Source organism: Mycobacterium sp. NGS22, assembly GCF_059813095.1.
Window position 1 is genome coordinate 1 of record NZ_JCALDY010000029.1, and the last position, 51,321, is coordinate 51,321.

Consider the following 51,321-nt stretch of genomic DNA (forward strand, 5'->3'; position numbering starts at 1 on the left):
CGCTTGGACGTCGGCCACGACACCGCGCATCGGCTAGGAGTCGGACTTCGGCGGCAGTTGCGCGGGACAGTAGACGCCCGCCGCGATAGCGGTGAACCGGGCGGCGTTCTCTTGCGACAGACCGGGATTCGCTCCCTGGAGCATCTGGACGACCTCGACTCCCGACTCACCCGATGCGGCCATGTCGCACACGGCTTTTCCGGTGGTGATCACGCTCGCGGGGTCCTTGTACTTGATTCCGGCCGCGTTCAGGGATACCAGCAGGGCTTGGTCCTGGCTGGGATCTGCGTGCACCGGCGCCGCTGCGGCAGTCAGCGCGACGAGACCGGTCAATGCCAGCAGCACCCTCATAGCTTGGTGATGGTCCCAGAGGTGGACCGCACCCGCATCTCGAACGGAAGGCCAGCGCAGCCAGCCGTCAACCCACGGTTGACTCAGGCCACCGCGTCAACCTATCGTTGACGGCATGGTCGAACCGACTCAAATTGCCTACCCGGTCCGCCTGGACGATCTGATCGACGTGATCAAGACCGTGCACACCGGCGCACTGGACCAACTGACCGACGCCGTCCTGGCGGCCGAAAGCCTCGGCGAGATCGCCGACCACCTGATCGGGCACTTCGTCGACCAGGCCCGCCGTTCGGGTGCCTCCTGGACCGAGATCGGCAAAGCGATGGGCGTCACCAAACAGGCCGCCCAGAAGCGATTCGTACCCAAGGCCGACGCCGCTCCACTGGACCCCGATCAGGGCTTCTCACGGTTCACCCCCCGGGCCCGCAACGCGGTGGTCGCTGCCCAGAACGCCGCGCACCAGGCCGGCAACAACCAGATCGCACCCGACCATCTGCTGCTTGGCGTTCTTGCCGATCCGGCCGCACTGGCCACCGCGCTGCTTCGACAACAGCAGGTCGACACCGAAGCATTGGGTCAGTCCGTCGAACTTCCTGCGCGCGCCGAGGAAGTACCCGCGCTGATCCCATTCAGCGGACCCGCACGCAAAGTGCTCGAACTGACCTTCCGCGAGGCACTCCGGTTGGGCCACAACTACATTGGCACCGAACACATGTTGCTGGCGCTACTCGAACTCGAGGACGGCGCCGGGCCGCTGCACCGAGCGGGCGTCGACAAGCAACGGGTCGAGACCGATCTGCGGGTCGCCCTACAGTCACTGACCACCGGCGGGCCCAACCCAACCTGAACAATCCCCTCCCCTCGGCGTCACCGCATGTGTAATCATGCGATGATGCGCCGCTGGTTGATCGTCCTTTCCGCCTTCCTCGTCATGGGGTCCGGCGTGCTGTCGGTGGATGCCGCGCTGCCGCGCGCCCACGCCGGCGACGCACCGATCGGTCACCTGGGCGACACCTTGCGGGTGGACACCGGCACCTATGTCGCCGACGTCACCGTCACCAGCGTGGTGCCGGTCGAACCGCCGCCGGGATTCGGCTACACGCGCAGCGGCGTCCCGGTCAAGAGCTTCCCCGACAGCACGGTGGCCCGCGCCGACGTGGTGGTTCGTGCGGTACGGGTGCCCAATTCCTTCATCATGGCGAACAACTTCAGCTTCGACGGGGTCACGCCGTTCGCCGACGCCTACAAGCCGCGGCCGTGCGACGCCCCCGACTGGCTGGACGCCGCCCTGGCCAGCGCGCCGCAGGGTTCGGTGGTGCGGGGCGGGGTCTACTGGGACGCGTATCGGGACCCGGTGAGCGTGGTTGTCCTGCTGGACCGCAAGACCGGCGTGCACCTGGCGCAATGGAATCTCTGATCTGAAGATCGAACGCGCCGATCCCGGTGACGCCCAAGAATTGGCCGACGTTGCCGCGCGCACCTTTCCGTTGGCTTGCCCTCCGTGGTCGCGTCCGCAGGACATCGCCGCGTTCGTCGACACCAATCTGTCGACGGCCTGTTTCGCCGCGTACCTGAACGATCCCCGGCGCGCGATATTCGTCGCCCGCGAACAGAGCCGAATCGTCGGTTACGCCATGCTGATTCGCGGTGTTCCCGACGACGAGAACATTCAGCGCGCCGTGCCGCTGCGGCCGGCGGTCGAATTGTCGAAGCTGTACCTGTTGCCCGACTTTCATGGCAACGGTGTGGCCACGGAGCTGATGAACGCCGCAGTGGCCACCGCCGCAGCATGGGGCGCCCGCTGCATGTGGCTCGGCACCAACGAGAAAAACACCCGCGCACTGCGTTTCTACGTCAAGAGCGGCTTTGCGATCAACGGCGCCAAGACGTTTCAGATGGGCGAGTTCGTCGAAGACGACCACGTCATGATCCGGGAAATCCCCCCGCCGTGAGCGCCAGCAACCGCGACGTGGCCCGCAGGTACTTCTTGCGGTAACCACCGTCCAGCATCTCGTCGCTGAAGACGGTGTCCAGCTTCGCCCCGGAGGCAACCACCGGAATGCCTGCGTCGTACAGCCGGTCGGTCAGCGCCACCAACCGCAACGCCACGTTCTGGTCGTCGAGACGGTGCACGCCGGTCAGAAACACCGCCGTCACGCCCTCGATCAACGTCAGGTACCGGGACGGGTGCATCGTGGCCAGGTGCGCGCACAGCGCGTCGAAGTCGTCCAGCGTGGCCCCCGGCCGATCGGCGGCGCCGGCGGCTACCTCCTCGTCGGACAACGGCGGCGGTGCCGGCGGCAGGTCGCGGTGCCGGTAGTCGGGTCCCTCGATCCGCACGGTGCTGAAAATGCTTGCCAGCGTGTTGATCTCACGCAGAAAGTCCTGCGCGGCGAACCGGCCCTCGCCGAGTTGTTCGGGCAGCGTGTTGGATGTGGCGGCCACCGACACACCGCGCTCGACCAAAGACGACAGCATTCGCGAGATCAGCGTGGTGTTGCCCGGATCGTCGAGTTCGAACTCGTCGATACAGACCGCGGTGTAGTCGGCCAGCAGCTCGATGCATTCGGCGAAACCGAAAACCCCGGCCAGCTGGGTCAATTCACCGAACGTCGCGAACGCCTTGGGTTTGTCGTCGGGCAGTTGGTAGTACGCCGACGCCAGCAGATGCGTCTTGCCGACGCCGAAACCGCCGTCCAGATACATCCCGACGCCGGGCAGCACCTCGCGGCGACCGAACAGCTTTTTGCGGCCTGCCCGTCGCTGCTCGGCCTGCTCGCAGAACTCCCGGCAGGACGCGACGGCGGCGGCCTGGGTGGGTTCAGCCGGATCCGGTCGGTACGTCGCGAAGCTGACGTCGGCGAACGTCGGCGGCGGCCGCAACTGGCCGATCAGCCGTTCCGAGGACACCGACGGGTGCCGATCCACCAGGTGCCCAACCTCCCCCGAATCGGCCCCGTGCATGAAGGAACTGTATCGGCGTGTTGCAATCAACCTCGTGTCCGAGTTCGACGCCACGCTGCGACTGCTCGGCCCGGCGCGCGAAGTCGGCGACGCCGAACTGCCTCAGCTCTACTTCTATCCCCCGGACCGCAGCTGGGTCCGCGCGAACTTCATCACCAGCCTGGACGGCGGTGCCACCGTCGAAGGCCTCAGCGGCGCCCTGGGCAGCGCCGGTGACCGGGCCGTCTTCGTGGTGCTGCGCGAACTTGCCGACGTCATCGTCGTCGGCGCGGGAACGGTGCGCTCGGAGGGTTACGCCGGTGCGCACCTGAGCGTGGCCGCGCGCCAACAGCGGCAGGCCCGTGGCCAGGGCGAGGTGCCGCCGATCGCGATCGTCACCAAGACCGGCCACCTGGACCACGAATTGGCCGTCTTCACCCGCACCGAGGTGGCCCCGCTGGTGCTGACCTGTGCCGCTGCCGCCGACGACGTCCGCCGGCGACTGGCCGGACTGGTCGACGACGTCGTCGCCTGCTCGTCCGACGATCCCGGCGAGGTCGATGTGGCCACCGTCGTGACCGCCCTGCAGTCCCGCGGCCTGTCGCGCATCCTGACCGAGGGAGGGCCCACCCTGCTGGGTGCGTTCATCGAACGCGACCTGCTCGACGAGCTGTGCCTGACCATCGCGCCCTTCGTCGTCGGCGGCGTGGCCCACCGCATCGCCGCGGGGCTGGGCCAGGTGCAGACCCGGATGCGCTGTGCCCACGTTCTCGCCGACGACGCCGGCTATCTGTACGCGCGCTACGTCAGGGAGTAGTCGGGGGGTCCCGCTACTGTGGTCCGCATGAGTCGGCGCATCATGCCCGCCACGATCCTGATCGTGGTGGCCGCCATGCTGTCCGGCTGCGTCCCGCTTTTCGGCGCCGACCCCCGGTTCGCCACCAATTCCGGAGCCCGCCCGCAGGGCGTGTCCACCACCAAACCGCCGCCCAGCGGCCCGGCGCCGATCGCGGTACCCAAGAACGACCTGTCCTGGCGCGACTGCACGTCCAAGGTCAACGCCGACGCCGGTGTACCCGGCGCACCCGGGGTCAAGCTGGAATGCGCCACCTTCGACGCCGACCTCGACCCGGTCAACGGCAGTTCGGGATCGGTGAGCATCGGCGTCGTCCGTGCCCGCTCCGGCCAAACCCCCAAGGACGCCGGGCCGCTGATCTTCACCACCGGATCCGACATCGCGTCCTCGACGCAGCTGCCGGTCTGGCTGTCCCGCGCCGGGGCGGACGTGCTGCGCAGTCATCCCATCGTCGCCATCGACCGCCGCGGCATCGGCACGTCGAGCCCGATCGACTGCCGCGACCGCCTCGACCGCGAAGAGATGCGCGACCAGGCGCAGTTCCAGACCGGCGACGACCCGGTGGCCAACCTGTCTGAGGTCTCCAACACGGCCACCACCAACTGCACCGACGCGATCGCGCCCGGCGACTCCGCCTACGACAACACCCACGCGGCGTCCGACATCGAGCGGCTGCGCAACATCTGGGACGTCCCCGCGGTCGCGCTGATCGGCATCGGCGACGGCGCGCAGGTGGCACTGACGTATGCCGGGTCCCGCCCGGACAAAGTGGCCCGGCTGATCCTGGACTCGCCGGTCGCGCTGGGCGCCAGCGCCGAGGCCGTCGCCGAACAACAGGTCAAAGGTCAGCAGGCCGCGCTCGACGCGTTCGCCGGACAGTGCGTGGCGGTCAACTGCGCTTTGGGACCCGACCCGAAAGGCGCCATCAGCGCGCTGCTGTCGTCGGCGCGCAGCGGTCAGGGCCTGGGCGGCGCCTCGGTGGCCTCGATCGCCATGGCCATCACCACCGCGCTGGGGTTCCCGGTCGGCGACCGCGTCGGCAACACCACCAACCTGGCCAACGCGCTGGCCGCCGCCCGCTCCGGCGACATGAACCAGCTGAACAACCTGATCAACCGCGCTGAGACCGTCCAACACAGCGACGGGCAGTTCGTCAACGACTGCAGCGACGCGGTGAACCGGCCGACTCCGGACCGGGTGCGCGAGCTGGTGGTCGCCTGGGGCAAGCTCTACCCGCAGTTCGGCACCGTCGCGGCGCTCAACCTGGTCAAGTGCGTGCACTGGCCGACCGGTTCTACGCCGCAGCCTCCCAAACAGCTCAAGGTCGACGTGCTGTTGCTGGGCGTGCAGAACGACCCGATCGCCGGCAACGAAGGGGTCGCGGCGACGGCGGCCGCCGTCATCAACGCCAACGCCGCCAGCAAGCGGGTGATGTGGCAGGGCATCGGCCACGGCGCCAGCATCTACTCCTCCTGCGCGGTTCCGCCGCTGACCGGCTATCTCGACAACGGCAAGCTGCCCGGCACCGACACCTACTGCCCCGCCTGAACGCCCCGTAGTACGGTGCGCTGGTGACGGCAGCTGACTCGACCAGAACCGGCTTGCGGGAATCCGCGCAGGCCGCTTTCCGTCCCGGTCCCACGAGCACCGCATCAGTCCTTCGGGCAGTGCTGTGGCCGGTCGCCATCCTCTCGGTGCTGCACCGCAGCATCGTGCTGACCACCAACGGAAACATCACCGACGACTTCAAACCGGTCCACCGGGCGGTGTCCAATTTCCGGCACGGCCTGGAGATCTACAACGAGCATTTCGACTACGTCGACCCGCACTACCTGTACCCGCCGGGCGGCACGCTGCTGATGGCGCCGTTCGGGTATCTGCCGTTCGCGCCGTCGCGCTACCTGTTCATCTCGATCAACACCGTGGCCATCCTCGTCGCCGCCTACCTGCTGCTGCGGATGTTCAACTTCACGCTGTCCTCGGTGGCGGCTCCCGCGCTGACCCTGGCGATGTTCTGCACCGAGACGGTGACCAACACGCTGGTATTCACCAACATCAACGGCTGCATCCTGCTGCTCGAGGTGCTGTTCCTGAAGTGGCTGCTCGACGGTAGGGCCAGCCGGCAGTGGGCGGCCGGACTGGCGATCGGGCTGACGCTGGTGCTCAAACCGCTGCTCGGACCGCTGCTGCTGTTGCCGCTGCTGAACCGGCAGTGGCGGGCGTGGGTCACCGCGCTGGTCGTGCCATTGGTCGTCAACCTCGCTGCGTTCCCGGTGGTGCCGCACGCGACGGACTTCTTCACCCGCACCCTGCCCTACATCCTGGGCACCCGGGACTACTTCAACAGCTCGATCCAGGGCAACGGCATGTACTTCGGTCTGCCGACCTGGCTGATCGTCGGGCTGCGGCTGCTGTTCACCGCGATCGCGATCGGCGCGTTGTGGCTGCTGTACCGCTACTACCGCACCCGTGACCCGCTGTTCTGGTTCACCACGTCCTCGGGCGTGCTGTTGCTGTGGTCGTGGCTGGTGTTGTCGCTGGCCCAGGGTTACTACTCGATGATGTTGTTCCCGTTCCTGATGACGGTGGTGCTGCCGAACTCGGTGATCCGCAACTGGCCGGCCTGGCTGGGGATCTACGGCTTCATGACCCTGGACCGCTGGTTGCTGTTCAACTGGATGCGGTGGGGCCGCGCGATGGAGTACCTGAAGATCACCTACGGCTGGTCGTTGCTGCTGATCGTGACGTTCACGGTGCTCTATTTCCGCTACCTGGACGCCAAGGCGGAGAACCGGCTGGACGACGGCATCGATCCGGTGTGGCTCACCCCGCCCGCCGACCGCGCTAGCGTGGAAGCAGCACCCGTACCAGATCTGGGAAGGAGCGGCGCGACGTGACCGACATCGCCCGTCCGAAACTGCAGCTGTCCGACGACGAGTGGCGCAAGAGGCTCAATCCGCAGGAGTTCGACGTGCTGCGCCGCGCCGGCACCGAGCGTCCGTTCACCGGCGAGTACACCGCCACCAAGACCCAGGGCATCTACCAGTGCCGGGCCTGCGGCGCCGAATTGTTCCGCAGCACAGAGAAATTCGAGTCGCACTGCGGCTGGCCGTCGTTCTTCGACCCGTCGAGTTCCGACGCGGTGATCCTGCGCCCCGATCACTCCTTGGGCGCGATCCGCACCGAGGTGCTGTGCGCGAACTGCCACAGCCACCTGGGCCATGTGTTCTCCGGCGAGGGTTACCCGACGCCGACCGATCAGCGGTACTGCATCAACTCGATCTCGCTGCGGTTGGTCCCGGACCAGGCTTGAGGCCCCCTAGCCGGCTGCTGCGCCGAGTGGGAATCTGGCGACACGCAATCGGCGTGTCTCGTCGTGGAATTCACCCTCGGCCGGCGCGTCAGGGCAGCGCGTTGACCAATTGCTCGACCCCCACCCGCGGCCCGGTGAAGAAAGGCGTCTCCTCCCGGGTGTGCCGCCGGGCGTCGGTGGCGCGCAGTTCGCGCATCAGGTCGACGATGCGGTCCAGTTCGGGCGCCTCGAAGGCCAGGATCCACTCGTAGTCGCCCAACGCGAACGCGGGCACCGTGTTGGCGCGAACGTCCTTGTACTCCCGCGCGGCCATCCCGTGCTCGGCCAGCATGCGGCGCCGCTCCTCGTCGGGCAGCAGGTACCACTCGTAGGACCGCACGAACGGATACACGCAGATGTAGTTGCCGGGGTCCTCACCGGCCAGGAACGCGGGAATGTGGCTCTTGTTGAACTCAGCCGGGCGGTGCAACGCCACGCTGCTCCACACCGGCGTGCACGCGCGACCCAGCGTGGTGGTGCGCCGGAAGTCGGCGTAGGTCGCCTGCAGCGCTTCGACCCGCTCGGCGTGGGTCCAGATCATGAAGTCGGCGTCGGCGCGCAGACCCGCGACGTCGTAGAGACCGCGGACCACGACGCCGCGTTCCTCCTGCTGCTTGATGAAGGTGGCGGTTTCGTCGACGACGGCTTCGCGGTCCTCGCCCAACTCGCCTGCCTTCACCGAGAACACCGAGAACATCAGGTAGCGGATGGTGGCGTTGAGGGCGTCGAAGTCGAGGCGTGACATGCCTTCTATGGTGCCATCACGCTGGCGACCGCCCGGCCGGCCGCCCCGATGCAGGCCGGCACACCGATCCCGTCCAGATAGCTGCCCGCCACGGCCAGTGTCGGCGGCAGGCCGGCGCGCAACTCGGCGATCAGTCCGGCATGCCCGGGCCCGTACTGCGGCATGGCGTCGATCCAGCGCTGCACCCGGGCGTCGAGCAATTCGACGGACAGATCGAACACGTCGACCAGGTCGCTCAGCGCCCAACCCAGCAGCTCGTCATCAGACGCTCGCACAGCGAGGTCGTCGCCGAATCGTCCGAACGACAGCCGCAACAGCTGCACCTCCCCTGCCATCCCCCATTTGCGCGACGACAACGTGATCGCCTTGGCGCGCAAGCGTTCTCCGGTGGCGACCAGCACACCGGACGACTGTGGGAACGGGGTCTCGGCCGGTACCGCGAGCGCTACGACCACCGACGAGGCCGTCAGGATCCGGGAGGCGGCCGACGACGCGGAAGGGGCCACCGTCTGAACCAGACGCGCGACCTCCGCCGCCGGAACCGCCAGAATTACGCCGTCGGCCTGCCAACAGCCACCGGTCGAATCGCGCAACGTCCAGCCCGGTTCCAGCGCGTCGATCCCGGCCCGAACCCACCGGACGCCGCTGCGCTTCACCAGCTCGTCGAGCAGCACCTGGTAGCCGCCTCGCAGCGAGCCGAACACCGGTCCGCCGCCGGCCGGCGGCAAGACGCCCCGTAACGCGTCGGTCAGGCTGGCCGCACCGCGGTCCAGCGCCGCCGCCACGCCGGGAACCGCCGCGCGCAACCCGATGGTCGCCGCCGAGCCCGCGTACACCCCGCCCAGCAGCGGGTCCACCGACCGGGCTACCACCTGCTCGCCGAACCGGTCGGCCACCAACTCGGCCACCGCCGGGTCGCTGCCCGGGGTCCAGCGCAATGCCCGTTCGGGTTCGGCTTCGATGCGCGCGACCGTCGCCTCGTCGACCAGACCCACCACTGAGGCGGCCGACGAGGGGATCCCGGCCACCGTGTCCGACGGCAAAGGATTCAACCGTCGCCCGCTGTAAATCAGCGGCCGCACCCCGGTGCTGGCCCGCTGCTGATCCGACAGGCCCAGTTCGGCCAGCAGCGCCGGCATCTCGGGACGACGCAGCACGAACGCCTCGGCGCCCAGGTCCATCGGCTGCCCGCCCACCAGCTCGGTCCGCAGCACCCCGCCGAGCCGGTCTGCCGGGTCGAACAGCGTGATGTCCGCATCGGCATCGGCCAACCGCAGTCGGTACGCTGCCGTCAGCCCCGAAATGCCGCCGCCCACAACGCAATACGAGCGGGCTGTCATAGCGAGTGGACCAGCGACACCAACTCGGTCAGCACACCGGGATCGGTCTCCGGCAGCACACCGTGACCGAGGTTGAAGACATGTCCCGCAGCCCCGGCATCGACGGCGCGGCGCCCGTCGTCGACGACGGCCCGCGCCACCCGCTCGGTCACCGCCCAGCCGGCCAGCACCACCACCGGATCGAGGTTTCCCTGCAGCGCCGTGCCGGGAACGACCCGGGCGGCGGCGTCACTCAACGAGGTCCGCCAATCCACCCCGACCGCGCGAGCACGTCCCGGCTGCACCGCCTCCGACATCGCGCCCAGCAATTCCGCGGTGCCGACCCCGAAGTGCGTCATCGGCACGTCATGTTCGGCCAGCGTGGCGAACACGCGCGCGCTGTGCGGCAGCACGTACTCGCGGTAGTCGGCCAGCGACAGCGTCCCGGCCCACGAGTCGAACAGCTGGATCGCGTCCACGCCGGCACCGATCTGGCCGCGCAGAAACTCGATGGTCAGGTCGGTCAGCCTGGTCATCAACGCATGCCAGTTGGCCGGTTCGGCCAGCATCATCGCTTTAGTGCGGGCATGGTTGCGGCTCGGCCCGCCCTCGACCAGATAGGACGCCAACGTGAACGGTGCCCCGGCGAACCCGATCAGCGGAACGTCACCCAATGCCGCCACCAGCAGGCCGACAGCATCCAGCACCGGCTGAATCGCTTGCGCATCAAGGGGTTTCATGGCTTCGATGTCTGCGGTCGTGCGGATCGGGTCGGCGATCACCGGCCCCACGTCGGGAACGATGTCCAGGTCGATGCCGGCCGCGCGCAACGGCACCACGATGTCGGAGAACAGGATCGCCGCGTCGGTGCCGTAGCGGCGAATCGGCTGCAACGTGATCTCGCATGCCACCTCGGGCTCGAAGCAGGCCGCCAGCATGCTGTGCCGTTCCCGCAACGCCCGGTACTCGGGCAGCGAACGCCCGGCCTGCCGCATGAACCACACCGGTGTGCGGGTGGGCTTACGACCGGCGACCGCGGCCAGGTAGGGCGACTGCGGAAGGTCACGACGGGTACTCATCGGCATCAATGCTGCCACGCGGCCGCGGCGGCCCGGCCCGTAACATCACGCCAATGCCCGCCACCTACGACGACTTCCCCAGCCTGCGCTGCGAACTCACCGGTAACGGCCTGCTCAACCTGGTGCTCGACGCACCCGGACTGAACTCGGTTGGCCCGCAGATGCACCGCGACCTCGCCGACATCTGGCCGGTGATCGACCGCGACCCCGCGGTGCGGGTGGTGCTGGTCCGCGGCGAAGGCAGGGCGTTCTCCTCGGGCGGCAGCTTCGAGTTGATCGACGAGACCATCAACGACTACGAGGGCCGGCTGCGCATCATGCGCGAGGCCCGCGACCTGGTGCTCAACCTGGTCAACTTCGGCAAGCCGGTGGTGTCGGCGATCACCGGCCCGGCCGTCGGCGCCGGACTGGTGGTGGCGCTGCTCGCCGACATCTCGGTGGCGGGCCGGTCGGCGAAGATCATCGACGGACACACCAAGCTGGGCGTGGCGGCAGGCGACCACGCCGCGATCTGCTGGCCGCTGCTGGCCGGCATGGCCAAAGCCAAGTACTACCTGCTCACCTGCGAACCGCTCGACGGCGAAGAGGCCGAGCGCATCGGCCTGGTCTCGACCTGCGTCGACGACGGCGACGTGCTGGCCACCGCAACGCGGCTCGCGGAGAACCTCGCGGACGGCGCCCAGAACGCGATCCGCTGGACCAAACACAGCCTCAATCACTGGTACCGCATGTTCGCACCCGCGTTCGAGACCTCCCTCGGCCTGGAATTCATCGGGTTCGCCGGCCCTGACGTGCGCGAAGGCCTGGCCGCGCACCGGGAAAAGCGGCCCGCCCGCTTCAATGAACGCCGCGACAGCTGAGTGCGGATCGGCGCGCCTGATTTCGCTGGTTGGACGATGGGTCTACCGTCGGAAGCTGTGAGGCGGGCCCACAACGATGCGAAGCGCGGCTTAGAGCTGGAGCTGCGTTCATGACCTCGGCCGAACCCCAACCGTTCCGCGAGGCGGTCGCGGCGATGAACGCCGTCACCGTGCGTTCAGAGATCGAGCTGGGCCCCATCCGTCCCCCGCAGCGCCTGGCGCCCTACAGCTACGCGCTGGGGGCCGAAGTCAAACACCCCGAACTCGACATCGTCCCCGAGCGGTCCGAGGGCGACGCCTTCGGTCGGCTGATCCTGCTGTATGACCCGGAAGGCTCCGACGCCTGGGACGGCACCTTGCGGCTGGTCGCCTACATCCAGGCCGACCTGGACTCGCACGAGGCCATCGACCCGCTGCTGCCGGAAGTCGCATGGAGCTGGCTGTCCGAGGCGCTGGATTCGCACACCGAACACATGACCGCGCTCGGCGGCACCGTCACCGCGACCACGTCGGTCCGCTACGGCGACATCTCCGGTCCGCCTCGCGCGCACCAGCTGGAACTGCGCGCATCCTGGACGGCCACCACCCCGGACGTGAGCAGCCACGTCCAGGCGTTCTGCGATGTGCTGGAGCACGCGGCGGGTCTGCCGCCGGCGGGAGTCACCGACCTGAGCTCACGGTCACGCGCCTGACATGCCTGCGGAGACTGATCCGCCGGGTGGCACCGAACCCGAGCCCACCCCGCTGTTGCACCCGGCCGACGGCATGCCCGACCTCTCCGTCACCGCCCGCCAGATCGCCTCGGCCGCAGCGCAATTGGACCGCGGACGCGGCCCGTTCGCGGTGGACGCCGAACGGGCTTCGGGTTTCCGGTACTCCAACCGGGCCTATCTGATCCAGATCCGGCGCTCCGGCGCCGGCACCGTGCTCATCGACCCGGTCAGTCATGGCGGTGACCCCCTGACGGTGCTGCAGCCGGTCGCCGAGGTGCTCGGGCAGGACGAATGGATTCTGCACTCCGCGGATCAGGATCTGCCCTGCCTGGCCGAGGTCGGTCTACGGCCGCCGGCGCTCTACGACACCGAACTGGCCGGACGGCTGGCCGGCTTCGACCGGGTGAACCTGGCCACCATGGTCGAACGGCTGCTCAGCCAGGGACTGGCCAAGGGGCACGGTGCGGCCGACTGGTCCAAACGGCCGCTGCCCCCGGCGTGGCTCAACTACGCCGCCCTGGACGTCGAACTGCTCATCGAGCTGCGCGCGGCGATCTCCGACATCTTGGCGCAGCAGGGCAAAACCGATTGGGCCGCACAGGAATTCGAGTATCTGAGAACGTTCGAGGACCGGGTGGCCCCGATCACCCGCCGGGACCGCTGGCGGCGCACGTCGGGCATCCACAAGGTGCATGATCGACGGGCGCTGGCCGCGGTGCGGGAATTGTGGACCACCCGCGACCGGATCGCCGAGCGCCGCGACATCGCGCCGCGGCGGATCCTGCCGGATTCGGCCATCATCGACGCCGCCATCGCCGACCCGGCAACGGTCGACGACCTGACCGCACTGCCGATATTCGGCGGGCGCAACCAGCGTCGCAACGCCTCGATGTGGCTGTCGGCGTTGCAGAAAGCGCGGGCGAACCCGGATCCGCCGCAGGTGGCGGATGCGCCGTACGGTCCGCCGCCGCCGGCGCGGTGGAGCCGGCGCAAACCCGATGCGGCCGCCCGGTTGGAGGCGGCCCGTGCGGGGCTGGCCGAATTGTCGGAGCGGGTACAGATCCCGGCGGAGAACCTGATCGCCCCCGACCTGGTGCGACGGCTGTGCTGGGAATGGGACACATTGGCGCCGGCGTCCGGCACCACCGATGCGGTCGCGGTCACCGAGGGATATCTGCGCGCCGGGCAGGCCCGGCCGTGGCAGCGCGAACTTGTAGTGCCGGTGCTGAGCGCGGCGGTGCTGCGGGCAGCGCAACCGGAAAGTTAGTCGAGCTGCTCGCTGATCTTCGTCTGCTCCACCGGCGAACTCGCCAGTGCGGCAACCCAACCCGTGATCCGGCGAGCCACATCCTGGTCGGTGAGTCCCAGATCGGCCAGCACCTCGCCCCGCGACGCATGGTCGTAGAAGTCCTGCGGCAACCCGACATCGCGGCACGGGACGTCGACGTCGGCACGCCGCAACGCCGCCGACACCGCGGAACCGATACCGCCGGCCACCCCGTTGTCCTCCAACGTCACCAGCAGCTTGTGCTCAACTGCCAACTCGCGCAACACCTCCGGCACCGGCAACACCCAGCGCGGGTCGATCACCGTCACGCCGATGCCCTGCTTGTGCAGTCGCTTGGCGACCGCGAGGGCCATCGACGCGAACGGGCCGACCGCGACCAGCAGCACATCCTTGTTCAGGCCCGCGGCCGGGAGCGCCAGCACGTCCACCCCCGCAAGACCCGCGCCCCGCCGTTCCAGGGCCGGAATGTCCTCGCCCACATCGCCTTTCGGGAAGCGCAACGCCGTCGGTCCGTCGTCGACATCCAGGGCTTCGCCGAGTTCCTCCCGAAGCCGGGCGGCGTCGCGCGGGGCGGCCACCCGCATGCCGGGCACGACGCCCAGGATGGACAAGTCCCACATGCCGTTGTGGCTCGGGCCGTCGTTGCCGGTGACACCGGCGCGGTCGAGCACCATCGTGACCGGCAGCTTGTGCAGCGCCACGTCCATCATGATCTGGTCGAACGCCCGGTTCAGGAACGTCGAATAGATCGCCACCACCGGGTGGATGCCGCCCATCGCCAGCCCGGCCGCCGATGTCATCGCGTGCTGCTCGGCGATGCCGACGTCGAACAAGCGGTCCGGGAAGGCTTCCCCGAACGCCTTCAACCCGGTGGGACCGGGCATCGCGGCGGTGATGGCGACCACGTCGCGCCGGGTGCGGCCGATCGCGATCAGCGCGTCGGCGAACGACGCGGTCCATCCGGGCCCGGCGACCTTGGTGGACAGGCCGGTCAGCGGGTCCAGCGGTCCCGTCGAGTGCATCTGCTCGGCCTCGTCGGCCTCGGCGGGGCCGTAACCCATCCCCTTGCGGGTGACGACGTGCACGATCACCGGGCCGCCGAAGCCGCGGGCGCTACGCAGCGCGACCTCCACCGCACGCTCGTCGTGACCGTCGACCGGGCCGACGTACTTCAAACCGAGGTCGGTGAACAGCAGTTGCGGCGCCAGGGAGTCCTTGATGCCGGCTTTGACGCTGTGCATGAGGTGGTAGGCGGCCTCGCCGACCAGCGGCACCGACCGCATCGCGTTGCGGCCACGCTCCAGCAGCTGTTCGTAGGCCGGCTGCAATCGAAGCGTGGCCAGGTGATCGGCGACGCCGCCGATGGTCGGGGCGTAGCTGCGTCCGTTGTCGTTGACGACGACGATCACCGGCCGGTTCGAAGCGGCGATGTTGTTCAGTGCCTCCCAGCACATGCCGCCGGTGAGCGCGCCGTCGCCGACGATCGCGACCACGTGCCGGTTGCGGTGCCCGGTCAGTTCGAACGCCTTGGCCAGGCCGTCGGCGTAGGACAGCGCCGCGCTGGCGTGGCTGGACTCCACCCAGTCGTGCTCACTCTCGGCCCGCGACGGATAACCCGACAGGCCGCCCTTCTTGCGCAAGGTCTCGAAATCCTGCGCGCGCCCGGTCAGCATCTTGTGCACGTAGGCCTGATGACCGGTGTCGAAGATGATCGGGTCGTGCGGCGAATCGAACACCCGGTGCAGCGCGAGCGTCAGCTCGACGACACCGAGGTTCGGGCCGAGATGTCCCCCGGTGGCAGCAACCTTGTGGATCAGGAACTCGCGGATTTCCTGCGCCAGGTCGCGAAGTTGCTGTTGGGAAAGGTGCTGCAGATCGGCGGGCCCCCGGATCTGTTCGAGCATCAGGCCAGTCTACGCAGCAGGCACGAGAGCGACACTCCTACGAAGCGCCGAACACTTCGGCCAAGGAGCCGCGCAGGTCGGGGTCGGCCAGTACGACGACCTCGTCGCCGGCCCGCAGTTCGGTGTCGCCGCGCACCGGCACCAGTCCGGTGTTGCGCACCACGATGCTGACCCAGATGTCGCCGACCCGGTCGCCGAGACCTTCGATGGTGCATCCCTCGGCAGCCGAGCCGGCCGCGACGTGCAGGCGATGGACGCCTTCCGGTTCGTCCTGGAGGCGGACACCGATCTCCCACGGTTGCGGTTCCACGGTCCGCATGGGCAGCCGCAGCAGTCGCGCGACGCCGGGCACCGAGCTGCCCTGCACCAGCACGGAGAAGGCGACGACAACCACCACGATGCCGTAGAGGCGTTCGGCGTCGGGCACATGAGCCGCCCGCAGGAACTCACCCAGCAGAATCGGGACCGCACCCTTGAGGCCCGCGAAGAGAATGAAGAGTCGCTCGTTGCGCGCCAGGTCGACGGGAACCAGGCAGGCGCCCACCGCCAGTGGTCGGATCAGCACCGTCAGGGCCACCCCCAGGATCAACCCGGGAATCCATACCTCGGGCCGGACCAGCACGTCGACGTTCACAGTCAAACCCAACACCGCGAACGCGACTATTTCCGCCAGCCCGGCCAGGGCGGCGTGGAATCGCTTGATGTCGGGTTTGTGGGGTGCCCGCGCGTCCCCGATCACGATGCCGGCGACGAAGACCGCCAGGAAACCCGATCCGTGCGCCAGCGTGGCGAGCCCGTACAACATCAGGCAGGACGCCAACGTACGTAGCGAGTACAGCCCTTCGCTGGGCAGCGCCACCCGCCGCATGAACACGAGCAGGGCCCGCCCGCCGATCACCCCCACCGCCAGGCCGATCGCCATCTGCAGCGCGAATTCGGTTCCTACGCGGGCGAATCCGGCCGCGCTGAGGCCACCGGCGGCGATCAGACTGCTCAGCAACGAGATGCCGACCGGATCGTTGGCACCGGATTCACCCTCCAGGATGGTGCTGCTGCGGCCGGCGATCTCACGTTTGCCCAGGACCGAGAAGACGACCGCCGGGTCGGTGGGGGCCACCGCGGTGGCCACCAGTGCCGCTGCGTACCAACTGATTCCGCATGTGTAGTGCAACAGCACCGCCGCACCGGCAGCGGTCAGGGCGGTACCGATGACGCCGACCGAGAGGATCGGGACCATCGCGGCCCGGAAGCGCGCCGCTCCGATGTGCATTCCCCCGTCGAACAACACCAAGACCAGCGCGATGGTGAGCACCCGTTCCACGGTCCGTTCGGACGGCGGCTGCACCGCGGGCACCAGCCGCACCGCGGCGGCAGCACCGAGCAGTACCAGCAGAGCCACTGGGACTTTCACCTTCTCGGTGAGACGGTTGGCGAGCACGGCAACCAATCCGACGGCGCTGCAGAACAAGACGATCAGCGCGTAGCGCAGAGTCTCGCTCACAGCGGGGAAGCCTTCCGGTCGGTCGACAACGACAGCGCCGACCAGACTTCCCGGCACACCGCGACGGAGTCTAGCGGGTCAGCAACGCGACGCATTCCACGTGATGTGTCAGCGGGAACGCGTCGAAAACCCTGATCGCCTCGGCGACATAGCCGTGCCCTCGGTAGAGGCCGACGTCACGCGCGAAAGACGCTGCCTCACAGCCGATATGAACGATCCGGGGCACTCCGGCCGCGGCCAGCAGGTCGATCAACTCGCGTCCGGCGCCCGTTCGGGGCGGGTCCAGCACCGCGACGTCGGCAGTCATGTCCCGGGCCGCCAGCACCCGTCGCACCGAATCGGTGACGACGTCGACCTGGGGTAGGTCAGCCAGCGCGGCACGCGCCGCTCCGGTCGCGCCCCGCGAGGTGTCGACCGTCAGCACCCGGCCGGACTCCCCCACCGCGGCAGCGAGCTGCGCGGCGAAAACTCCGGCCCCGCCGTAGAGGTCCCAGGCCGTCATCCCAGAACCCACACCCGACCAGTCCGCGATCAGGGCGCTGTACACCCGCGCGGCGTCGCGATGCGACTGCCAGAACGCGGTCACCGGCACCCGCCAGCTTCGCGTCCCGACCCGCTGTACCGCGTGGTAGTCGCCTTCGATCACCTTGGCGACGGTCCGCTTACCCTGCCGCACGGTGCGCACCACGTGTCGTTGCCCGTCGTCGTCGACGGCGACATGCAGGTGCGCCCCCCGCGGCCAGTCGGGGTGATCCAGCCCGTCCAGCATCTCGGTGGGCAGTTGCCCGCAGTGCAGATCGGTGACAAGTTCGTCGCTGTGGTAGCGGTGAAACCCGGGGCGTCCGTCCGCTCCGACTTGCAGCCGAACGCGGGTACGCCACCCGGTGACGCTCTCCGACAACGGCTCCGCCGTCCCCGACCATTCGTGCCCGCCGAGCCGTTCCAGCTGATTGGCCACCACCGCCGCCTTGAGCGCGCGGGCCGCCGCGGGCTGCGCAAACGCCAGATCGCAACACCCGGCGCCGTCCACACCGGCGATCGGGCACAACGACTCGGTGCGATCCGGCGACGGTTCGACTACCTCGATGACCTCTGCGTGCCAATAGGATCCACGCTCCTCGGTCACCCGCACCCGGACCCGTTCCCCCGGCAGGGCATAGCGAACGAAGACCACCCGGCCGTCATGATGCGCTATGCAGCTGCCGCCGTTCGCTGCGGCTTCGGTGGTTAAAAGCGCTTCCCGACAGGGGAATTCGGAATTCAATCGAAGATGCCCCGGCGCGCGTCACCGGGAGCCGACTGCGGTTGCAACGCTTTGACCCGATCCGACGAAGTCAGCTGCCACGGAACCGAAGTCACCATCACCCCGGGCATGAACAACAGCCGCCCTTTGAGCCGTAGCGCACTCTGGTTGTGCAGCAACTGTTCCCACCACCGGCCCACCACATACTCCGGGATGAACACCGTGACCACGGTGCGCACCGACTCCTTGCTGAGCCGCTTGACGTATTCCAGCACCGGACCGGTGATCTCCCGGTACGGGGAAGCGATGACCTTCAGCGGAATGCTGATGTCGCTCTCCTCCCATTCACGCTGCAACTGCCTGGATTCGCCTTCGTCGACGCTGACCGTGACGGCCTCGAGCACGTCGGGCCGGGTCGCGCGCGCGTAGGCGAGCGCGCGCAGCGTGGGCAGGTGCAGTTTCGACACCAGCACCAACGCGTGATTGCGGCTGGGCAGCACGATCTCGTCGCCGTGCTCGGCTGCCTCCTCGGCCAGTTCCCTGCTGACCCCGTCGTAATGACGGCGGATCAACCTCATCAGCATGAACAGCATCGCCATGGTGACCAGGGCGATCCACGCCCCGGCCAGGAACTTGGTGACCATGACCACCAGCAACACCGTCCCCGTCGCGATGAACCCGATGGTGTTGACGACCCGCGAGCGCATCATGCGCCGACGCGCCACTTGGTCGGTCTCGGTGCGCAGCAGCCTGGTCCAGTGCCGCACCATGCCGATCTGGCTCAGCGTGAACGAAATGAACACACCCACGATGTACAGCTGGATCAGCGCGGACAGCTCGGCCCGGAAAGCCACGATCGCCAGCAGGGCCGATATCGACAGGAACGCGATGCCGTTGGAGAACGCCAGCCGGTCGCCGCGGGTGTGGAACTGGCGAGGCAGGTAACTGTGCTGGGCCAGCACCGAACCCAGCACCGGGAAGCCGTTGAACGCGGTGTTGGCCGCCAGCACCAGGATCAGTGCGGTCACGGCGGTGATCAGGACGAAGCCGATGTGGAAGTTGCCGAAGACCGTTTCCGCCAGCTGAGTGACCAGCGTTTTCTGGTAATAGCCGGCCGGTGTCCCGGACAGCTGCGATGCGGGATCACTGACCAGCTGAACCCCGATCCGCTTGGCGAGCAGGATGATGCCCATCAACAACGCCACCGCGATGGCGCCCAGCATCAGCAGAGTCGTCGCGGCGTTCTTCGACTTCGGTTTCTCGAAGGCGGGCACCCCGTTGCTGATCGCTTCCACACCGGTCAGCGCCGCGCAGCCGGAGGAGAACGCGCGCGCCATCAGGAACACCAACGCGAACCCGGCGATCTGACCGTGCTCGGAATGCATCTGGAATCCCGCGGATTCGGCTTTGAGCGGATCGCCCAACACCACGATCCGGAACAGTCCCCAGCCCAGCATCCCGGCCATGCCGATGATGAACGCGTAGGTGGGGATGGCGAACGCCAGCCCGGACTCCCGCACTCCGCGCAGATTCAGCGCCGTCACCAGCAGGATCGCGCCCACGCAGAACCACACCTTGTGGTGAGCCACCAACGGAACCGCCGAGCCGATGTTCGACATCGCCGAAGCCGTCGAAACCGCAACGGTGAGAACGTAATCCACCATCAGGGCACTCGCCACGGTCAGGCCCGCGTTGGCCCCGAGGTTGGTGGTCACCACCTCATAGTCGCCGCCGCCGGAAGGGTAGGCATGCACGTTCTGCCGGTAGCTGGCCACCACCACCAACATGACCGCGGCCACCGCCAGCCCGATCCACGGGGACAGCGAGTACGCGGCCAGGCCACCCACCGACAGCATCAGGAATACCTCTTCGGGGGCATATGCCACAGAAGACAGCGCGTCCGAGGCGAACACCGGCAGGGCGATCCGCTTCGGCAGCAGCGTGTGGCTCAGCCGGTCGCTACGAAACGGCCGCCCGATGAGCAGCCGGCGCGTAGCGGTTGAAAGTTTGGACACGAGAGCCAAGAGTAAGCCCACGCGGGTTTGGCGGTAGCGTTCCGTAGGCGAGAATCTTCACGACCGGAATCCACGCAGTACACAACCGAAAGGACCTCCACGTGCGGGTGGTTGTGATGGGCTGTGGCCGGGTCGGGTCTTCGGTGGCGGACGGACTGTCGCGGATCGGCCATGACGTCTCGGTCATCGACCGCGACAGCGCCGCATTCAACCGGCTCAGCCCGGAATTCGCCGGCGACCGGGTGCTCGGCCAGGGCTTCGACCGGGACGTGCTGCTGCGTGCGGGCATCGAAGGCGCCGACGCGTTCGCTGCCGTGTCCTCCGGTGACAACTCGAACATCATCTCCGCGCGGCTGGCCCGCGAGACTTTCGGTGTGCGGCGCGTGGTCGCCCGGATCTATGACGCCAAGCGCGCCGAGGTCTACGAACGCCTCGGCATCCCGACGATCGCCACGGTGCCGTGGACTACCGACCGGCTGCTGAACGCCCTGACGCAGGAGACCGAGACCGCGAAGTGGCGGGACCCGACCGGTACCGTCGCCGTCGCCCAGGTGGTGCTGCACGAGGACTGGGTGGGGCACCGCGTCACCGCTCTCGAACAGGCCACCGACGCGCGAGTCGCGTTCCTGATCCGGTTCGGCAAAGGCGTCCTGCCCGAGCCGAAGACCGTCTTGCAGGACGGCGACCAGGTCTACGTCGCGGCCATCTCGGGCCGGGCCGCCGAAGCGGTGGCCATCGCGGCGCTGCCGCCCAGTGAGGACCTGGACAGATGAGGCGCGCATGAAGGTAGCTGTCGCCGGGGCGGGCGCCGTCGGCCGCTCGGTCACCCGTGAGCTCGTCGCGAACTCGCACGACGTCACGCTCATCGAGCGCAACGCCGACCACCTGGACACCGACGCCATCCCGGCCGCGCACTGGCTGCTGGGTGACGCCTGCGAACTGAGCCTGCTTGAGCAGATGCACCTGGAGGACTTCGACGTCGTGGTGGCCGCCACCGGCGACGACAAGGTCAACGTGGTGCTCAGCCTGCTGGCCAAGACCGAGTTCGCGGTGCCCCGGGTGGTGGCCCGGGTCAACGACCCGCGCAACGAATGGCTGTTCACCGATGCCTGGGGCGTCGACGTGGCCGTCTCCACCCCGCGCATGCTGGCCTCGCTGATCGAAGAGGCGGTCGCCGTCGGCGATCTGGTGCGGCTGATGGAGTTCCGCAAGGGTCAGGCCAATCTCGTCGAGATCACCCTGCCCGACGACACGCCGTGGGGCGGCAAAGCGGTGCGCAAACTGCGGCTACCGCGCGACGCCGCGCTGGTGACCATCCTGCGCGGACCCCGGGTGATCGTGCCGCAGGGCGATGAACCGCTGGAAGGCGGTGACGAGTTGCTGTTCGTCGCGGTCGCCGAGGTGGAAGAGGAGCTGCGCGGGTTGCTGCTGCCGGCTTCCGACCGCGTCGACTAGTCGAGGACGGCCCTGCCGTCGATATCCGCGTCGTCGGGCTCGGTCTCGGGCTCGGTCTCGGCCTCGGTCTCGGCGGGACCCTGCGCGGTCGCGCGCAGCACGGTTTTGATCGCCGCATACGTCGCCAACGCCGCCAGCGCGGTCAGCGGCCACCCCATCGCTATCCGAGTCGCCCCGAGCCAACCGGTCTTGCCCAGCTCATAGAGCTGCCCTTGGACGACGAACCGAGCGACGAACACCAACGTCCAGCACAGCGTCGCCAGATCGAACGCGTAGAGCGCCCGCGTCACCCCGCGCCAACTGTTGTCGCGTCCGCTGGCCCAGCTCCACAGGTAACCCACCACCGGCCGGCGGATCAGTATCGACACCGCGAACACCACGGCCCACGCCAACGACATCCAGATGCCGAGCAGGAAGTAGCCCTTGGACTGCCCGACCAGGTAGGCGATCAAGGCGCAAACGGCGACTCCGAAGAACCCGGACACGGCCGGTTGCACCGATTCCCGCCGGATCAGCCGCCACAGCATGATCAGAGCCGCCGCGCCCAGAGCTGCGCCGATAGCGGGCAGCAGTCCGGCGACGCTGGAGGCGATCACGAACACCAGCACCGGCAGCGACGAGTAGATGAGACCGCCGAGGCCACCGGCCTGTGCCAGTAGACGTTCGGCCCGGTGGCTGCTCACGGGGATCCGGTGCGTCCCAGGATGGAAAAGCCCGTCACCGCTGAATTTCGTAGTGCGGGTTGTAGATGGCCTTCGTCCCGTTCTCCAGCTTGCCGAGACGACCGCGCACCCGCAGCGTGCGACCCGAGTCGATGCCCGGGATGCGCCGTTGACCCAGCCACACCAGCGTCACGGTGTCACTGCCGTCGAACAATTCCGCGCGGACGCCGCCCGCACAACCCTTGCCGTTGGTCTCGACACTGCGCAGCGTGCCCACCATGGTGACCTCCTGGCCACGCTGGCAGTCGATGGCGCGCTGCGCGCCGGTATTGAGGACTTCGTCAGAGAGTTCTTCGACGTCGCGTTGCTCCGGGTCCTCCGTCAACCGACGGGTGAGCCGGCGTAGATAACCTTGGGCCCCCATGGCCACTCCTGAAAATTCGACGTCGTTGTGAATGCTCTATAGCCGACAACATTCCACCATGCCAACGGTCACCGTAGACGTGTTGGTTCCCGTATGCCACACCGGTGAAACCACCGATTCCTGGGCGTCCGCGGCACCGGGCACTATGAGGAGGTGGCTGTCGAGTTGCGTGGTGTCACCACGGTGCTGTTAGCGGGCACCGGATCCGACGACGACTACGTCTACCGGGCGTTTTCCGGTCCGCTACGCGACGTCGGTGCGGTGTTGGTCACACCCGCGCCGCAGCCGGACCGGTTGATCGACGGCTACCTGACCGCCCTGGACGTCGCCGTTGCCGCCGCGGGTGGCCGGAGGATCGCAGTCGGCGGTGTGTCCATCGGCGCCGTGGTCGCAGCGACGTGGGCGCTGGCCCATCCCGAATGCACCGTGGGTGTGCTGGCCGCGTTGCCGCCGTGGACCGGGGACTCGAGCTCGGCTCCGGCCGCCCACGCGGCGCGATACACGGCGTCGCAGTTGCGCCGCGACGGACTGGACGCAACGACGTCGCAGATGCGTGCCTCCAGCCCGCCCTGGCTGGCCGACGAGCTGTCCCGATCCTGGCGGGTGCAGTGGCCGAAGTTGCCCGACGCCATGGAAGAAGCGGCGGCGTATCCGGCGCCGACGTGCGCCGATCTGGCCCGATTGGCCCCGCCGCTGGGTGTGGCGGCGGCGGTCGATGATCCGATCCACCCGCTGCAGGTCGGCGTCGATTGGGTGACCGCGGCGCCCCATGCGGCGCTGCGCACCGTGACACTCGACGAGATCGGTTGCGACACAGCCGCTTTGGGCGCGGCATGCCTGGCAGCGCTGGCCGCGGCGACCCCGCCGGCTTAGCCGCCGGTGATCGTGGAGCGCAACTGCTGCATCGCCGAACCCTCGGCGCTGCGACGCGCGACCGGCTCGTTGGACGGCTGGACCGGATCGGCCTGTGCTTGTGCCTCTGCTTGTTCGGAGGCCTGCTGGGCGGCCGCGGCCTCCCGCAACTGCTCCACCATCGGTTCGGGCAGCTGCACCGGCAACGGTGTGCGCACCGGCAGCGGGGTGTCGCCGCGGCGAACCACCGTGTCGGTCAAGGCTTCCCGCGCTTCCTCGGTGAGCGCGTCGATGGTTTCGTGCGGGCCGTTGACCACGCACCGGATCATCCAGCGGTACCCGTCCACCCCGATGAAGCGCACCACCCCGGAAGCGGTGCCGACCACTTCCCGTCCCCACGGACCGTCCTTGATCGAGACCTTGGCCGAGTCCTTTCGCAGCGACTCCGCGAGCTCGCCGGCCACTTCGCGCCACAGGCCGGGGCTCTTCGGAGCGGCGTAGGCCGCGATGGTGAAACGACCGTTGGGAGTCACCACCCACACCGCGCTGGGAACTCCGGTCTCGGTCAACTCGACCTGCACCTGACCTGCCGTCGGCATCGGGATCAGCACCGACCCCAGGTCCAGTCGGGCCACCTCGGCCGCGGCCGGGTCGTCGAAGTCTTCGATGTCGAACGGGCCCTCGAGTTCCCCGTCGGCTGGGGGCTCTTCGACGACGGCTTCGTTCTCCGCCGGGTCCTGAGTCGGTTCGCCCGAAGTGTCGTCTTTGCGTCTACCAAATGCCATCACAAACTCGCATGTCCGCCGGAGGAACCGTGACCGCCTTCGCCACGGGAGGTTTGGGCCAGCCCGGCTTCGTCGAACGACGACACCTCGACCAGCTCGACTAATTCGACCCGCTGCACCAGCAACTGCGCGATGCGGTCACCTCGGTGCACCACGATCGGCGTGGCAGGGTCCAGATTGATCAGCGCAACCTTGATTTCGCCACGATAACCCGCGTCGATGGTGCCGGGACTGTTGACGATCGAAAGACCCACGCGCGACGCCAAACCCGAGCGCGGATGGATCAGCCCGACCATGCCGAACGGAACCGCGACCGCGACGCCCGTCCCCACCAGCGCCCGGTGGCCGGGTGCCAACTCCACGTCCTCGGCACTGAACAGGTCGACCCCGGCGTCACCCTCGTGCGCGCGATTCGGCAACGGGAGCCCGGGGTCGAGACGGACGATGGCCAATCTGGTCGACACGGGGGCACAGATTACCCTTGACCGCGTGTCCGATACGCGCGACATCGCGCCGCAGAGCGTGCGATATCGCGAGCGACTGTGGGTGCCGTGGTGGTGGTGGCCGCTGGGCTTTGCGCTCGCCGCACTCATCGCCGCCGAAGTGAACGTGGGTATGCGCTCGCTGCCTGACTGGTTGCCGTTCGGCACGATGTTCGCGGTCGCCGCCGCCACGTTGTTGTGGCTGGGCCGCGTCGAGGTGCGGGTGAGCGCCGGCGCCGGCGGGGTCGAACTGTGGGTCGGACAAGCACATCTGCCCGTCACCGTGATCTCCCGCTCCGCCGCGATCGCCCGTAGCGCCAAGTCAGCGGCATTGGGCCGCCAACTCGACCCGGCGGCTTTCGTGGTGCACCGGGCCTGGGTAGGTCCGATGGTCTTGTTGGTCCTCGACGATCCTGATGATCCGACGCCGTACTGGTTGGTGAGCTGCCGCCACCCCGAGCGGGTGCTGTCGGCCCTGAGAAGTTGATCAGGCCGCGCAGTCCGTACAGATCATCACGCCGTTCTTCTCACTGGCCAGCCGGCTGCGGTGTTGCACTAGAAAGCAACTCGAGCAGGTGAACTCGTCGGCCTGCTTGGGAACCACCCGCACCGACAGTTCTTCGCCGGACAAGTCGGCGCCGGGCAACTCGAAGTTCTCGGCGGATTCGGATTCGTCGACGTCGACCACCGCCGACGCAGCCTCGTTCCGCCGCGCCTTGAGTTCCTCCAGCGAGTCCTCAGAGACGTCGTCGGTCTCGGTGCGTCGTGGAGCGTCGTAGTCGGTAGGCATCTTCTTTCCCCGTCCTGTCCCCTCAAAGCACGCACAAGTTCAAGCAACGCTTTGTACCAGCGTCGAACGCATGCACCAAATGATTCGTGCCCGTATTGCGGGTGAATAGAGTGTGATTTGCGTCACAGAGGCGCATCGGGGCTCGTGGTCGGCCCGAAACGGTGCGATTACGGTGCGATTAGAGTGCATGTGTGGTTGCACACATCACCGAGGGTACGGCCTTCGACAAGCACGGCCGGCCGTTCCGGCGGCGCAATCCGCGCCCCGCCATCATCGTGGTGATTTTCCTGGTCGTCGTGACGGGCGTGGTGTGGACGGTCGCGCTCACCCGTCCAACCGACGTCCACGAGGTCGCGGTGTGCAACCCTCCGCCGGAGCCCGCGGGCACGGCCGCCAACTCCGGACCAGCCAAGCTCGGTGAGCCGGTGTCGCGCTCGGACATGGTCGACGTGACACCGGCCAAACTCAGCGAAACAAAGGTCCGCGTGCTCAATGCGAGCGGGCGCGGCGGTCAGGCCGGCGACATCGCCGGTGCCCTGCAGGATCTGGGCTTTGCGAACCCGACCGCCAGCAACGACCCGATCTACGCAGGCACCCGCCTGACCTGTCAGGGTCAGATTCGGTTCGGCACGGCCGGACAGGCCACGGCGGCAGCGCTCTGGCTGGTCGCGCCGTGCACCGAGTTGTTCCGCGACAGCCGCGGCGACGATTCCGTCGACCTGGCGCTGGGCACCGACTTCAACTCGCTGGCCCACAACGACGACATCGACTCCGTGTTGGCCACCCTGCGTCCCGGTGCCACCGAGCCGGCAGATCACGCGCTGCTGACCAAGATCCACTCGAACAGCTGCTGACGCGGTCAGCCCAGCGGTTCCAGGGCTCCGATGTCCGCTAGCGTCGCCAGCAACGCGTCCGCAATGCCGGGCGCGGCCGCCACCACCAAGCCGGCACCGTCGACATCGGGTGCGGGCAGCAGAACCCGGGCACCGGCCTCCGCGGCGATCAATGCGCCCGCCGCCCGATCCCACACCTGCAGTCCGTGCTCGTAATAGGCGTCCAGCCGGCCCGCCGCGACCATGCACAGGTCCAGCGCGGCCGACCCGATCCGGCGCACGTCACGCACGATCGGCAGCATCTGGGCCAACAGCGCGGCCTGCCGGACGCGGCGCCGCGGCGAGTACCCGAACCCGGTACCCAGCAACGCCATCGACAACTCGTCGACCGCGGTGCAGTGCAGCGCCCGCCTGCCGTCCGAGTCGGTGACGTGGGCACCAAGACCAAGCCCCGCCGAAAACACCTGCTGCCCAACCACATCGGCGACAGCACCGGCCACCGAGATGCCCGCGACCTGGGCGCCGACCGAAACCGCGTAGGCCGGGACGCCGTAGACGAAATTCACCGTGCCGTCGATCGGGTCGAGCACCCAGGTGACCGAGTCTGCACCGGTCCGCGCATCGGCCGGCCCACCGCCCTCTTCACCGAGAATCGGATCACCGGGCCGCAACTGCGCCAGCCGATCTCGCAGCAGCCGCTCGGTCTCGGTGTCGACCACGGTCACCGGATCGGTCGGCGTGGTCTTGGCGCGCACCGCGCTCGCGTCTGATCCTGCGCCGCCGCCGAATACCTCGACACGCCGCCGGCGCACGAACGCGGCCGCCTCGGCCGCGAGCGTTTCGGCCACCGAGCGCAAATCCGCGCGCTGGGCAAGAGTTCCCTCGGCTGGGCTCACCGGTCTATCGCATCACAGAGCGGCGACTTCACAACGGGCCCATCCCGCCTCACCGCTTCGGCGCCGCGGGGTCGCTAAGGTGAGCGAACAACCCGATCTCGCCGAGGAGATTTCGATGACCAGCACCGTCCCTGCTACCGATGGCCAGCAGCGTCGTGGATTCGGCATCGACGTCGGGGGCAGTGGCATCAAGGGCGCGATCGTCGACCTGGACAGCGGGGCACTGATCGGCGACCGCATCAAGCTGCCGACCCCACAGCCGGCAACGCCCGCGGCAGTCGCCAAGACCATCGCCGAGGTCGTCGACGGATTCGGGTGGACCGGCCCACTCGGAGTGACCTATCCCGGCGTCGTCACCCACGGCATCGTGCAGACCGCCGCCAACGTGGACAAAGCCTGGATCGGAACCAATGCGCGCGACGTGATCAGCGCCGAACTCGACGGCCAGGACGTCACGATCCTCAACGACGCCGACGCGGCGGGACTCGCCGAGGAACGCTATGGGGCTGGCCAGGGCCATGCGGGTTTGGTCGTGCTGCTCACCTTCGGGACGGGGATCGGTTCGGCGGTCATCCACAACGGAAAACTCATACCCAACACCGAATTCGGTCACCTCGAGGTCGGCGGCAAGGAGGCTGAGCACCGGGCCGCGTCGTCGGTGAAGGAGAAAAACGGCTGGACCTACGAGAAGTGGACCCAACAGGTGACCCGGGTGCTGATCGCCATCGAGAACGCGATCTGGCCCGACCTGTTCATCGCCGGCGGTGGGATCAGCCGCAAGGCCGATAAATGGATGCATCTGCTGAAGAACCGGACCCCGGTCGTGGCCGCGACGTTGCAGAACACCGCCGGTATCGTGGGGGCGGCCATGGCCGCGACCGGGGACGTGACGCACTGATTTGCGGCGCTCGGCTGGTACGAGGTCCTGGTGAAGTTACAATGGTCGTCGGCGGCCGCCCAAACCGATAGCGCGCGATACTCACGCTGATATCAAACGCCGACATTCGACATAGCAGCACTTTCGGTCAAACATGCCCAGATCCACCGGAAGTGCGTCCGACCGAAGGGGTGTATGTGGCAGCGACGAAGGCTACTCCGGCGACCGATGAGCCGGTGAAACGCACAGCCACGAAGTCTCCCGCCAAACGCACGGCCGCGAAGGCCGCCAACGGCACCGCACCGGCCAAACGGGCTACCAAAACCGCCGCGTCGGACTCCGACGGCGCGGCGAGCGCGGCTCCGAAGAAGACTCGCGCCAAGGCCGCCGTGAAGGCTCCGGCTGCGCGCGGCGCCGCGAAATCCAAAGACGCCGACACCTCGTCCGACGCCGAAGTGACGTTGGAAGCTGCCGAGGAACTCGACACCGACATCGACGTCGAGCCCGGCGAAGATCTCGAAATCGATGCCGCCGATCTCGCTCTCGAGGACCTCGAGGACGACGAGACACCCGACGCCGAGGACGCCGACATCGATGCGGCCGACACCGAAGCCGACGCCGAAGACAGCGAGCCCGCCGCGGCCACCGAGTCCAGCGGGGCTGCCGGCGAGGACGAAGAGGAGATCGCCGAGCCCACCGAAAAGGACAAGGCCTCCGGCGATTTCGTCTGGGACGAGGACGAGTCCGAGGCGTTGCGGCAGGCACGCAAGGACGCCGAGCTCACCGCATCGGCCGACTCGGTGCGTGCCTACCTCAAGCAGATCGGCAAGGTGGCGCTGCTCAACGCCGAGGAAGAGGTCGAGCTGGCCAAGCGGATCGAGGCGGGCCTCTACGCGACGCAGCTGATGCTGGAACTGACCGACCGGGGCGAGAAGCTGCCCGCCGCGCAGCGCCGCGACATGATGTGGATCTGCCGCGACGGCGATCGCGCCAAGAACCATCTGCTGGAGGCCAACCTGCGTCTGGTGGTGTCGCTGGCCAAGCGCTACACCGGCCGCGGCATGGCGTTCCTGGACCTCATCCAGGAAGGCAACCTGGGCCTGATCCGCGCCGTGGAGAAGTTCGACTACACCAAGGGCTACAAGTTCTCCACCTACGCCACGTGGTGGATCCGGCAGGCCATCACCCGGGCGATGGCCGACCAGGCGCGCACCATCCGTATCCCGGTGCACATGGTCGAGGTCATCAACAAGCTCGGCCGCATCCAGCGCGAGCTGCTGCAGGACCTGGGCCGCGAGCCGACCCCGGAAGAGCTCGCCAAGGAAATGGACATCACCCCGGAGAAGGTGCTGGAGATCCAGCAGTACGCCCGGGAGCCGATCTCGCTGGACCAGACCATCGGCGACGAGGGCGACAGTCAGCTCGGTGACTTCATCGAGGACAGCGAGGCCGTGGTGGCCGTCGACGCCGTCTCATTCACGCTGTTGCAGGACCAGCTTCAGTCGGTGCTGGACACCCTGTCCGAGCGCGAAGCCGGCGTAGTGCGGTTGCGCTTCGGTCTGACCGACGGCCAGCCGCGCACTTTGGACGAGATCGGCCAGGTCTACGGCGTTACCCGCGAGCGGATCCGGCAGATCGAGTCCAAGACCATGTCCAAGCTGCGCCACCCCAGCCGCTCGCAGGTGCTGCGCGACTACCTGGACTAACCGGGAAAGTGCTCTGATCAGCGCATCGCACAGCGCTATCAGTCAAGATATCGGGGAAAGTCCGGTGCCCGGACTGAATGAGCCGAGGAGTCGTCATGGCTGCTGTGAACACCCCGTACGAACTGAGACTGAGCTGGAGCCCAGTCGGCAGGATGCCGGCGGTGGCAACCGGGGTGCACGGCTCGTATCACGTGATTGGAAACGGCCCCTACGAAGTGTTCTACCGGACCCGGCGCGGCCAGCAAGACTTGTCCGAGAAGATCGGCGCCCGCCTGAACGCCAGCGACGCCTACCAACTCTGCGTTGCCCACAATAAGGCCACTCTGCGCGTCCTGAGTCCGGTTGAGGCGCGCGCGCAGCGCCATGAACAACCTTGCACCGACTGCGGTCTCGTGCATGCCGGTGAGTGCTGACGCCTGGCGTAGAACTGGTGCGGGGCTTGGCCCGCAACCAGCGGAGCTAACCACCTGAAAGCCGAATTGCCAAGGGCTGCAATAAAACTCGTGCACATGTCGCCACCAGCACAAATACCGGAACCGGTCGGTGCGCGGTGATATGTGCCGTCGCTTCCGCACCCGGTCCTCTCGACTGCCGATGTTGAGCGCATCCTCGTGTCTCTTGCCGGTAAAGCATTGGTCCAGCCCACGGGACCGTCAGTACGTACTGTGACCAGATGGCAGCCACCCGCCGCAATGTTGCTTCCGAGTCCGACTTCGAATCGGTCGTCGGTTATTCGCGAGCGGTGCGCGTGGGCCAGCATGTCGCGGTTGCGGGGACGACGGGCAGTGGAGCCGGCGTGGCCGATCAAACCCGAGATGCGTTGCGTCGCATCGAGATTGCACTGCAACAGGCCGGTGCGACATTGGCCGACGTCGTCCGCACCCGCATTTATGTCACCGACATCTCCCGTTGGCGCGAAGTCGGCGACGTGCACGCACAGATCTTCGGCGAGGTCCAGCCGGCGGCCACCATGGTCGAGGTATCTGCGCTGATCGCGCCAGATCTGCTGGTGGAGATCGAGGCGGACGCCTACATCGAGCCATCGCCGGCGCCTAGCGGCGCAAACGAGCCGTCGGCACCTGGCCGGTAATCCTCGACCTTGAGCACCGCCGCGACCGGCAGCGGACCGTACAGATGGGGAAACAGCATCGACTCCGGGTCACTCGGCACGCCGGGCTCCCAGCGGACCGGCGAGTCCAGGGCGGCGGCGTCGAGGTAGAGCAGCACCAAGTCACGGCGACCGCTATATAGACGGTTCGCCGGCAGGTGCACCTGCGCCGCGGTCGACAAATGAACGAAGCCCTCCGCGGGCTCCGGAAGGATCGCGCCGTGCTCGCGGGCGGCCGCCCACTCCTGTTCGGAACACAAACGCACCAACAGTTTGTCGGAGTTTTCCAACATGACGATTACCCTGCCCGAATTCGGGGCAAATATGCGTGAGAAACGACACACCCAATAACGGTCGGGGAACAAGGCAAAAACTCCGAACGTCTGACAGAGTGAAATTACCGCCAGAACGGAGGAGCCATGAACGCAACTCTGACCAGCCCCGAGCTCACTCGCGCAGACCGCTGCGATCGCTGCGGTGCCGCGGCCCGGGTCCGCGCCAAGCTGCCTTCGGGAGCTGAGCTCCTCTTCTGCCAGCACCACGCCAACAAGCACGAAGCGAAGTTGGCCGAACTGGCGGCCGTGCTCGAAGTCAGCAGCCAGTAATTGCCGAGGAACTCGCCCGGCCCAATGTCGACCGGGCGAGGCCCTATCGGTAATGCTGGACGGGTATGAGCGACCAGGCCGCAAAACCGTCCCGCCACCACATCTGGCAAATCAGCCGTAGGACACTGTCCAAAGCCTGGGACGATTCGATATTTTCCGAATCAGCCGAAGCCGGCTTTTGGACCTGTCTCTCCACGCCGCCGCTGCTGTTGGGGATTCTGGGGACTTTGGCTTGGGTGGCGCCGCTTTTCGGCCCCGACACGTTGTCCTCCATCATCAAGAGCCTTCTGTCCACGGCCCGAAACTTCTTCTCCCCCAACGTCGTAGACCAGATCATCCAGCCGACCATCCGCGACATCACCGGAATCGCCGGGGGTGAGGTGGCATCGCTGGGATTCCTGATTTCGCTGTGGGCGGGCTCCTCGGCGATTTCGTCCTTCGTCGACGCGATCGTGGAAGCACACGACCAGACCCCGTTACGCCATCCCGTCCGGCAGCGCCTCTTTGCGCTGTTTATCTACATCGTGATGCTGCTGTTCGTCGTGGCGACTGCGCCCGTCGCGGTGGTCGGCCCCCGCAAGGTCAGCGAGCACATTCCCGAGGGCACGCAGAACCTGCTGCACTACGGCTACTACCCGGCGCTGATCCTCGGTCTGATGGCCGGAGTGACCGTGTTGTACCGAGTGGCGCTTCCGGTGCCGCTGCCCACCCACCGGCTGATACCCGGCACGGTGCTGGCCACGGTGGTGTTCGCGGTCGCGACCCTGGGACTGCGGTTCTACCTGAAGTGGATCGGCAGCACCGGCTACACCTACGGCGCCCTGGCCACACCGATCGCTTTCCTGCTGTTCGCGTTCTTCGGCGGGTTCTCCATCATGATCGGCGCCGAACTCAACGCGGCAATTCAGGAAGAGTGGCCGGCGCCGGCCACGCACGCGCACCGGCTGCGCACGTGGTTGGTCCGTCGCGGTTCCGCTATCGCCGGAAAGGACGAACCGGAACTGCCCAAGCCGAGCGCCGACCCGGATCCGGCTTCCGCGGAGACAAAAGCCTGATCAGCCCTTCTTGAGCCGGTCGTAGATCTGCTTGCAGTCCGGGCAGACCGGCGAACCCGGCTTAGCCGCCTTTGTCACGGGAAACACCTCTCCGCACAAGGCAACAACGTGATTACCCATGACCGCGCTCTCGGCGATCTTGTCCTTCTTGACGTAATGGAAGTACTTGGGTGTGTCGCTGCCGGTCCCGTCATCGGCGCGTTCGTCGGCGTCGGTGCGCTCAATCGTCTGGGTCTGCATGTCCTACATTCTGCCTCGCGGCCGGCGGCACCACACCGGAGAACCACTATCGGATTTCATGTGCCACAGTGGAGTGATGAAGCGCGGCCCCGAGCTGAGTTTCGACGACTTCGACGAACACGGTCGCCCGGTACTGATCACTGCTGCTGCACCCTCCTACGAGGTGCAGCACCGGGCGCGGGTGCGCAAATACCTGACGCTCATGTCGTTTCGGATCCCGGCGCTGATCCTGGCCGCAATCGCCTACGGGACCTGGCACAACGGCCTGATCTCACTTCTCATCGTGGCGGCGTCGATCCCGTTGCCATGGATGGCCGTGCTGATCGCCAACGACCGACCGCCGCGCAGCCCCGACGAGCCGCGACGCTTCGAAGGCACCGGGCGCCGGACACCGTTGTTCCCGACGGCCGAGCGGCCGGCACTGGAGCCTCGGCCGCACCCGGTGCGGCAACCGGAATGGCAGACGATCGACCCGGACAGTTCCGACTGAGCGCCTCCGCGGCGCCACTTCTCAGGACATTCTCAGGTCACCGCCGTATTCCCGCACGTCACAGCGTGTGAGATGGCTACCTCGTGGGAACTCTCGGTGCGGGCTTCTCGTTACAACACATGACAAGACAAGCCAATCGGGAGGGCGCAATGGCACATGCCACCACAGGCCGGTTTGACGGCGATTTGGATGCTCAGAGCCCAGCTGCAGACCTGGTGCGCGTATATCTGAACGGCATCGGCAAGACGGCGTTGCTCAACGCCGCCGACGAAGTCGAGTTGGCCAAGCGCATCGAGGCCGGGCTGTACGCCGAGCACCTGCTGGCAACCCGGAAGCGCCTCGGCGAGAACCGAAAACGCGATCTGGCAACCGTCGTTCGCGACGGGCAGGCGGCGCGCCGGCACCTGCTGGAAGCGAACCTGCGCCTGGTGGTTTCGCTGGCCAAGCGCTACACCGGTCGCGGTATGCCGTTGCTGGACCTCATCCAGGAAGGCAACCTGGGTCTCATCCGAGCGATGGAAAAGTTCGACTACACAAAGGGTTTCAAGTTCTCCACCTACGCCACCTGGTGGATCCGACAGGCGATCACCCGCGGCATGGCCGACCAGAGCCGCACCATCCGGCTGCCGGTCCACCTCGTGGAGCAGGTCAACAAGCTGGCGCGGATCAAGCGTGAGATGCACCAGAACCTGGGCCGTGAGGCCACCGACGAGGAACTCGCCGAAGAATCGGGCATCCCGGTCGAAAAGATCAACGACTTGCTGGAACACAGCCGCGACCCGGTCAGCCTGGACATGCCGGTCGGTTCGGAAGAGGAAGCGCCGCTTGGTGATTTCATCGAAGACGCCGAGGCGATGTCGGCCGAGAATGCGGTGATCGCCGAGCTGCTGCACACCGACATCCGCAGTGTGCTGGCCACTCTCGACGAGCGTGAGCATCAGGTGATCCGGCTGCGGTTCGGCTTGGACGACGGTCAGCCGCGCACGCTCGACCAGATCGGCAAGCTGTTCGGTCTGTCCCGGGAACGGGTCCGGCAGATCGAGCGCGACGTCATGTGCAAGCTGCGACACGGCGAGCGGGCCGACCGGTTACGGTCTTACGCCAGCTGAGGTGCGAATAGGCTAGCCAGACAAGCTTCACCGGAGACGGTGTGCCCGCCGCGAAATCGCGGCGGGCATACTGCTGCCGTGGGGCGTTTTGGACGAACCACTCGCAGGGCTGGCGAAGTAGACTCGGCGGCAACGGAGGATGGGCGAATGAACGACTTGGTTGACACCACCGAGATGTACCTGCGGACGATCTACGACCTCGAAGAAGAGGGCGTGACGCCGCTGCGTGCCCGGATCGCCGAACGCCTCGAACAAAGCGGTCCCACCGTCAGCCAGACCGTCTCCCGGATGGAACGCGACGGGCTGCTGCGGGTGGCCGGCGACCGTCATCTCGAACTCACCGACAAGGGCCGCGCACTGGCCGTCGCGGTGATGCGCAAGCACCGTCTGGCCGAGCGCCTGCTGGTGGACGTGATCGGGTTGCCGTGGGAAGAGGTGCACGCCGAAGCCTGCCGGTGGGAGCACGTGATGAGTGAGGACGTCGAACGTCGGCTGGTCCAGGTGCTCAACAATCCGACGACGTCCCCGTTCGGCAACCCCATCCCGGGACTTCTGGACCTCGGTGTCGGTCCCGAGTTCGGCGCCGAGGGCGCCAACCTGGTCCGGCTGACCGAACTGCCCGCCGGTTCGCCGGTCGCGGTCGTCGTCCGCCAGCTCACCGAGCATGTCCAGGGTGACATCGACCTGATCACCCGGCTCAAGGACGCCGGCGTGGTGCCCAACGCGCGCGTCACCGTCGAGACCGGTGTCGGAGGCGGCGTGACCATCGTCATCCCCGGCCACGAAAACGTCACCCTCCCGCACGAGATGGCGCACGCGGTCAAGGTCGAGAAGGTCTGACCCCCGTCACCCCGCGCGGCGGCCAAGCGGCTGGCGCGGTGGCAGCCGGACGCCGAGTCGCTCAGCCAGCCGGTAACCCGTACTCGCCAGTCGCTGAATGTCTTTGGGACGCAACCCCGACTGCAACGCCCTGTCCAGCATGCTCGCCATGCGATGGCTCGGGTCGCAGCGCAGCGCGGCGTCCAGCGATACCCCCGCCAGGGGTCCGTCGCCGCGCACGTAGGCGCTGAAAGCCAGCAGCACCAACGCCTCCACGCGCCACGGTTCGGGCAGCACCCGCGCCAGCACCGACCACAACGACTCGGCGGCATCAGCGCTCTCGGCGACAGCCAAGCCATACAGCGTGTCGCGGACCTGTACGTCGCTCAACGCGCAGCCCAGTTGCGCCACCTCGGCGTCCGACAGCGACTTACCGTCGGCGACGCGGGCCGCGGCGGCCATCGCGTTCTCCACGTCGCGTCGACAACAGCCGGTTGGGTCACTGTCGTGCGCTTCCGCGCGGGTGAGTGCCGCCTGCTCGACCGCGGGCACCAGAGCCGCGCTGCGCACGGGATCGGCCGCGATCACCGCCTGCAGGTCGGCCCGCCGCGGGTAGAGCCGCCGGCCATCCACCACCGCCGCGGCAGCCAGTGGTGAAGCCGACGGATCGTCGATCTCCCCACTCTCGCCGCAGAGCTCGACGCAGTGCCAGCGCCCACCGCGCACGATCTCGTCGACGACATGTGCCGAACGACGCTCGATGCCGTGCCGGCCCAACGCGTCGGTCAGCGCGTCGCACAGCCGGCGGTATCCGTCGTTGCACACCGAACAATGCGCGCCTTCCTGATCGACGACCACCAAGATCGCCCCGTCCGGCTCCGCCGCCGCCGCAACCTGCGCGAGGTGATCCACCTCGTCGATCAGGTCGTCGGACAGGTCGGCCCGTATCACCGAGCCGAGCCCGCCGCCCTCCAGGGAGACCAGCACCAGCGATTTTTCGGGCACGAACCCGAGGATGGCCGGCAGCGCCGCGATCAGGGCGGCGGGGCGAGTGAGCTGAAAGTTTTCTCGATGTTTCGTCATGCGGTCCACGCTGACGACCGGCACCGTCAGTTCGTGCTCGCGCAGCGTGATTCAGCCGCGTGCTTGTGGAGAAAGTCTCGACTGTGGGCTTTATCGTCTACTCATGACTTCGATGCGCGAGTACGACCTGGTCGTCATCGGCTCCGGTCCCGGCGGTCAAAAGGCCGCCATCGCCGCGGCCAAGCTGGGCAAGTCGGTGGCGATCGTCGAGCGCGGGCGCATGGTCGGCGGGGTCTGCGTGAACACCGGCACGATCCCGTCGAAAACACTGCGCGAGGCCGTCGTCTATCTCACCGGGATGAGCCAGCGCGAGCTGTACGGCGCCAGCTACCGGGTCAAGGACAAGATCACCCCGGCCGACCTGTTGGCGCGGACCCAGCACGTGATCGGCAAACAGGTCGACGTGGTGCGTTCGCAGCTGATGCGCAACCGGATCGACCTGGTCCTGGGCCATGGCCGCTTCGTGGACCCGCACACCGTCCTGGTGGAGGAGGACGCCCAGGGCGAGCGGGTGACGGTCAGCGGGGATTACATCGTCATCGCCACCGGCACCAAGCCGGTGCGCCCGTCTGGCGTGGAGTTCGACGAGCGACGGGTACTGGATTCCGACGGCATCCTCGATCTGCGGACGCTGCCGGCGTCCATGGTCGTCGTTGGTGCCGGCGTGATCGGCATCGAGTACGCCTCGATGTTCGCCGCCCTCGGCACCAAGGTCACCGTGGTGGAGAAGCGCGACACGATGCTGGACTTCTGCGACCCCGAGATCGTCGAAGCGCTGAAGTTCCATCTGCGCGACCTGGCGGTGACGTTCCGGTTCGGCGAGGAAGTGACAGCCGTCGACGTCGGCGCTTCGGGCACCGTCACCACGCTGGGCAGCGGCAAGCAGATCCCCGCCGAGACGGTGATGTACTCCGCCGGCCGGGAGGGCCAGACCGCGGACCTGGGCCTGGAGAACTCCGGACTCGAAACCGACAATCGCGGAAGGATTTTCGTCGACGACCAGTTCCAGACCAAAGTCGAACACATCTACGCGGTCGGAGACGTGATCGGCTTTCCGGCGCTGGCGGCGACCTCGATGGATCAGGGCCGGCTGGCCGCCTACCACGCGTTCGGTGAACCGACCGATGGCATCACCGCGCTGCAGCCCATCGGGATCTACTCGATACCGGAGATCTCCTATGTCGGCGCGACCGAGGTGGAACTGACCAAGAACTCGATCCCCTACGAGGTGGGTGTGTGCCGGTACCGCGAGCTGGCCCGCGGTCAGATAGCCGGCGACTCCTACGGCATGCTCAAGCTGCTGGTGTCCACTCGCGACCGCACGCTGCTCGGCGCGCACATCTTCGGCACCAGCGCCACCGAGATGGTGCACATCGGACAGGCCGTGATGGGTTGCGGCGGAACCGTGGACTACCTGGTCGACGCCGTGTTCAACTACCCCACGTTCTCGGAGGCCTACAAGGTCGCCGCGCTGGACGTGACCAACAAGATGCGGGCCCTCAGCCAGTTCCTGCGCTGATCAGCACCCGTCGTCGTAATCGGTCGGCGCCGTGTCACCGGCCCCGCCGGCCTCGGCACGGGCCAGCAACTGCGCGGTGCGTTCGTCGAACGGCGACGAGTACGACAGGTCTGCGGTGCAGCCCCCGCCTTCGAAACCGCCGACCACGCCGACGACCATAGAGCCGTGGACCCAGGGCGCGCCGCTGGTGCCACCGACCAGCCCCGCGCACGGCAGCGACGGGAAACCGCTCCCGGTGCGGCCCGAAGTGCCCTGGCAACCGACGGGCTCACCACCGGTCCCGGCGGGATAGCCGGTGACGCTTACCCCGGTGCCCGGGGCGGGGTCACTGCCCAAAGTCAGCGCGGCACCGGCCCGGCCTTCCAGCGTGCCGCGGGTGCCGCTTACCCGGGCGAAGGCGTAATCCGCGCGCGGGTCCCGACTGTCGAGCCAGCGCTCGTCGAAGTACACCGCCTCGACCGTCCAGGTGTCGGCGGGCCCGGCCGAACCGCGAAAACCCGGAACGAACGTCGTCTTCGCAGGCCCGAGCAGGCAGTGCGCGGCTGTCAACACAAGGTCACCGCCTTTGGCATGCACCACCGCACCGGTGCAGGTGTGCACGTTGCTGTCGCCCCGGAAAACGGCGCCGACGCGCGGGTCCGGTGTTACGGCTTCGTGGGCAGCGCACGACGCCGAGACCACCGCCAGGCCGACCACGACCGTCACTGCGCGCATGGCGTCCCATCATGCCCGATCGGATTTCCCAGCAAGCGAATAGAAAACCGTCCCAATGCGTTGATGGATGTGCCAGCAAATTGTGGCAGTCACGTCCGCACTTTCTACGGTGGGTGCGGTGTCGATTAGGCGAGACTGGTTAGGGCACCCTAGAGAGACCCATGAGCCCCCCGAAAGGAGGCACACTCATGTCCGATCATCCCGGCGAAGCTCAGGAATACCACCGCGGACAGCCAGGCATGTACGAGCTTGAGTTCCCCGCGCCGCAATTGTCGGCATCCGATGGCCGCGGCCCGGTTCTGGTGCACGCCTTGGAGGGTTTCTCCGACGCCGGTCACGCGATCCGGCTGGCCGCCGCTCACCTGAAGGCGGCGCTGGACACCGAGCTGGTCGCGTCCTTCGCGATAGACGAACTCCTGGACTACCGGTCCCGGCGGCCGCTGATGACGTTCAAGACCGACCACTTCACCAAGTACGACGATCCCGAACTGAACCTGTATGCGTTGCGCGACAGCGTCGGAACGCCGTTCCTGCTGTTGGCCGGGTTGGAACCGGACCTGAAGTGGGAACGTTTCATCAACGCGGTACGCCTGCTGGCCGAGCGACTCGGGGTGCGGCAGACGATCGGCCTGGGCACCGTCCCGATGGCCGTTCCGCACACCCGGCCCGTCACGATGACGGCGCACTCCAACAACGCCGAATTGATCGCCGACTTCACGCCGTGGATCTCCGAGATCCAGGTACCGGGCAGCGCGTCGAACCTGCTGGAGTACCGGATGGCGCAACACGGTCACGAGGTGGTCGGATTCACGGTCCACGTCCCGCACTACCTGACCCAGACCGATTACCCCGCCGCGGCGCAGGCCCTGCTGGAGCAGGTGGCCAAGACCGGATCGCTGGACCTGCCGGTGACGGCGCTGACCGAAGCGGCCGCGGAGATCCGGACCAAGATCGACGAACAGGTTCAGGCGAGCGCGGAGGTCGCTCAAGTGGTGAGCGCGCTTGAGCGCCAGTACGATGCGTTCATCGACGCTCAGGAAAACAGATCCCTGCTCGCCCGTGACGAGGATCTGCCCAGCGGAGACGAGCTCGGTGCGGAGTTCGAGCGCTTCCTGGCCCAGCAGGCCGAGAAAAAGCATGACGATCACGACCCTGGTTAGCCCCGGACGCCTTTGCAAGGCTCGATGACAAGGTTGGCGACATGACCGTGCGGACGCGCAATCTTCGCCCGGTGCGGGAAGTGACATCCCCGTCGCTGCAGTACCGCACCATCCACGGCTATAAGCGGGCGTTCCGCATCGCCGGGTCCGGTCCGGCGATCCTGCTGATCCACGGCATCGGTGACAACTCCACGACCTGGACCGGTGTCCACGCCAAGCTCGCCCAGCGGTTCACGGTCATCGCGCCGGATCTGTTGGGGCACGGCAAGTCTGACAAGCCGCGTGCCGACTACTCGGCGGCGGCGTACGCCAACGGCATGCGTGACCTGCTCAGCGTGCTGGACGTCGAGCGGGTCACCATCATCGGTCATTCCCTCGGTGGCGGGGTGGCGATGCAGTTCGCCTATCAGTTCCCCCACCTGGTCGAGCGACTGGTCCTGGTCGGCGCCGGCGGCGTCACCAAGGACGTCAACATCGCGCTGCGGTTCGCCTCGTTGCCGATGGGTGCCGAAGCGCTGGCGTTATTGCGGCTGCCCTTGGTGCTGCCCGCGGTCCAGTTGCTGGGCCGGGTGGCCGGTTTGGCCATCGGTTCGACGGCCATCGGCCGGGATCTGCCCAACATGCTGCGGATCCTGGACGACTTGCCGGAACCAACAGCCTCGTCGGCGTTCACCCGCACCCTGCGTGCGGTCGTGGACTGGCGCGGTCAGATCGTCACCATGCTGGACCGATGTTATTTGACCCAGGCCGTCCCGGTGCTGATCATCTGGGGCCGCAGAGATTCGGTCATCCCCGTGCGGCACGCCTACCTGGCGCACGCCGCCATGCCGGGCTCCCAACTCGAAATCTTCGAGGACGCAGCCCATTTCCCGTTTCACGACGACCCGGCTCGGTTCCTCGATCTCGTGCAGAGCTTCATCGACACCACCGCACCCCCCGACCACGACCAGGCCGCGCTGCGCGAACTACTCCGCAGCGGTGGCGGCGAAGCGACGGTCTCCGGGCCCGCCGACACCCGGCTGGCCGTGCTAAACGCCATAGGGGCCGACGAACGCAGCGCCACCTGAATCACGGCCGTCGACGTTGAGGTCTCAGGACTGTCGGCGCAACGTCGCGGACAGGTGGTGCTGGAGGCGTTGGCCGACAGCGGCCATGCGCAGCGAGTAGGACAGCTCGTTGCCGTCGACCCGGACCGACCGGGCCAGTGCCGACACTTCTTTGGCAGTCGGGGTCATTCCGACATCGGTTGTGGCCAAGTCGATTTCGACGACGCCGTCGCGCACCGAGTAGCTGCCGCCTTCGATCTCGGTGATGCCGCTGGGATGGGCAACCACCAGTTCCAGGTGGCCCTGTCGCGGCACTCGAAGATAGCCCGTCTCGGCGTGCAGCGGTTTGCCGTCGGCGACGGCTTTCGTTTTCTGTCCATAGCTCAGGAAAGGCTTGCCCACGTGGGAGAAGACGACCTCTTCGAAGTATTCGAACGACTCGATGGTCGGGTACTCCCCCGCCCCACGCCCCGCCCAGGTACCCAGCAGCGGCGCCAGCGCAGCGACGTCGGGATGAAGTTGGGCGGCCATCGGTCGGAAGACGCCGTTCAGCCCGGGGCCGATACGTTGCGGTGCGCGCGCAGCGCCTCGATCTCGCGTTCGAAATCGTCGGCTGAGGAAAAGGACCGGTACACCGAGGCGAAGCGCAGGTAGGCGACTTCGTCGAGTTCGCGCAACGGACCCAGGATGGCCAGCCCGACCTCATGGCTGGGGACCTCCGGCCCGGCGGCCCGCACCGCGTCTTCCACCTGTTGGGCGAGCAGGTTCAGCGCGTCGTCGTCGACCTGGCGCCCCTGGCAGGCGCGGCGCACACCACTGATCACTTTCTCCCGGCTGAACGGCTCGGTGACGCCGCTGCGCTTGACCACTGCGAGCACCGCGGTCTCGACGGTGGTGAAGCGGCGTCCGCATTCCGGACACGACCGGCGACGGCGAATTGCCTGGCCTTCATCGGTTTCCCGGGAGTCAATGACCCGGGAATCGGGATGCCGGCAGAAAGGGCAGTGCAATGGCCGCTCCTTTGCCACGCCGTGACGTCCGGATAACAGAACACCCCGAGAGTACCCGCGCGACCTGCCGAGCCCGGGTTGCGGCCGGTCAGCCGACCGGTGCGATCAGGGTCTGGCCTGCGGTCACCGCGCTGGAGTCCAGCGCGTTGAGGTCACGGATGCGTTCGACGACGTCGCGCACGGGTGCGCCCGGCGCCACGCGGACCGCGAGATCCTGCAGAGACTCGCCCGGCTCGACCCGCACCACCGCCAGCGCGGCGGGCACCTGCGGCGCCGCCTCGACCGATTCGCCGTGGACCATGCTGCCGAAGTTGGCCATCAGCCCTAACCAGAGGGTGATGACACCGGCGGCCAGGGCCAGCCCGATCGTGGTTGCCACACTGACCGGCCGTCTGCGGTGGACAACGGTCGACCTCGCGACACCGGTGCCGTAGTAGCGCATCGGCGCGCCCGCCGGGCGCGACGGGCCCGGCCTGTTCGACCGTGGCTGACCGGACCGATAGGAGGGAAACTCGCGAATCGGCCTGTTCAGAGGCCTGTTCAACGGGCTCTGCGCGTTGCTGGCGCGATGCGGACCCGCGTAGATGAGTGTCATGCCGTTTCCCTCCGGTCGACTACTTATCGCTCGTGTGTTCGACACTAGTCGCTCATGTGTTCGACAACCGAACATTTGAGCGAGCGTGTCGCACGAGCAAAACCGTAGACCTCACCACCGACAAGTTTTTTGTCGGTGCAACCAGCTGGTGACTTTCAGATACCCGGTACGCGCCGAAGTTACACACTTGTGATTCATTTTGTTTCCGCAGATCGGCGGCCCTCGACGGCGCGACGACACGCCGGTCGAACACATGTTTGATTCTTGGACGGAGTGGGGTTACATTCAGTGCCATGAGCGACAGCAACGACACCCCGGCCGATGCGACGCTGACTGACCGACAGCGAACAATCCTGGACGTCATCCGCGCGTCGGTGACCACCCGCGGATATCCGCCGAGCATCCGGGAGATCGGTGATGCCGTCGGTCTGACGTCGACGTCCTCGGTGGCACACCAACTGCGCACCCTGGAGCGCAAGGGCTACTTGCGGCGGGACCCGAACCGCCCGCGTGCTGTCGACGTGCGCAGCGCCGACGACACGGTGACGCCTCCGCTCACCGATGTAGCGGGTTCGGATGCGTTGCCGGAGCCGACTTTCGTCCCAGTGCTGGGACGCATCGCCGCCGGCGGGCCGATCCTGGCCGAGGAGGCCGTCGAGGACGTCTTCCCCCTACCCCGCGAGCTGGTCGGCGAAGGGACGCTGTTCCTGCTCAAGGTCGTCGGTGAGTCCATGGTCGAAGCCGCCATCTGCGATGGGGACTGGGTGGTGGTGCGCCAGCAGAACGTCGCCGACAACGGCGACATCGTCGCGGCGATGATCGACGGCGAGGCCACCGTCAAGACATTCAAGCGGGCCGGCGGTCAGGTGTGGCTGATGCCGCACAACCCGGCATTCGACCCGATTCCCGGCAACGACGCGATCGTGCTGGGCAAGGTGGTCACCGTCATCCGCAAGGTGTAGCCGCCGGCGTCAGTCGGCCCGGACGAAACCGTTGGCGCGCGCGGCGTCCTCGTTGGCGAACCAGATCTCGGCCAGTGTGTCGTGATAGAGCGCGCTGTTGGGCGTGTAATACAGACCGAACCGGGCGCTGGCCTTGATCGGATAGCCGTCCGGGGCCCGGTAGGGGTCGTCGTCGAGCGGCAGGTGGATCGTCGGACGCACCGCGGCGCTGCCGGCCGGTGCCGCCGCCGGCGCCTCGGCCTGCGGAGCCGCTCCGAACGGCGTGCCGGCTTCGGCGGCGTAGCCGGCCGGGTCCGCGGCCGCATGCCGTCCCGTTCTCGCCTCGGGCACCGGATCGGTGTCCGGTGGCGACGCCAGGTCGGGTGACTCGCCTTCCGCGTCGTCCCTGAGTTCGTCTTGCGGGTAGCGGGCCCCCGCATATTCGTCGAGGTATGGCTCGTCCGGCTCGATTTCCGGGATCTCCGGAACTTCCGGGATTTCCGGCTCTTCCCGGGAGTGCGGCACTTCGGGGACGTCCGCGTCCGGCACGTACGTCGGTGGCGCCGAGAGTTCGGGCACGTAGTCCTCCGGCCCTACCCGTTCCGGAACCCGCGGCTCCTCCTCGAAAGGTTCCCCGTAGCCCTCGTGCGACACCACCGGGATGGGCGTGGTGCCCACCGCGTCGGGGTCCTCGTCGTACTCCTCATACGAGGACGAGTCGTAGCTCTCGTCGGCATCGTGGGTGAATTCGTCGTCGTCGGCGTCCTGCTCGACCGGGAGGACCGCCGTCGCCCCACCCCGGGACCAGCTGACCCGGGCTCCCGAGCCGGCGTCGGGATGGTCCTCGACGTGCTGGTCGTGCTCGTCGGCCGGGGGGAACCGCTCAGAACCGTAATCGATGTCCTCGCGCGGCCAGCGCCCTTCCGCGCCGGGGTCATAGTCCACACCGGCGTTGCGGTCCGGGTCCGGGTCGAAGACGGGTGCATCGGGACCCGCGGCGCGGCGCCTGCGCAGACCCAACACCACCAACACGCACATCAGGACCAGCAACAGCACCGGCACGGCCGCGATCAGCCACCACCAGTGGAAGGTGAACTTCTTGCCCGCCGGGGGTGAGGCCGAATTGCTGGGCTGATTCTGTCCCGAAACCTGGAGTCCGGACAGCAGCGGCGCCAGATTCGCCGGATCGGTGCTGAAGGTGTTCTTGGCGCGGTTCCAGGAGATCTTGCCGCCGGTGAACTTCTGCGACACCACGTCACCGTCCACCGTCTGGTCAGCCACCGGCGCACCGAGTTTGCCGGTGGCGCCCTTGAGCTTGTCCCACGCGGCCTTCATGGCCCCGCGCACGACGAAGGCGCCGTGGTCGGGGGTCCAGAAGATCACCGGCTTGTCCGCCGCGGAGAACGTCGCGACGCGGCTGGCTGGAGTGATCCCGCCGTCTGCCTCGTTGGCGACGGGGAAGCCCAGATCGCTGCTGACCGGCCCGCCCAGCGCCTCATACTTCTGCAGGATCGGTCCCTCGACGGCGTTGGCGCCGGTCGCCGGGCTGAAGAAGATCTTGCCGCCGTTGAAGTCCTGAGCGACGCCGTCGCCGCCGATCGGGTACTGGTTGCCCTTCTTGGCGCCCAGCGGCCCGTTGGCGCCGCCGGCGGCACGCCAGGACATGTTGATGGCGGCGGTGGGGTCGATCGCCACCTGCAGCCCCTTGAGCTGCTCGGCCAGGCCCGGCGGATTGGTGCTGAACTCCTTGGTCTTGCGGTTCCAGGACACCTCACCACCGGTGAACTTCTGCGAAGTCACCTCGGCGTCATAGGTCTCGTCGCCGATCGGGGCGCCCAGCACCCCGCCCGAGCTGCCCAGCTTGTCCCAGGCGGCGTTGAGCGCGCCACGCACCACGAACGCGCCGTGGTCGGGCGTCCAGAAGATCACCGGGTTGTCGCTGGCTGCGAACGTGCTGACGCGGCTGTCCGGTCCGGCGAGGCCCGGAACTTCGTTGATGGACGGAAATCCCAGGTCGCTGCCCGCCGGTCCGCCCAAAGATTCGTACTTGTCCAGAATGGGGCCGAACATGAACTTGGCGCCGGTAGCCGGCGTGAAGTACATCTTGCCGCCGTCGAAGTCCAGCGCGAATCCGTCGCCCACGGGATAGACGTCGCCCTTCCGGGCGCCCAGCGTGGACGTGTCGCCGCCGGCCTTCTCCCACGCGGCCATCATGGCCGCCTCGGCGTCGCCGATCGGAGACGCCGACGCTGTCGGCGCCAGCAGCGTGACGGCCAACGCGCCAGCCGCCAAGCCCAGCAGCGCCCGCCCGACCAGCTTGCTCAAATGACCTCTCCGCCCGTTCACCAAGCCTCCCAGCTGATGCCCTGCCCACCCGGCGAGCCGGCGGATCCACCGCCGTGGGCCGTTCCCCAGCTACGAATCGCATCGCGGCCGGGCTCGCATAACTTTGCTCTAGCGAACGAGAAATGCGAAGTCAAATTGTAGATATTACGGAAACGGATATCGACCCGATGTCGAAATGATGCGGTGCTGCGTCCGTGTCGCGAGAAATCCCGGAGCCGGCTGAGGGTCCTGCGGATCGTCGCCGACGGTCCGGCAAATTCTCTACCGTAGCGGGACAAAGCCCAGCTCACGACGGCCCTGCACACCGGGCAACGGAATGCACCTCGTCCCCGTCAACGCACGCGCTACGCACGCACCGACGTTACGTCAGGACTCGATCCCGTCAACGTTGTGCATCGGGTCCGTACGCGATGTGTCCGGCGGACGAACAACGCGAGGCGGCCTCGGTCAGACGCCCAGGCTGCGGCCGATGATCTCCTTCATGATCTCGGTCGTCCCGCCGTAGATGGTCTGCACCCGAGCGTCCAGATAGGCACGCGCGACGTTGTATTCGCGCATGTAGCCGTATCCGCCGTGCAGCTGCAGGCAGCGGTCGATCAGGTGGACCTGCTTCTCGGTGGAGTACCACTTGGCCATCGCGGCCTGCTCGGCGGTCAACTTGCCTTCCAGGTGCAGCGCCAGGAACTGGTCGACCATGATGCGCACCACGGTGGCCTCGGTGGCCAGCTCGGCCAGCAGGAAGCGGCTGTTCTGGAAGCTGCCGATCGGTTTGCGGAATGCCTTGCGCTCCTTGGTGTACTGCAAGGTCTCTTCCAGCACGGTCTCCATCGCCGTGGCGGCCATGACGGCGATGTTGATCCGCTCCTGCGGCAGGTTCTGCATCAGGTAGATGAACCCCATGCCTTCTTCGCCGAGCAGGTTCTCCGCCGGCACCTTGACGTCGGTGAACGACAGCTCGGCGGTGTCCTGGGCGTCCAGGCCGATCTTGTCCAGGTGGCGGCCCCGCTCGAAGCCCTCCATGCCCCGTTCGACGACCAGCAAGCTGAACCCCTGAGCACCCTTGTCGGGGTCGGTCTGGGCCACCACGATCACCAGGTCGGAGTTGATCCCGTTGGTGATGAACGTCTTCGCGCCGTTCAGTACGTAGTGATCGCCTTCTTTGACCGCTCGGGTCTTGATGCCCTGCAGGTCGCTGCCCGTTCCCGGCTCGGTCATCGCGATCGCGGTGATCAGTTCGCCGCTGCAGAACTTGGGCAACCAGCGCTGCTTCTGCTCGTCGGTGGCCAGGTGCAACAGGTAGGGCGCGATGATGTCGTTGTGCAGGCCGAACCCGATGCCGCTGTAGCGGCCGCGGGTGGTTTCCTCGGTGACGATCGTGTTGTACCGGAAGTCGGGATTGCCCCCGCCGCCGTACTCCTCGGGCACCGCCATGCCGAGGAACCCTTGTTTGCCGGCCTCCAGCCACACCCCGCGGTCGACGATCTTGGCCTTCTCCCACTCCTCGTGGTAGGGCGCGACGTGACGATCCAGGAAGGTCCGGTAGGACTCCCGGAACAGATCGTGCTCGGGTTCGAACAGTGTGCGCTGGTATTTGACGGCACTACCCATGGATTACCTCCGGCGATGAAGTCTCTCCGCCCCAAGATATACCAACCGGGTGGTTGGTCGGCACGGGGACGCCGCTAGGCGCGCGGCGCGAACTCCTGCAGCGCGGCGGCCAGTGCGAACGGGACTCTGGCTTGGATCCGGGTGCCGTCCGCCTGGTGCTCGGCCTGCTGCACCCGTCCGTCGGAGTGCAGCCGGGCCACCAGATCACCGCGGTCGTAGGGGATCACCACGTCGATCGCGGTGTCGGTCGGCGCCGCGAGTTCGGCCATCCGCCGGCGCAGCGCGTCGATCCCCTCCCCGGTGCGAGCGGAGACGAAAACCGCGCCGGGCAGTTCGTGACGCAGCCTGGCCAGCATCAAATCGTCCGCCGCGTCGATCTTGTTCACCACCAGCAGTTCCGGCGCGGCATCGCCGTGATGATCCGCGATCACCTCCGAAACGACCTGCCGCACCGCGCTGATCTGCGCGAACGGGTTGACGTCGGAACCGTCGACCACGTGCACCAGCAGGTCGGCGTCCACCACCTCTTCCAACGTGGACCGGAACGCCTCCACCAGTTGGGTCGGCAGGTGCCGGACGAAGCCGACGGTGTCGGTGAGCACGAACGCCCGGCCGTCGTCCCATTCGGCGCGCCGGGTGGTGGGTTCCAGGGTGGCGAACAGCGCGTCCTGCACCAGGACGCCGGCTCCGGTCAGCGCGTTGAGCACGCTGGATTTCCCGGCGTTGGTGTAGCCGACGATGGCGATCGAGGGCATGTCGGCCTGCAACCGGCGACTGCGCTGAGTGTCGCGGACCTGCTTCATCGCCTTGATGTCACGACGCAGCTTGGCCATCCGCTCGCGGATGCGGCGCCGGTCGGTCTCGATCTTGGTCTCACCCGGACCGCGCAGGCCCACCCCGCCGCCGCTGCCGCCGGCGCGGCCACCGGCCTGGCGCGACATCGACTCACCCCAACCGCGCAGCCGCGGAAGCATGTACTCCATCTGCGCGAGCGCCACCTGCGCCTTGCCTTCCCGGCTGGTGGCGTGCTGGGCGAAGATGTCCAGAATCAGCGCGGTGCGGTCGATGACCTTGACCTTGACCGCCTTCTCCAACGCGGTCAACTGCGCCGGGGACAGCTCGCCGTCGCAGATCACCGTGTCGGCGCCGGTGGCCACCACCACTTCGCGCAGCTCCTGGGCCTTGCCCGAGCCGATGTAGGTGGACGGGTCGGGCCGGTCGCGGCGCTGGATGAGCCCTTCGAGCACCTCGGAGCCGGCGGTCTCGGCCAGGGCGGCCAGCTCGGCCATGCTGGCCTGGTTGTCGGACGCGCTGCCCTCGGTCCACACCCCGACCAGCACCACCCGTTCCAGCCGCAGCTGTCGGTACTCGACCTCGGAGACGTCGGTGAGTTCGGTCGACAGTCCGGCGACCCGGCGCAGCGCGGATCGATCCTCGAGGGCCAGCTCACCGACGCTGGGCAAGGATTCCGGTAGGCCCGTCTCGGGCGAATCTGGATAATTCATAAGCAATTTCGATGGTGGCACGTCGCGACGGCCGACGCACCCGAATATCAGGCTTGTGACGCCCACCAGCCGTCGTCGAGTTCCCCGCGCGCCACCAGTACCGAGGGCCCGCGCAGGAAGCTGGTCGCGTCTGTGACGGTGACGACGACGTCGCCGCCGGGCACCCGCACGGTGACTGTCCCGGTCTCGGCGTGCTCGGTGGCCAACGCCGCGACCGCGGCGGCCACCGTCCCGGTTCCGCAGGAGCGGGTCTCCCCCACCCCGCGTTCGTGCACCCGCATGCACACCACGCCCTGCGCGGGTGCGGTGAGAACCTCGACGTTGACGCCTTCGGGAAACTGCCGGCGGTCGAAGCTGACCGGCGCCGCGACGTCCAGCGCCGCCAGTTCCGCGGGGGTCAGCTGCGGGTCGACGCAGGCCAGGTGCGGGTTGCCCACGTCGACGGCCACGCCGGTGAATCGCCTGCCGCCCACCACCGCTTCGCCGCTGCCGAGCCGGTTGGCCTTGCCCATGTCGACGGTGACGTCGGCGTTGGACGCATCGACGCTGTGCATGGTGACCTGCCGCGGTCCGGCGAGTGACCCGACGACGAACTCGTTGCGCGACTCCAGCCCGCTGGCCCGCAGGTAGTGAGCGAAAACCCGCACACCGTTGCCGCACATCTGCGCGGTGGATCCGTCGGCGTTGCGGTAGTCCATGTACCAGTCGTCGGCGCGTACCCCGTCGGGCATCCGATCGAGCGCGCCGACGGTCAGCGCTGCTCCGGCTGTGGTGACCCGCAGGACTCCGTCGGCTCCCAAGCCCCGGCGCCGGTCGCATAACGCGGCGACCCGGGCAGCGGACAGGTCGGTCTCGGCCCGGACGTCGGGCAGCAGCACGAAGTCGTTCTGGGTGCCGTGGCCCTTGGCGAAGTGCACCCGATCAGGGTACGTGCCGCCATGCCCGCACCGCCTCGTCCACGGCGTCGGAGGCGGACCCGTCGATCCAGCGCACCCGATGATCGCGGCGGAACCAGGATCGCTGCCGTCGCACATACCGGCGGGTACCGACGAAGGTCTGTTGCTGCGCGTCTTCCAGCAACGCCGGCGTTGCGCCGGCATCCAGCGCCGCGATCACCTGCGCGTACCCCAGCGCGCGGCATGCGGTGACGCCCTCGCGCAGGCCGCGGGTGAGCAACCCGCGCACCTCCTCGACCAGGCCGTCGGCGAACATCGTTTCGGTGCGTCGCGCCAGCCGCTCGTCGAGAACCGTTGTCTCGCAGTCCAATCCGACGATCATCGTGTCCCAGCGCGGGGCTCCGATGCGCGGTGCCGACGCGGCGAACGGTTGGCCGGTGAGTTCGATGACCTCCAGTGCGCGCACCGTGCGGCGACCGTCGGTGGGCAGGATCGTCGCGGCCGCGGCGGGATCCCGGCGGGCCAGTTCGGCGTGCAACTCGCCGACACCGATTTCGGCGAGGCGGCGTTCCCACCGGGCCCGCACGGCGGGGTCGGTCGCCGGAAACGACCAGTCGTCCAGCAGCGACTGAAGGTAGAGCATCGACCCGCCGACCACGATCGGCACCGCTCCCCGGCCCAGGATCGCTTCGATGTCAGCCGCGGCGGCCTGCTGGTAGTTGGCCACGGTCGCGGTCTCGGTGACGTCCAGCACGTCGAGTTGGTGATGCGGGATGCCGCGGCGCTGCGCGGCGGGCAACTTGGCGGTCCCGATATCCATGCCGCGGTAGAGCTGCATCGCGTCGGCGTTCACTATCTCCGCCCGACTGCCGAGCCTCTCGGCGACGTCAAGTGCCAGTTGCGACTTGCCGGTGCCGGTTGGACCGACGATTGCCAGCGGTCTCACGGCTGCCAGACACCGACGAAATAGCCGACACCGCAAGGGAATCCGCGGTACAGCTCCTTGACGGTACGGGGGCCGGGCTCGGCCACGCCGGCCAGCACCGCGAACGCCGTACGCCCCAGGACCCGGTCCGGCAGCCGGGTCAGGGCCTCGACGTCGCCGCGGGCCAGGGCGTCATCGAGGGTGTGCTGCGCCTCGGTGCCGGCGGGGTCGTAGCCCCCGGGTGCGCGGGCGGTGAGGGTATTGGCGCCGTCGGCCACGATCAGCACGCCGACCGGTTCGGGGTCGCGGTCGATCTCGGCGCGCAGCCGGCGCCCGCAGGCCAGCGCGTCGGCGGCGTCCTGGCCGGCCTCGTACACCTGGACTCGCGCGCTGCCGCCGGGTCGGACCCGACCGCGCAGCCAAGCCGCGATGAGGGCGCACAGCGGTAGGTCCATCGGGGATCGATCCTCGTCGTGCGGTGCCAGCGCGACCCGCACGTCGACCCCGAATCCCGCGAAAGTACCCGCACTTCCGGGACCGAACACCGCATCGGTTTCGCCGATGCCCACGGCGATCCAGCGCGCGGGCAGGACGGCGGCCGCCGCGGTCACCGCCG

General features: G+C 67.7%; 55 protein-coding genes and 1 pseudogene. 28 read left to right on the top strand and 28 right to left on the bottom strand.

Annotation, left to right across the window (positions count from 1 at the left end):
- Positions 1 to 33: 33 nt before the first annotated feature.
- Positions 34 to 345, bottom strand: a complete 312-nt coding sequence (locus tag AC5Y47_RS21350) for a DUF732 domain-containing protein (RefSeq protein ID WP_499946249.1) — start codon at positions 343 to 345, stop codon at positions 34 to 36.
- A gap of 121 nt (positions 346 to 466) precedes the next feature.
- Between AC5Y47_RS21350 and AC5Y47_RS21355 the strand changes: the two genes are divergently transcribed.
- From AC5Y47_RS21355 to AC5Y47_RS21365, 3 genes are read left to right on the top strand one after another with little or no spacing between them, the layout of a single operon-like run.
- Positions 467 to 1,198, top strand: coding sequence for a Clp protease N-terminal domain-containing protein (locus tag AC5Y47_RS21355; RefSeq protein WP_499946250.1), 732 nt, complete (start codon positions 467 to 469; stop codon positions 1,196 to 1,198).
- Between the two features lie 45 nt (positions 1,199 to 1,243).
- The gene (locus AC5Y47_RS21360) at positions 1,244 to 1,768 is read left to right on the top strand and encodes a hypothetical protein (RefSeq protein WP_499946251.1); all 525 of its coding nucleotides are present in this window, start codon (positions 1,244 to 1,246) and stop codon (positions 1,766 to 1,768) included.
- Between the two features lies 1 nt (position 1,769).
- Positions 1,770 to 2,303: a GNAT family N-acetyltransferase gene (locus tag AC5Y47_RS21365; protein WP_499946295.1), complete on the top strand. Its 534-nt coding sequence runs from the start codon at positions 1,770 to 1,772 to the stop codon at positions 2,301 to 2,303.
- On the opposite strand, the gene zapE is transcribed toward AC5Y47_RS21365, so the two are convergent.
- Positions 2,275 to 3,315 (bottom strand): cell division protein ZapE, encoded by a 1,041-nt coding sequence (zapE, locus tag AC5Y47_RS21370; RefSeq protein ID WP_499946252.1) that lies wholly within the window; start codon positions 3,313 to 3,315, stop codon positions 2,275 to 2,277. The genes AC5Y47_RS21365 and zapE overlap by 29 nt on opposite strands.
- On the opposite strand from zapE, the gene AC5Y47_RS21375 reads away from it, so the two are divergent.
- The 4 genes from AC5Y47_RS21375 to msrB are packed head-to-tail and all read left to right on the top strand — an operon-like array spanning position 3,314 to position 7,463.
- Entirely contained in the window at positions 3,314 to 4,111 is a 798-nt protein-coding gene (locus AC5Y47_RS21375) for a pyrimidine reductase family protein (protein ID WP_499946253.1), read from the top strand. The genes zapE and AC5Y47_RS21375 overlap by 2 nt on opposite strands.
- 27 nt (positions 4,112 to 4,138) lie before the next feature.
- Positions 4,139 to 5,698: an alpha/beta fold hydrolase gene (locus AC5Y47_RS21380; RefSeq protein ID WP_499946254.1), complete on the top strand. Its 1,560-nt coding sequence runs from the start codon at positions 4,139 to 4,141 to the stop codon at positions 5,696 to 5,698.
- 20 nt (positions 5,699 to 5,718) lie between these two features.
- Positions 5,719 to 7,047 (top strand): arabinofuranan 3-O-arabinosyltransferase, encoded by a 1,329-nt coding sequence (gene aftC, locus AC5Y47_RS21385; protein ID WP_499946296.1) that lies wholly within the window; start codon positions 5,719 to 5,721, stop codon positions 7,045 to 7,047.
- Positions 7,048 to 7,052: 5 nt separating this feature from the next.
- On the top strand, positions 7,053 to 7,463 hold the full coding sequence (gene msrB, locus AC5Y47_RS21390; protein WP_499946297.1) for a peptide-methionine (R)-S-oxide reductase MsrB: 411 nt from the start codon (positions 7,053 to 7,055) through the stop codon (positions 7,461 to 7,463).
- 88 nt (positions 7,464 to 7,551) lie between these two features.
- On the opposite strand, the gene hemQ is transcribed toward msrB, so the two are convergent.
- From hemQ to hemE, 3 genes are read right to left on the bottom strand one after another with little or no spacing between them, the layout of a single operon-like run.
- Positions 7,552 to 8,247, bottom strand: a complete 696-nt coding sequence (hemQ, locus tag AC5Y47_RS21395; protein ID WP_499946255.1) for a hydrogen peroxide-dependent heme synthase — start codon at positions 8,245 to 8,247, stop codon at positions 7,552 to 7,554.
- Between the two features lie 5 nt (positions 8,248 to 8,252).
- Positions 8,253 to 9,587, bottom strand: a complete 1,335-nt coding sequence (locus tag AC5Y47_RS21400) for a protoporphyrinogen oxidase (RefSeq protein WP_499946256.1) — start codon at positions 9,585 to 9,587, stop codon at positions 8,253 to 8,255.
- Positions 9,584 to 10,645, bottom strand: a complete 1,062-nt coding sequence (gene hemE, locus AC5Y47_RS21405) for a uroporphyrinogen decarboxylase (protein ID WP_499946257.1) — start codon at positions 10,643 to 10,645, stop codon at positions 9,584 to 9,586. The genes AC5Y47_RS21400 and hemE overlap by 4 nt, the downstream gene beginning before the upstream one ends.
- A gap of 53 nt (positions 10,646 to 10,698) precedes the next feature.
- On the opposite strand from hemE, the gene AC5Y47_RS21410 reads away from it, so the two are divergent.
- From AC5Y47_RS21410 to AC5Y47_RS21420, 3 genes and pseudogenes are all read left to right on the top strand, one after another.
- On the top strand, positions 10,699 to 11,505 hold the full coding sequence (locus AC5Y47_RS21410; protein ID WP_499946258.1) for an enoyl-CoA hydratase/isomerase family protein: 807 nt from the start codon (positions 10,699 to 10,701) through the stop codon (positions 11,503 to 11,505).
- Positions 11,506 to 11,541: 36 nt separating this feature from the next.
- Positions 11,542 to 12,197 (top strand): annotated as a pseudogene (locus AC5Y47_RS21415) (DUF3000 domain-containing protein).
- A gap of 1 nt (position 12,198) precedes the next feature.
- On the top strand, positions 12,199 to 13,485 hold the full coding sequence (locus tag AC5Y47_RS21420; RefSeq protein ID WP_499946259.1) for an HRDC domain-containing protein: 1,287 nt from the start codon (positions 12,199 to 12,201) through the stop codon (positions 13,483 to 13,485).
- Here AC5Y47_RS21420 and dxs read toward each other — a convergent pair.
- The 4 genes from dxs to AC5Y47_RS21440 all read right to left on the bottom strand — a co-directional run bounded on the left by dxs (position 13,482) and on the right by AC5Y47_RS21440 (position 20,169).
- Complete coding sequence (dxs, locus tag AC5Y47_RS21425; RefSeq protein WP_499946260.1) at positions 13,482 to 15,410, bottom strand: 1-deoxy-D-xylulose-5-phosphate synthase; 1,929 nt, start codon at positions 15,408 to 15,410, stop codon at positions 13,482 to 13,484. The two genes, AC5Y47_RS21420 and dxs, sit on opposite strands and share 4 nt — an antisense overlap.
- A gap of 37 nt (positions 15,411 to 15,447) precedes the next feature.
- Positions 15,448 to 16,911: a cation:proton antiporter domain-containing protein gene (locus AC5Y47_RS21430; RefSeq protein WP_499946261.1), complete on the bottom strand. Its 1,464-nt coding sequence runs from the start codon at positions 16,909 to 16,911 to the stop codon at positions 15,448 to 15,450.
- Between the two features lie 70 nt (positions 16,912 to 16,981).
- The gene (locus AC5Y47_RS21435; protein ID WP_499946262.1) at positions 16,982 to 18,175 is read right to left on the bottom strand and encodes a class I SAM-dependent RNA methyltransferase; all 1,194 of its coding nucleotides are present in this window, start codon (positions 18,173 to 18,175) and stop codon (positions 16,982 to 16,984) included.
- Entirely contained in the window at positions 18,172 to 20,169 is a 1,998-nt protein-coding gene (locus AC5Y47_RS21440; RefSeq protein WP_499946263.1) for an APC family permease, read from the bottom strand. The genes AC5Y47_RS21435 and AC5Y47_RS21440 overlap by 4 nt, the downstream gene beginning before the upstream one ends.
- 101 nt (positions 20,170 to 20,270) lie before the next feature.
- On the opposite strand from AC5Y47_RS21440, the gene AC5Y47_RS21445 reads away from it, so the two are divergent.
- Positions 20,271 to 20,942, top strand: coding sequence for a potassium channel family protein (locus AC5Y47_RS21445; RefSeq protein ID WP_499946264.1), 672 nt, complete (start codon positions 20,271 to 20,273; stop codon positions 20,940 to 20,942).
- 7 nt (positions 20,943 to 20,949) lie between these two features.
- On the top strand, positions 20,950 to 21,624 hold the full coding sequence (locus tag AC5Y47_RS21450; protein WP_499946265.1) for a potassium channel family protein: 675 nt from the start codon (positions 20,950 to 20,952) through the stop codon (positions 21,622 to 21,624).
- Here the strand turns inward: AC5Y47_RS21450 and AC5Y47_RS21455 are convergent.
- Together AC5Y47_RS21455 and AC5Y47_RS21460 are read right to left on the bottom strand one after the other, a co-directional pair.
- Positions 21,621 to 22,313 (bottom strand): DUF3159 domain-containing protein, encoded by a 693-nt coding sequence (locus AC5Y47_RS21455; protein ID WP_499946298.1) that lies wholly within the window; start codon positions 22,311 to 22,313, stop codon positions 21,621 to 21,623. The two genes, AC5Y47_RS21450 and AC5Y47_RS21455, sit on opposite strands and share 4 nt — an antisense overlap.
- A gap of 28 nt (positions 22,314 to 22,341) precedes the next feature.
- Positions 22,342 to 22,710, bottom strand: a complete 369-nt coding sequence (locus tag AC5Y47_RS21460; RefSeq protein WP_463755996.1) for an OB-fold nucleic acid binding domain-containing protein — start codon at positions 22,708 to 22,710, stop codon at positions 22,342 to 22,344.
- Between the two features lie 153 nt (positions 22,711 to 22,863).
- On the opposite strand from AC5Y47_RS21460, the gene AC5Y47_RS21465 reads away from it, so the two are divergent.
- A complete protein-coding gene (locus AC5Y47_RS21465) occupies positions 22,864 to 23,583 on the top strand; it encodes an alpha/beta hydrolase (protein WP_499946266.1) in 720 nt (239 codons plus the stop codon).
- Here AC5Y47_RS21465 and AC5Y47_RS21470 read toward each other — a convergent pair.
- Positions 23,580 to 24,347 carry a DUF3710 domain-containing protein gene (locus tag AC5Y47_RS21470; protein ID WP_499946267.1) on the bottom strand — a complete coding sequence of 256 codons (768 nt, stop codon included), beginning with the start codon at positions 24,345 to 24,347 and terminating at the stop codon, positions 23,580 to 23,582. The two genes, AC5Y47_RS21465 and AC5Y47_RS21470, sit on opposite strands and share 4 nt — an antisense overlap.
- Entirely contained in the window at positions 24,347 to 24,811 is a 465-nt protein-coding gene (gene dut / locus AC5Y47_RS21475) for a dUTP diphosphatase (protein ID WP_499946268.1), read from the bottom strand. The genes AC5Y47_RS21470 and dut overlap by 1 nt, the downstream gene beginning before the upstream one ends.
- A gap of 25 nt (positions 24,812 to 24,836) precedes the next feature.
- On the opposite strand from dut, the gene AC5Y47_RS21480 reads away from it, so the two are divergent.
- Complete coding sequence (locus AC5Y47_RS21480) at positions 24,837 to 25,316, top strand: DUF3093 domain-containing protein (protein WP_499946269.1); 480 nt, start codon at positions 24,837 to 24,839, stop codon at positions 25,314 to 25,316.
- On the opposite strand, the gene AC5Y47_RS21485 is transcribed toward AC5Y47_RS21480, so the two are convergent.
- Positions 25,317 to 25,619 (bottom strand): DUF4193 domain-containing protein, encoded by a 303-nt coding sequence (locus AC5Y47_RS21485; RefSeq protein ID WP_008258544.1) that lies wholly within the window; start codon positions 25,617 to 25,619, stop codon positions 25,317 to 25,319.
- A gap of 191 nt (positions 25,620 to 25,810) precedes the next feature.
- Between AC5Y47_RS21485 and cei the strand changes: the two genes are divergently transcribed.
- Positions 25,811 to 26,473 carry an envelope integrity protein Cei gene (gene cei, locus AC5Y47_RS21490; protein WP_499946270.1) on the top strand — a complete coding sequence of 221 codons (663 nt, stop codon included), beginning with the start codon at positions 25,811 to 25,813 and terminating at the stop codon, positions 26,471 to 26,473.
- Between the two features lie 5 nt (positions 26,474 to 26,478).
- On the opposite strand, the gene AC5Y47_RS21495 is transcribed toward cei, so the two are convergent.
- Positions 26,479 to 27,348 (bottom strand): inositol monophosphatase family protein, encoded by an 870-nt coding sequence (locus AC5Y47_RS21495; RefSeq protein WP_499946271.1) that lies wholly within the window; start codon positions 27,346 to 27,348, stop codon positions 26,479 to 26,481.
- Between the two features lie 115 nt (positions 27,349 to 27,463).
- Here AC5Y47_RS21495 and ppgK point away from each other — a divergent pair, with 115 nt between their 5' ends.
- The 4 genes from ppgK (at position 27,464) to AC5Y47_RS21515 (ending at position 31,021) form a co-directional block, all read left to right on the top strand.
- Positions 27,464 to 28,246 carry a polyphosphate--glucose phosphotransferase gene (gene ppgK / locus AC5Y47_RS21500; protein WP_499946299.1) on the top strand — a complete coding sequence of 261 codons (783 nt, stop codon included), beginning with the start codon at positions 27,464 to 27,466 and terminating at the stop codon, positions 28,244 to 28,246.
- Between the two features lie 176 nt (positions 28,247 to 28,422).
- Entirely contained in the window at positions 28,423 to 29,931 is a 1,509-nt protein-coding gene (locus AC5Y47_RS21505; protein ID WP_499946272.1) for an RNA polymerase sigma factor, read from the top strand.
- 95 nt (positions 29,932 to 30,026) lie between these two features.
- Positions 30,027 to 30,344, top strand: a complete 318-nt coding sequence (locus AC5Y47_RS21510) for a hypothetical protein (RefSeq protein WP_499946273.1) — start codon at positions 30,027 to 30,029, stop codon at positions 30,342 to 30,344.
- A 260-nt stretch (positions 30,345 to 30,604) separates the two neighbouring features.
- Complete coding sequence (locus tag AC5Y47_RS21515) at positions 30,605 to 31,021, top strand: RidA family protein (RefSeq protein WP_499946274.1); 417 nt, start codon at positions 30,605 to 30,607, stop codon at positions 31,019 to 31,021.
- On the opposite strand, the gene AC5Y47_RS21520 is transcribed toward AC5Y47_RS21515, so the two are convergent.
- Positions 30,961 to 31,332, bottom strand: a complete 372-nt coding sequence (locus tag AC5Y47_RS21520; RefSeq protein ID WP_499946275.1) for a DUF952 domain-containing protein — start codon at positions 31,330 to 31,332, stop codon at positions 30,961 to 30,963. The two genes, AC5Y47_RS21515 and AC5Y47_RS21520, sit on opposite strands and share 61 nt — an antisense overlap.
- 126 nt (positions 31,333 to 31,458) lie before the next feature.
- Here AC5Y47_RS21520 and AC5Y47_RS21525 point away from each other — a divergent pair, with 126 nt between their 5' ends.
- Both AC5Y47_RS21525 and AC5Y47_RS21530 read left to right on the top strand, forming a co-directional pair.
- Entirely contained in the window at positions 31,459 to 31,644 is a 186-nt protein-coding gene (locus AC5Y47_RS21525) for a DUF7455 domain-containing protein (RefSeq protein ID WP_306241216.1), read from the top strand.
- 65 nt (positions 31,645 to 31,709) lie between these two features.
- Positions 31,710 to 32,699, top strand: a complete 990-nt coding sequence (locus tag AC5Y47_RS21530) for a YihY/virulence factor BrkB family protein (protein ID WP_499946276.1) — start codon at positions 31,710 to 31,712, stop codon at positions 32,697 to 32,699.
- Here AC5Y47_RS21530 and AC5Y47_RS21535 read toward each other — a convergent pair whose 3' ends face one another.
- On the bottom strand, positions 32,700 to 32,939 hold the full coding sequence (locus tag AC5Y47_RS21535; RefSeq protein ID WP_499946277.1) for a DUF3039 domain-containing protein: 240 nt from the start codon (positions 32,937 to 32,939) through the stop codon (positions 32,700 to 32,702).
- Positions 32,940 to 32,997: 58 nt separating this feature from the next.
- Between AC5Y47_RS21535 and AC5Y47_RS21540 the strand changes: the two genes are divergently transcribed.
- The 3 genes from AC5Y47_RS21540 to ideR all read left to right on the top strand — a co-directional run bounded on the left by AC5Y47_RS21540 (position 32,998) and on the right by ideR (position 35,378).
- The gene (locus AC5Y47_RS21540; protein ID WP_499946278.1) at positions 32,998 to 33,429 is read left to right on the top strand and encodes a DUF3099 domain-containing protein; all 432 of its coding nucleotides are present in this window, start codon (positions 32,998 to 33,000) and stop codon (positions 33,427 to 33,429) included.
- Positions 33,430 to 33,548: 119 nt separating this feature from the next.
- Complete coding sequence (sigB, locus tag AC5Y47_RS21545) at positions 33,549 to 34,538, top strand: sigma-70 family RNA polymerase sigma factor SigB (protein ID WP_499946279.1); 990 nt, start codon at positions 33,549 to 33,551, stop codon at positions 34,536 to 34,538.
- A gap of 147 nt (positions 34,539 to 34,685) precedes the next feature.
- Positions 34,686 to 35,378 carry an iron-dependent transcriptional regulator IdeR gene (gene ideR / locus AC5Y47_RS21550; RefSeq protein ID WP_499946280.1) on the top strand — a complete coding sequence of 231 codons (693 nt, stop codon included), beginning with the start codon at positions 34,686 to 34,688 and terminating at the stop codon, positions 35,376 to 35,378.
- 6 nt (positions 35,379 to 35,384) lie between these two features.
- On the opposite strand, the gene AC5Y47_RS21555 is transcribed toward ideR, so the two are convergent.
- Positions 35,385 to 36,440 (bottom strand): DUF4192 domain-containing protein, encoded by a 1,056-nt coding sequence (locus AC5Y47_RS21555; RefSeq protein ID WP_499946281.1) that lies wholly within the window; start codon positions 36,438 to 36,440, stop codon positions 35,385 to 35,387.
- Positions 36,441 to 36,552: 112 nt separating this feature from the next.
- Here AC5Y47_RS21555 and sthA point away from each other — a divergent pair, with 112 nt between their 5' ends.
- Positions 36,553 to 37,959, top strand: coding sequence for a Si-specific NAD(P)(+) transhydrogenase (sthA, locus tag AC5Y47_RS21560; RefSeq protein ID WP_499946300.1), 1,407 nt, complete (start codon positions 36,553 to 36,555; stop codon positions 37,957 to 37,959).
- Here the strand turns inward: sthA and AC5Y47_RS21565 are convergent, their stop codons facing one another.
- Positions 37,960 to 38,673: a trypsin-like serine peptidase gene (locus tag AC5Y47_RS21565; protein WP_499946282.1), complete on the bottom strand. Its 714-nt coding sequence runs from the start codon at positions 38,671 to 38,673 to the stop codon at positions 37,960 to 37,962.
- A 188-nt stretch (positions 38,674 to 38,861) separates the two neighbouring features.
- On the opposite strand from AC5Y47_RS21565, the gene AC5Y47_RS21570 reads away from it, so the two are divergent.
- Together AC5Y47_RS21570 and AC5Y47_RS21575 are read left to right on the top strand one after the other, a co-directional pair.
- Positions 38,862 to 39,833, top strand: a complete 972-nt coding sequence (locus AC5Y47_RS21570; protein ID WP_499946283.1) for a proteasome assembly chaperone family protein — start codon at positions 38,862 to 38,864, stop codon at positions 39,831 to 39,833.
- A 41-nt stretch (positions 39,834 to 39,874) separates the two neighbouring features.
- Positions 39,875 to 40,900 carry an alpha/beta fold hydrolase gene (locus AC5Y47_RS21575; protein WP_499946284.1) on the top strand — a complete coding sequence of 342 codons (1,026 nt, stop codon included), beginning with the start codon at positions 39,875 to 39,877 and terminating at the stop codon, positions 40,898 to 40,900.
- Positions 40,901 to 40,924: 24 nt separating this feature from the next.
- Here the strand turns inward: AC5Y47_RS21575 and AC5Y47_RS21580 are convergent, their stop codons facing one another.
- From AC5Y47_RS21580 to AC5Y47_RS21590, 3 genes are all read right to left on the bottom strand, one after another.
- On the bottom strand, positions 40,925 to 41,410 hold the full coding sequence (locus AC5Y47_RS21580; protein WP_499946285.1) for a peroxynitrite isomerase: 486 nt from the start codon (positions 41,408 to 41,410) through the stop codon (positions 40,925 to 40,927).
- A 17-nt stretch (positions 41,411 to 41,427) separates the two neighbouring features.
- Positions 41,428 to 41,889, bottom strand: coding sequence for a transcriptional regulator NrdR (gene nrdR, locus AC5Y47_RS21585; protein ID WP_499946286.1), 462 nt, complete (start codon positions 41,887 to 41,889; stop codon positions 41,428 to 41,430).
- An 88-nt stretch (positions 41,890 to 41,977) separates the two neighbouring features.
- Positions 41,978 to 42,484: a LysM peptidoglycan-binding domain-containing protein gene (locus AC5Y47_RS21590; RefSeq protein ID WP_499946287.1), complete on the bottom strand. Its 507-nt coding sequence runs from the start codon at positions 42,482 to 42,484 to the stop codon at positions 41,978 to 41,980.
- A gap of 293 nt (positions 42,485 to 42,777) precedes the next feature.
- Between AC5Y47_RS21590 and lexA the strand changes: the two genes are divergently transcribed.
- On the top strand, positions 42,778 to 43,446 hold the full coding sequence (lexA, locus tag AC5Y47_RS21595) for a transcriptional repressor LexA (protein WP_499946288.1): 669 nt from the start codon (positions 42,778 to 42,780) through the stop codon (positions 43,444 to 43,446).
- Positions 43,447 to 43,455: 9 nt separating this feature from the next.
- On the opposite strand, the gene AC5Y47_RS21600 is transcribed toward lexA, so the two are convergent.
- From AC5Y47_RS21600 to AC5Y47_RS21625, 6 genes are all read right to left on the bottom strand, one after another.
- On the bottom strand, positions 43,456 to 45,771 hold the full coding sequence (locus tag AC5Y47_RS21600) for an LGFP repeat-containing protein (RefSeq protein WP_499946289.1): 2,316 nt from the start codon (positions 45,769 to 45,771) through the stop codon (positions 43,456 to 43,458).
- A 447-nt stretch (positions 45,772 to 46,218) separates the two neighbouring features.
- A complete protein-coding gene (locus AC5Y47_RS21605) occupies positions 46,219 to 47,379 on the bottom strand; it encodes an acyl-CoA dehydrogenase family protein (protein WP_499946290.1) in 1,161 nt (386 codons plus the stop codon).
- A gap of 74 nt (positions 47,380 to 47,453) precedes the next feature.
- A complete protein-coding gene (gene hflX / locus AC5Y47_RS21610) occupies positions 47,454 to 48,884 on the bottom strand; it encodes a GTPase HflX (RefSeq protein ID WP_499946291.1) in 1,431 nt (476 codons plus the stop codon).
- Positions 48,885 to 48,931: 47 nt separating this feature from the next.
- Positions 48,932 to 49,801 (bottom strand): diaminopimelate epimerase, encoded by an 870-nt coding sequence (dapF, locus tag AC5Y47_RS21615; RefSeq protein WP_499946292.1) that lies wholly within the window; start codon positions 49,799 to 49,801, stop codon positions 48,932 to 48,934.
- Positions 49,802 to 49,805: 4 nt separating this feature from the next.
- The gene (gene miaA, locus AC5Y47_RS21620) at positions 49,806 to 50,726 is read right to left on the bottom strand and encodes a tRNA (adenosine(37)-N6)-dimethylallyltransferase MiaA (protein ID WP_499946293.1); all 921 of its coding nucleotides are present in this window, start codon (positions 50,724 to 50,726) and stop codon (positions 49,806 to 49,808) included.
- Positions 50,723 to 51,321, bottom strand: a 599-nt coding sequence (locus tag AC5Y47_RS21625) for a class III extradiol ring-cleavage dioxygenase family protein (RefSeq protein WP_499946294.1), incomplete at its 5' end; no start/stop codon positions are given. The genes AC5Y47_RS21625 and miaA, both read right to left, overlap by 4 nt.

What these genes read in the sequence shown, in the direction of transcription:
- AC5Y47_RS21355 (WP_499946250.1), top strand. Translation starts at nt 467, where the DNA reads ATGGTCGAACCGACTCAAATTGCCTACCCGGTCCGCCTGGACGATCTG.
- AC5Y47_RS21360 (WP_499946251.1), top strand. Translation starts at nt 1,244, where the DNA reads ATGCGCCGCTGGTTGATCGTCCTTTCCGCCTTCCTCGTCATGGGGTCC.
- AC5Y47_RS21375 (WP_499946253.1), top strand. Translation starts at nt 3,314, where the DNA reads ATGAAGGAACTGTATCGGCGTGTTGCAATCAACCTCGTGTCCGAGTTC.
- zapE (WP_499946252.1), bottom strand. Translation starts at nt 3,315, where the DNA reads ATGCACGGGGCCGATTCGGGGGAGGTTGGGCACCTGGTGGATCGGCAC.
- AC5Y47_RS21380 (WP_499946254.1), top strand. Translation starts at nt 4,139, where the DNA reads ATGAGTCGGCGCATCATGCCCGCCACGATCCTGATCGTGGTGGCCGCC.
- hemQ (WP_499946255.1), bottom strand. Translation starts at nt 8,247, where the DNA reads ATGTCACGCCTCGACTTCGACGCCCTCAACGCCACCATCCGCTACCTG.
- AC5Y47_RS21400 (WP_499946256.1), bottom strand. Translation starts at nt 9,587, where the DNA reads ATGACAGCCCGCTCGTATTGCGTTGTGGGCGGCGGCATTTCGGGGCTG.
- hemE (WP_499946257.1), bottom strand. Translation starts at nt 10,645, where the DNA reads ATGAGTACCCGTCGTGACCTTCCGCAGTCGCCCTACCTGGCCGCGGTC.
- AC5Y47_RS21410 (WP_499946258.1), top strand. Translation starts at nt 10,699, where the DNA reads ATGCCCGCCACCTACGACGACTTCCCCAGCCTGCGCTGCGAACTCACC.
- AC5Y47_RS21420 (WP_499946259.1), top strand. Translation starts at nt 12,199, where the DNA reads ATGCCTGCGGAGACTGATCCGCCGGGTGGCACCGAACCCGAGCCCACC.
- dxs (WP_499946260.1), bottom strand. Translation starts at nt 15,410, where the DNA reads ATGCTCGAACAGATCCGGGGGCCCGCCGATCTGCAGCACCTTTCCCAA.
- AC5Y47_RS21450 (WP_499946265.1), top strand. Translation starts at nt 20,950, where the DNA reads ATGAAGGTAGCTGTCGCCGGGGCGGGCGCCGTCGGCCGCTCGGTCACC.
- AC5Y47_RS21460 (WP_463755996.1), bottom strand. Translation starts at nt 22,710, where the DNA reads ATGGGGGCCCAAGGTTATCTACGCCGGCTCACCCGTCGGTTGACGGAG.
- AC5Y47_RS21470 (WP_499946267.1), bottom strand. Translation starts at nt 24,347, where the DNA reads ATGGCATTTGGTAGACGCAAAGACGACACTTCGGGCGAACCGACTCAG.
- AC5Y47_RS21485 (WP_008258544.1), bottom strand. Translation starts at nt 25,619, where the DNA reads ATGCCTACCGACTACGACGCTCCACGACGCACCGAGACCGACGACGTC.
- ppgK (WP_499946299.1), top strand. Translation starts at nt 27,464, where the DNA reads ATGACCAGCACCGTCCCTGCTACCGATGGCCAGCAGCGTCGTGGATTC.
- AC5Y47_RS21510 (WP_499946273.1), top strand. Translation starts at nt 30,027, where the DNA reads ATGGCTGCTGTGAACACCCCGTACGAACTGAGACTGAGCTGGAGCCCA.
- AC5Y47_RS21515 (WP_499946274.1), top strand. Translation starts at nt 30,605, where the DNA reads ATGGCAGCCACCCGCCGCAATGTTGCTTCCGAGTCCGACTTCGAATCG.
- AC5Y47_RS21520 (WP_499946275.1), bottom strand. Translation starts at nt 31,332, where the DNA reads ATGTTGGAAAACTCCGACAAACTGTTGGTGCGTTTGTGTTCCGAACAG.
- AC5Y47_RS21525 (WP_306241216.1), top strand. Translation starts at nt 31,459, where the DNA reads ATGAACGCAACTCTGACCAGCCCCGAGCTCACTCGCGCAGACCGCTGC.
- AC5Y47_RS21530 (WP_499946276.1), top strand. Translation starts at nt 31,710, where the DNA reads ATGAGCGACCAGGCCGCAAAACCGTCCCGCCACCACATCTGGCAAATC.
- AC5Y47_RS21535 (WP_499946277.1), bottom strand. Translation starts at nt 32,939, where the DNA reads ATGCAGACCCAGACGATTGAGCGCACCGACGCCGACGAACGCGCCGAT.
- AC5Y47_RS21540 (WP_499946278.1), top strand. Translation starts at nt 32,998, where the DNA reads ATGTGCCACAGTGGAGTGATGAAGCGCGGCCCCGAGCTGAGTTTCGAC.
- sigB (WP_499946279.1), top strand. Translation starts at nt 33,549, where the DNA reads ATGACAAGACAAGCCAATCGGGAGGGCGCAATGGCACATGCCACCACA.
- ideR (WP_499946280.1), top strand. Translation starts at nt 34,686, where the DNA reads ATGAACGACTTGGTTGACACCACCGAGATGTACCTGCGGACGATCTAC.
- AC5Y47_RS21555 (WP_499946281.1), bottom strand. Translation starts at nt 36,440, where the DNA reads ATGACGAAACATCGAGAAAACTTTCAGCTCACTCGCCCCGCCGCCCTG.
- sthA (WP_499946300.1), top strand. Translation starts at nt 36,553, where the DNA reads ATGCGCGAGTACGACCTGGTCGTCATCGGCTCCGGTCCCGGCGGTCAA.
- AC5Y47_RS21565 (WP_499946282.1), bottom strand. Translation starts at nt 38,673, where the DNA reads ATGCGCGCAGTGACGGTCGTGGTCGGCCTGGCGGTGGTCTCGGCGTCG.
- AC5Y47_RS21570 (WP_499946283.1), top strand. Translation starts at nt 38,862, where the DNA reads ATGTCCGATCATCCCGGCGAAGCTCAGGAATACCACCGCGGACAGCCA.
- AC5Y47_RS21575 (WP_499946284.1), top strand. Translation starts at nt 39,875, where the DNA reads ATGACCGTGCGGACGCGCAATCTTCGCCCGGTGCGGGAAGTGACATCC.
- AC5Y47_RS21580 (WP_499946285.1), bottom strand. Translation starts at nt 41,410, where the DNA reads ATGGCCGCCCAACTTCATCCCGACGTCGCTGCGCTGGCGCCGCTGCTG.
- AC5Y47_RS21590 (WP_499946287.1), bottom strand. Translation starts at nt 42,484, where the DNA reads ATGACACTCATCTACGCGGGTCCGCATCGCGCCAGCAACGCGCAGAGC.
- lexA (WP_499946288.1), top strand. Translation starts at nt 42,778, where the DNA reads ATGAGCGACAGCAACGACACCCCGGCCGATGCGACGCTGACTGACCGA.
- AC5Y47_RS21605 (WP_499946290.1), bottom strand. Translation starts at nt 47,379, where the DNA reads ATGGGTAGTGCCGTCAAATACCAGCGCACACTGTTCGAACCCGAGCAC.
- hflX (WP_499946291.1), bottom strand. Translation starts at nt 48,884, where the DNA reads ATGAATTATCCAGATTCGCCCGAGACGGGCCTACCGGAATCCTTGCCC.